We start from the raw sequence: 56,851 nt of genomic DNA on the forward strand, positions 1-56,851 counted from the left end.
GGAAGCTAAGCCTGCCCGCGCTGATGGTACTGCACCCGGGAGGGTGTGGGAGAGTAAGTTACCGCCGACATAAAACAAAACACAACCGAATACGATAAGGACCCGTGAAGAGACAACCTCTCTTCACGGGTCTTTTCTCCGTTTTACAACCTATTTGTCGTTTTTAGGTGCAATTCCTACGGCCTTTCTGTAAATGCCAACATCGCTGCAGAAATAGGGGTACTCCCTGATATCGCCACCAGGTGCCGTCCGGTAGATTTACAAGGGTAAATGTCGAAAGACGCTCGGCACTGGCCCTAGACGTGGGCCCTTAGAAGTTAAAAAGAAAGCAATTTATATATGAGTAACCAGCCCACTGATTACCCTGAAGCAGAGACTGGGAAGTCCACCGACACGGTGGTGGCTGCTGCCCGCGCTGTTGAGCTTCACAAGCAATACGGTGAAGGGGAAACCGCAGTAGTTGCACTAGACCACATCAATATTGAATTCGCACGCAACCAGTTCACAGCGATTATGGGGCCATCAGGCTCTGGTAAATCCACGTTGATGCACACGATGGCAGGCCTGGACCGGGCATCTTCAGGTGGGGCTTTCATTGGTGATACGGATTTATCGCGTCTCAATGACAAAGAAACCACTGCTATCCGTCGTGATCGCCTGGGCTTCATCTTCCAATCTTTTAACTTGGTGCCAACGCTGACGGCAGAAGAAAATATCACCTTGCCAACTGATATCGCCGGCAAGAAAGTAGACCGTGAGTGGTTTGATGAAGTCACCACTCGACTAGGCATCAAGAATCGACTCAAGCACCGCCCAGCCGAGCTGTCCGGTGGTCAGCAGCAGCGCGTTGCCTGTGCTCGCGCGCTCGTGTCACGTCCAGAAATCATCTTTGGTGATGAACCGACCGGTAACTTGGATTCGAACTCATCGCGCGAGGTCCTAGACATTCTGCGCACCGCGGTCGATAAAGATAATCAGACCGTGGTCATTGTTACTCACGACGCCAAGGCAGCTGCCTATGCGGACCGCGTGGTCTTTCTATCGGATGGCAAGTTCGTCAACGAATTGCAGGATCCCACGATGGAAGAAATCCACAAGGTAATGGCGGAGATTGAGAGCTAATGTCTAGCGGTAAAACCATGCGCAAGGTATCGTTGCGCAATATTTTGGCACATAAACTCAGACTCGCCCTGACTGTCTTGGCCGTCGTCTTAGGAACCTCGTTTATCGCCGGTTCCTTCATGTTCACTAAGACATTGTCGGATACTTTCGACTCTGCCATCTCATCATCTTTCGACGGCGTGGATGCAGCCGTTAGTCCTGTCAATGAAGGCCAGGGCATTTCTGCTGAAACCCGTGAAGCTATTGCCGCGGACCCAGAGGTTGGCTCGGTCAACGTCGGCGGCAGCCAAACAGTGGTTGTTGCTGATGCAGATTCCGAAGCTTTTCAAACCGGGGGCGGCGCCTCCTCCTTGGGCCCGTTTTATCCTGAAGATGAACACGTCGGTGAGCCCTACACAATGACAGAGGGCAATGCGCCTGAAGGTCCTGATGAAGTAGTTATCAACCAAGATGCGGTTGATGAATATGGCATCGCTATTGGCGATAAACTTATCGCAGTCACCCCGAGCGAGCACGTCAATGTAGAAGTCTCCGGTATCTATGAACCACCGGTGAGCATGGGGTCATCGATTAGCCTGCTCATGGCTGAAGACGGCTACCTGGAACGTTTCACATCTACTGGATCCGTAAGTTCGCTGACGGTCTCTGCAGCTGAGAATGTGACCCCAGACGCGCTGGTTGAACACCTCAACAACGAATACGAGGTCTCTGCTGAATCCGGTGAGAAGCTTGCCGAAGAAATCACCAAGGCGATTTCGGAAGGCATGCAGTTTATTAACTACTTCCTCATCGCCTTCGGTCTGATTGCACTGTTGGTAGGCACTTTCATCATTGCTAATACCTTCTCAATGATCGTTGCCCAGCGCACCAAAGAATTCGCTTTGTTGCGTGCATTGGGCGCCTCCCGCGGGCAAATTACACGTTCGGTGGTTACCGAATCAGTCATCGTCGGCATTATTGGCTCAGCAGTCGGCGTCGTCGCCGGCATGGGCCTAGTCGCCATTATTAAACTGGCACTTAGTTCCCAAGACTTACCAATGGGCAGTGGGCTGGGGCTCACGGTCAACGCCGTGGTGGTGCCAATCATCCTCGGCACCATCGTGACGGTTATTTCGGCATGGGCACCAGCTCGGCGTGCAGGCGCAGTAGAGCCAGTCGAAGCCATGCGCACCACAGAATCCGCCGCAGGTAGTTCGTTGAAGGTCCGCACCATCATTGGCCTTATCATCCTGGGCGCAGGCATTGCCTTCGCAATCTGGGGAGCCTTGTGGACAGATGGCACCACGGGCAACCGTGCATCGTTGGTTGGTGTGGGAGCATTAGGCGTTATCGTGGGCTTTTTCATGGCTGGCCCAGCGTTGAGCCTTCCAATTGTTCCACTTTTTGGCAAGCTCATCGGTGCACCTTTTGGTGCAGTTGGAGCATTGGCCGCCACGAACTCGCAGCGTAACCCACGCCGTACATCGGCCACGGCTTTTGCCCTCACCCTGGGCCTTGCCCTGGTGACCGCGATTGGCATGCTTGGCGCGACTATGAATTCTTCCATTGCAGATCTCATGGAAGATAATGTGTCAGCGGATTACATCTTGAGTGGACCAACGGATGGTTCTTTCCCGGCCCCGGGGAACACGCCTGAATTGGCGCGCGAGACAGAGGGCGTGGAAAGTACCGTTGCGGTCGGCATGACGCCAGTGCTTATCGATGCCAAAGCCGCGCTCGACTACGGCCCGCAATTTCAGATGACAAACTTCATTGAAGGTAACCCCGAATCAATGGTGACCTTTGATGTAGTGGAAGGCTCCATGGATTTGGAAGCCAATCCGGGATTCATTGCCAATCGCACCGTGGCTGAAGCCAATGGCTGGGAAGTCGGCGAATCCTATGAGCTGTCGTCGCCAATGAATCCGGTGGAAACTGGTGAAGTCGAACTCATCGGTATCTACGAGCCGAACCCCCTTGTTGAAGGATTTGCCGTCTCGAAGTCGGCTTTTGAGGACCTTATTCCTTCTGGTGCTGCGCAACTGCTTTTCGTTGGCGTCAACGCTGAGGAAAGCTATGACCTGACTCAGCTGCGCACCAACTTAGAAGAATCTATGAAGGAACTCATCATCATCCAGGTGATGACTGGTGAGGAATACGCGGGCCAGGCTGCTGACTTGGTCAACCAGATGCTCTCGATTCTCTACGCCTTGCTGGCACTGGCCGTTATTATCGCCATCCTGGGAATTGTTAACACTTTGACCTTGGGGGTAATTGAACGCCGCCAGGAAATCGGTATGCTGCGCGCGGTGGGTACCCAACGTCGCCAGGTCCGCACCATGATTACATTAGAAGCCGTACAAATTGCGGTCTTCGGCGCGGTCATGGGCATGCTGATTGGTCTTGGCCTGGGCTGGGCATTTATCGAAGTGCTTGCCGATACCGGCCTAGAAAACGCCGTTGTTCCATGGGCACAGCTGGCCATCATGTTGGTTGCATCCGCCGTGGTTGGCGTGGTGGCCGCTATTTGGCCATCAGTACGCGCGGCGAATACACCGCCGCTCGAAGCCATCGCGGATTAAGCATTATAGATTCGCAGCGCCCACACGATGCCGCGGTGGGCAAAGATGAGCCCGAGTGCGAGGGTTAGCCCCAGATACATAGCGAGCTTGCGCCACTTCTTGGTTTTGATCAGGGAGGCAAGCTCGGAGGCAAGCGTTGACCACGTCGATAAAGCTCCAGCGAAACCCATGGCGATAACCGGCTGTAAGAAATTGGCTGCGCCGGTATCGTCGAGAGCCATCGAAAAGCCGATGGCCATGCCGGCAGCGAAAGCAGCCAAAATATTGGCCACGAAGGTACCAACATAAATCGGAAACCACTGGGCCAAAAGACCACGCAGTGTTCCGCCGATGAAAGCTGCTGCGCCAAACGCTACGAGGAGCACAACGGTATCAAGCATTGTGCTCTCCCTCGAGGCCGTCCGCGGTGCGGCGCATGCGGTGGGTGCGGATGGCGTCGCCAAGCACATAGCTTGCGATGCACCCTGCAACCGTAAGCGTGACGTGGCCGAGCGCACCCCAGGCGGTCATCGCAACCGTAGCAGTGGCGAAAGTAGAAAAGCTGGTGAATCCACCCAGCACCCCTTTGCCCCAGAAAAGCCCCGGCTGGAAATACCCCAACAGGGCAGAGCCCACGAAGTTAATCAACAGCAAGGGCCAAATCTCGGCATGCGGCCACGCTGCTGCTGCCGTGAGAGAACCAAGCCCCACGCTAAGACCCCAGCGCGCAAAGGCGCCGAAGACAGCCCCAGCGCCGACGATGAGTGCTTCTTTCATGCTCGCAATTCTAAACCCGGTTGATGCCGATGCACTGCAAAGACGGACCGAACAGGGAATACTAGTAGGAGACGAACTTCTACTAAGGAGCAACCATGGCGCATGAGCGTGCAGGGCAATTAGCAAAACCAAGTGATCTCATTGATATCGCAAGTCTGGTGAGCGCGTATTACACGCGCAAACCGCAGGTCGATGACCCTGATCAGGCGGTAGCTTTTGGAACTTCGGGCCACCGTGGTAGTTCCTTGGACTGCGCGTTTAATGAAGACCATATCTTGGCGATTACCCAAGCTATCGTGGATTACCGCGCTGCGCAGGGTACCAAGGGCGCTATTTTTATTGGTCGGGATACGCACGCGCTCTCAGAACCAGCGATGGTCTCCGCCCTTGAAGTGCTGTTGGCCAATGACTTGGAAGTACGCGTGGATAATAATGGCCGTTATACGCCAACTCCAGCTGTCTCCCATGCGATTTTGACCAATCCGGGAACCGACGGCATTGTCATTACCCCGTCGCACAACCCACCGCGTGATGGCGGATTCAAATACAACCCGCCTTCAGGCGGACCAGCAGATGCGGATGCTACCGACTGGATTGCTGCGCGCGCGAATGACTATTTGCGCCAAGACCTGGCAGGGGTCAAGCGCATCTCAGTAGACGGTGTGCTCGATAGCCGCTGCGTCGCGTGGGATTATCTGAATAACTACGTGGCAGACCTTGGCTCGGTGATTGACATGGAGGCAATTGCTAAGTCCGAGATTTCCATTGGCGCGGATCCGATGGGTGGGGCGAGCGTGGACTACTGGGGTGCCATCGCAAAGCACTATGGCCTCAACCTGACTGTGGTGAACCCGGAAGTTGATGCGACTTTTCGTTTCATGACCCTAGATACCGACGGCAAGATTCGCATGGATTGTTCATCCCCGCACGCGATGGCCTCGTTGATTGATAACCGGACGAGCTTTGATTTGGCGACCGGCAATGATGCTGATGCTGACCGGCACGGCATTGTTACCCCTGATGTCGGCTTGATGAACCCTAATCACTATTTGGCGGTTGCGATTGACTACCTCTTTAGCCACCGTGACAAGTGGGGCAATGCTGGTGTCGGTAAGACCTTGGTGTCCTCCTCGATGATTGACCGCGTGGTTGAAGCTTTGGGCAAGGACCTGGTGGAAGTTCCCGTTGGATTCAAATGGTTTGTGGATGGTCTGAGTGATGGCAGCATTGGCTTCGGCGGTGAGGAATCTGCCGGGGCGTCTTTCTTGCGTTTCGATGGCTCCGTGTGGACCACCGATAAAGACGGCATCATCTTGAACCTTTTGGCGGCAGAAATCATCGCGGTGACGGGAAAGAGCCCATCGCAACGATACGCAGAGCTTGCCGATGAATTCGGCGCGCCCGTTTATGCACGCACGGATGCACCAGCTAACCGTCAGCAAAAGGCCATCTTGAAAGCACTGTCGCCGGAACAGATTTCGGCCACGGAACTTGCCGGTGAGCCCATTACCGCGAAGCTGACTCAAGCAGAAGGCAACAGCGCGGCCATTGGCGGATTAAAGGTCACCACCGACAATGCGTGGTTTGCGGCGCGGCCATCGGGCACTGAGGATAAGTACAAGATTTACGCAGAATCCTTTGTTGATGAAAATCACCTGATAAAAGTGCAGGAAGAAGCTCAAAGTCTCGTGGCGCGGGTTTTAGCGGACGCGTCAACCGACTAAGGTGTCAGGGGTGAAATATCTTAACAAGGCGTTCCTGCTGGACTGCGTGAGTGCTTTCGCGCGCTTTTATATGGCTTATATCTGGATTACAGCTGGTTTATCCAAGCTGAACCAACACGCCACGGTTGCGATGTCCATCCGCAATTATGATATTTTCACCGGCGAATGGTCCAATTTTTTAGCGCTGCTCATCGGTCCTTTAGAGATCATGGGTGGCGTCTTGCTGTTGCTCGGGCTGTTTTTGAAACCAGCAAACAAGATCGCAATCATTGTTCTTTCGCTGTTTGTCATCGGCATTGCACAAGCCTGGTTGCGCGGTCTCAATATTGATTGCGGTTGCTTTGAAGCAGACCCTTCGGCTGCCGATGGCCCAATGAATTACGCAATGACGATCCTGCGTGACTTCTTCTATATCTTCCTATCCGGCTGGACTATCTTCCGTCCGTTTAAGAAGCTCGCAATTTACCCTTAAACCGTGAGTTGCATCATTTAATAAGGCTCATCAAGGGGCTTTAAAGTAGCATTTAGGTGCGAAAATAATTTCCAAAATTAGTTCCAGAAAGTTGGAGAAGACTTATGGCAAAACCTGTCAAGGTAACAGATCCGAATAAGAAGAGCGGCGCCGGTTTCCTGTGGGGCATTGTAGCTCTGCTTGTTATTGTCGCAGTAGTTATCATCTACATCGTGGTCAACGGGCAGCGTAGCCGCGGCGCCGAGATTGAAGACGTAGCCTTTAACGTTTCCTTTGAAGATAATGCCGTAGTTCTGGCTTCTGATAACGCAACCGCAGATACCCCGGAAGTAGATCTCTACGAAGACTTCTCCTGCCCTCACTGCTCCGACCTGTCGGTAGCTACCGGGGAAGACATGAAAAATGCGGTTGAGGCGGGCGATTTGATCGTCAACATCCGCCAACTCAACTTCCTGGATGGCCAGGACCCAACCACCAATGAAGGCCACTCCACCATGACGGTTGCAGCTGTGACCCCATTGGCTGAAGCAGGCGAGGCTAAGGCTTGGTGGAACGTACACAAGACCTTGATGGCTGACCAGCAGAAGGTTTACAACAACTGGTCCGCTGAAGACGTAGCAAATGCTGCAGCCGATGCAGGCGCTTCTTCCGAGGTAGTAGATGAGATTAAGAACTCTGAGATTTCTACCGGCCAGGAAATCGCTACCGCGAACTACAACCTGCTGGAAGAGCAGACCGGTTCGGTTTCTTCGCCACGCGTAATCATCGACGGTGAAGATATCCCTGAGGGCGAGCTCAACAACTGGGTTGCCTACGCAGTAGACAACGCCTAAGCATGTGAACACCGCTGAACGCCGCCAGCGATTTGGATAACTCTTCGCTGGCGGTGTATCTTATAACAAGTGCCTAATCAGGTACGTAGTGCTTAAATTTAAGCGCTCGGGGCTATGGCGCAGCTGGTAGCGCACCACACTGGCAGTGTGGGGGTCACGGGTTCGAATCCCGTTAGCTCCACCAAATAAACCCGTTGACACAGGTCAACGGGTTTTCTCGTGCCGGGGGCGAAAACGCGTTTCCCCTCTCTGACAACGGAACGTGCTCATCGTCAGCAAAGAGGGGTTAGCGTGAAAGTGAGATGAATTCACTTTCGGGGTTATCTGAGGCAAAAGGGCTTAGCTTTTTAAGGTGCGGGGTTAATTACTCGTCCCCAGGTGCTCTTATTGCCCCAGATGTTTTGGCGCAGCCCTTCGAGCTGCAAGATTTGGCTGTGGTCAACGAATAGGTTGCACTCGTTGCCGTAGTTTTTGACGTACCACTCAAAGACCGGGCCATCGGCGGCTTCGAACATGACGTTTTCCAGGCCGAGTCCGTTGATGATGGAAGCGGCAGCGCCGGTATCCCACTCGGTGACATTTTCGGTAATACCTTCGGATTCAATCATGATGATGGAAGCGCCGGCATCGAGGGCCTTCTTGCCGCGGTCAACTAAGTCGCCGATGTCCTTTTTACCTTCGGCGGCGAGCTCGGCTTCGCCGGAGTCACCACCAGAACCAATCTGTAGGCCCAGCTCAGGTTTTGCCTTGAGACCTGCCTTGACCACCTTTTCAACGAGGCGCTGCAGGCCGGAGGTGTTGAGCATGATGAAGCCGGTAGAAATCTCAATAACATCGAAGCCGACTTCCTTGGCTTCTTTGAGGTAGTGGTCCACCGCATCATCGCCGTAGCGCAGCACGGTTTCAATCCAGCCGCCGGAGGAAACATAAGCGTTGTTCTCGTGTGCGATATCGCTAAAGGCGCGGACTTGTTCAGTGGGCACAAGCGCGAAAGAACCGCCGGCCCATTTGATGCCATCGACCCACTGGCCAGCGACGTCAAAGACATCCTGGAGGTGACGCGTGCCGAAGGTGGAGTAGTACGGTGCACGAATTTCAGTCATGCCGAAGGTGCGTGGCTTTTCTGGACGGTAGGCGCGGGGAACGAAGTTAAAAGATACGTTGTGGGGTACTGCATTGCCCATGATGGGATCCTTTCAAAAAAAGGGGGTTGGACGGCGAGGCAGGTTATGCTGCCGAGCCGCGGGTGGGGGATACTTTGGCCAGGGCTTCGGTCAGTTCGGAAACTTGGCGGGTATCGAGTTCGTGGATGATAGTGGCGATTTCTTCGCGCAGCTCCTCGCCTGTAAACGGAGTAACGAGGGCGTCGAATTTCTTGCGTGCGTTCTCCCAATCCAGGGGATTGTCGTGGAAACCGAGGTAGCTGTCTTGGGATGCGGTGAACACGGAGCCATCGTTTAGCGTGACCTCAAGCTCAGCGGGCATATGATCCGGGAAGCGGTCGGAGAATTCATCCGAGGGAGTAATCTCAACCTTCTTCATCAGGCTTTGTACGTCATCGGCAACTATGCGCGAGGGCTCGTACTGCTCAGGATTGAGCTGGCCATCGAGAAGCACGACCGCAAGCATCCACGGCAGGGAGTGGTCGGCTTCTTCCTTGGTGCGAATCAGCTGCTTATCGCCTTCTTCACCACCGCCGATAATGGAGTAGGCGACATCAAAAGTAGTCAGGCGAATCTTGTCGATATCTTCTGACTTGAAGCCTTCCTGCGCGCGGATGTCTAAGGCTGCATCGAGAGCTGACTGCGAGTGAATTTCCGCGTTGTGCTTTTTAATGATGGTGCGCTTAACGCTTTCGAGGTCTTCTTTCGACCAGTCGATTTCGAAAGGCCCGGACACAGAGTCCTTGAAACCCTTGTTGCCCTCGAAGACTTCCTCGGGGCCTGTAATGCCACGGCTGGCGAGTAGCGCTGCCCACGTTCCTTCCTTGGAAACATGCGGGTAGGCAAGGCCTTTCCAGTGGCTGAGGTTGCCCGTGCGGGTTACGCGTAGTGCGACATTCGCGGTACCGGCGATGGCTAGGGCGTTGGCAATCTGCTCGGCTGGCAAACCCAGCGCCTTGGCTGCCGATGCACCCGCGGCGAACGCACCCTGGGTGGTGTGGTCGAGGCCTTTGGCGCGAACGGGTGCGACATCGGAAAGCCGAGTGTGCACTTGGTAGGCCACGGCAAACGCAGTGAGAAGCTGCTTGCCGGAAGCACCAACGCTTTCGGCCGCCGCGAGTACCGCGCCGAAGTTATCGGAAGGGTGGTTGGTTTCGCCCTTTGCCAAGTAGGCGTCCATGAAATCGAGGTAGCGGCTTAGTGCGCTGTTGAAGAATGCGGCACGCTCTGGGGTGGTCTTGCCGCCGCCGATAAGCGTTGCCTGTTGCGTTCCGCCGAGATCCTCCAGAAGTTCTCGGATGGCGACTATTGGTTCGGCATCGAGTGCGCCGATAGCAACTCCCACGGTGTCTAGCACCCTGATTTTCAATTGCTCAACGGCTTCGGGACTTGCTCCGTCTAGTGTGGCAGCTTCCACGAAGGCGGCGAGTTGTTGTGATTCGGTCATTGCAATCCTATCTGCTAGTTAAGTTAGGCTTACCTTAATTAGGCTCCTTTATTGAAAGACTGTCAATGGTTCGCGTCACAATGTGGATTAAGTCATTAGGCTCTTCTATATACAACTAAAGTTTGTTAGCCTCTGGTTATCAGTGTGTTGCTAGCCGGAAAGGCTCTCATTGTCCGGCGTTAGTGGCCTTTTATTGTCGCGGAGGACATCATGAGTGAACAGCTACCGGGTACATCTCGAGCAGATGAGGACATGCAGGGGCATTGGCTATTGGCCAAATTGGGGAAACGAGTGCTGCGCCCAGGCGGGCGCGAGCTTACCGAAAGGTTGCTTGGTCTAGCTGGAGTTCCCAACGTTGATGTGGTCGAACTCGCGCCGGGCCTGGGGCGCACGGCGGCGTCAATTCTGGAACTTGGCCCCGCGAGCTATACCGGCGTGGACAGTGATCCGGATGCGGTTGCTGCCGTGCGCCGGGTTGTGGGCTCCGCTGCGCAGCTGGTGGAAGCCGATGCTGCCGAGACGGGTCTGGGTGAGGAGTCCGCGGACCTCGTCATCGGCGAGGCCATGCTGACGATGCAAGGGGAGAAGACCAAGAACGCCATCGTCGCTGAGGCTGCCCGAATTCTGCGCCCTGGCGGTAGATACGCCATTCATGAACTGGGGCTTGTTCCGGGAGATTTATCCTTAGATGTCAAAACTGAGATCCGCAAAGGACTAGCTCGCGCGATTAAGGTAAATGCGCGCCCGCTGACGCTGACTGAGTGGACTGCAGTGCTAGAGGCAAATGGTTTCCAGGTCATCAAAGTTGAGACCGCGCCGATGGCACTTTTGCAGCCACGTCGCATCATCGCCGACGAGGGGCTTGTAGGAGCGCTGCGCTTTGTAAAGAACCTGCTGCTTAACCCAGACGCACGTAAACGCGTTTTGCAGATGCGCCGGACGTTCAACACCTACCGTGACCACCTGAATGCGGTAGCTATCGTCGCGACCAAAAATAGCCCCAGGTAAATGTGCTCGGCTTTTTGAAAAAGGATCGACGAATTGGCTAACCAGCCTGTTTGACTAGTTAGCTCTGATTAGCGCCTGTTAGCTCCCTTCAGCTGTGGGCTTAAATCAGATCCATCGCCCCCATGCTGCTCAAGTCATGCGTGTTGCCCACAAGCTTCCCGCCTGGGGTGTGCAGGCGGACCTTGCCGCGGTGGCGTCGCATTCTCCCGCGACTCGGTTTGCCTCGTTTCTTCCGGCTCGGCGAAGCTGGACCGTCATCATAATTCACACCGTTGTGGTACTTGCATAACATGGTCAGGTTGGAGGGTTTGGTATGCCCGCCGTGTTTGTGAGCGTCGATATGGTGAACCTGGCACCTATCAGCCGGGACATTACAGTCCGGCCAGGGGCAGACGAGATTCTCCGCCATGGCTAAAGTTCGTAGCTTCTCGGATGCGAAGCGGGCTTCGTAGAGATTCACAGGCCCGGCGGTGGGGTGGAAAAGACCGACATAGAGCTTATCGCCGAGCGCACCTTCCATCGCGGCGTTGATGAACTCGGCGCCGGTCATGGTGGTGCCATCGGAAAGGCCGATGATGACCTCGTCGCCGGCACCACAAGAGACTTTGGCAAAGTCCTCCAGTCCAATAGCAATGACCGTGCGGTACTCCGGCTTGATAAGCCCGGTGCCATCACCTTCCACTAAATCCCAGAAAGGCTCGAGCAATGCTTCGGAGCGCGGCTGGTTGTGGTTGGTAATAGTGGCGTCGAGAGTTTTCTCGAGGTCGGTAATTTTTCGTTGGGTATCGGTGATGCTGATAGTTCGTAGGCCCTCTACAACGCGACCTAGGCGTACACCGCGCTGTTTGGGTGTGTCGCCGCCTTCTTCCATAACGCGCTTTTTGGCGTAGACTTCGACTTCTTCGAAGGTGCCCTCAAACGCGATAAGTTCAGCACGCAAGCGCCAGGCGGCACCGCGCTTTTTCAACTTCTTGGCGTGCTTTTCCACCATCTCTAAGTACTCAAGGTTTAACCCCCGCTCTTCGGCAAGAGCTACCGATTCGCGTTGCAGCCGCGGTGAATCGGTGGGGCCGAAAAGAACATCGGCCAGCGAGGTGAAACTTTTTGCAGTCTTGCGAGCCATGCCATCGCTTACCATGTCGTATGGCGAGCGTTTAGACATGTCTCTTAAGATGCCTATTGCTTGGCTGGTGAGAGCCATAAATTCTTCGTATTTATCCATGCCTTCGACACTAAAACGCAAACGCAGGCCCGCGCTAGGGCAAGGCCAAAAACCTGTGGATAACTACGTTGACACATCACGCAACGGGCAAAGTTATCCACAGGCACCGGTTTCTAGGGCCGGATAAGCGGGTCAGAGGTCGGAATAAGCCACGTTCGGATCGACGAGCTTGTCCGGATCGATCTTCTTGCCTTCGGCAATGAGTGGCTTGACCTCATCGGGGACATCCCACACATTGACGTTCATCGCGGCGAGGATTTGGTTGTCATCATTGACCCAAAACGCAACGAACTCGCGCTTTTCAAGGTCGCCACGGATATAGACCTGCTCTTCTGAACCGGTAGCGTGACCAACGTATTCGCAGCCCAAGTCGAATTGGTCGGTAAAGAAATAAGGCAAGTTGGTGTACTGCACATCTTCGCCCAATGCGGCCGCCGCCGCGGTTGCCGGCTGGTTAAGAGCTGTCGCCCAGTGTTCCACGCGGATGCGGTGTCCTAAGACTGGGTGGTCGTGGTTAGCGATATCGCCGACCGCAAAGATGTCTGGATCGCTGGTGCGTAGGGAGGCATCGACAAGCACGCCGTTGTCGACCTCTAAACCTGCTGCCTCGGCGAGGTCGACTGCCGGGGCAACACCGACGCCGATGACAACATTGTCTGCCTCAATAATCGTGCCGTCTTCAAGGCGAACTCCCACAGCGCGGCCACCTTCGGTCACGATGTCTTGGACTTTTACTTCCGTGCGCAGATCGACGTCATTGGAGGTGTGCAAGTCGGCGAAGACCTGCGCGACCTTGTCGCCGAGGATCCGTAGCAGCGGAAGCTTTGCGCCTTCCAGAACCGTAACCGCGGTACCTGCCCCGCGCGCCGCCGATGCGACCTCTAAGCCAATCCAGCCGCCGCCGATAATTGCCAGCTTTTTATTGTCGCCGAAGGTAGCGCGAATGGCATCTGAATCCTCGACAGTGCGCAGGTAATAGACGTTGTCGGCATCTGCGCCCGGGATAGGGAGCTTGCGCACCGTTGAACCCGTTGCCAATACCAACTTGTCGTAGTCAAGTACCGAATCATCATCTAAGGTGACCTGATGGTTTGCGGCATCAACCTTGGTTGCGCGAACGCCCTGCTTCAGCGTGACATTATTTTCCTCATACCAATCGGCTGGTTTTACGATTGCGTCATCAAAAGAGCCCTTGCCGGCGAGGTATTCCTTGGACAGTGGTGGGCGCTCATAGGGCAGATGATCCTCCGCCCCGATGAGCGTAATCGAGCCCGCGAATTCTTTCTCACGTAGCGCTTCGGCGGTCTTGGCTCCTGCCAGGCCACCACCAATAATGACAATATTTTCTGGGGTACTCATGCCATCCTCCTCATTACTTACAATGGGCGGTCGGCTCCGAAGTCGACCGCGTGGGTCATATTCGCCATGCTACGTGCGTAAGCAGGGCTTAGTTGGAATTTAAGTCAGGAGAGATCACGCACGACAGTCAGCAAGACCGCGGAGTCTTCCACGGCCACTAGCCCGTGGCGTTGTTGAGGAACCACGGCGTGCTCATCCTCTTTCACCTCAATCGCGTCTTCGCCAACCGTGACCTGGACTGTGCCTTGCAGGACATGCAGCAGCGCTTCACCGGGATTTTCGTGGTCGGACAGGCTCTTGCCGGCCTTGAGCGCCAGGAGTACCTGCGTGAGATGACCGCCTGGTACCGCCCGGAAAGAATGCGTTGCGCGACCATGTTTGACCGTTGCTGCTTTTTCCAGCAACTCGGCACTTAAATCGCGAAGGTTGACAATGTTATTGCTGGAATCAGCCATGGGAGCTCCTTGCCTCGAGGTATTTACACGGTTTATTTCGAGTTTATACGCAATTGCTTAATTGTGTTCACTGTTCGCACTGGTAACGGTGTGGGCAGCTTGCTATACGTCTTTTGGTTGGCAAGTCATACCTAATTAAGGTTAGGCAATCCTCGTGCCACCGTGTATATTTTGCCGTGGTAATAGATACCTGTTCTCTAGCAAAAGGAAATCTCTCGTGAAAAAGACGGCACTAGTGGCTCTTGGTGCAGCTGCAGCCATGGTCCTTGCGGCGTGCTCGACATCTGATTCTGATAACGCGCAGGAAGATTCAACTGCTGCCAACGGTGAGCAGCTCACTCTCTCGCACCCCAGCATCGAGGGGTTGAATATCGATTTTGAAAATCCCCCAGAGACCCTAGTCATGGACTGCTATGCATATAGCTCCTTGCATGAGTATGGGCTGGAGCCAGACGCGCTGTTTGGTTTTGAGTGCGATAACGAAGCATTGATGGGCGATGCCGATATCGAAGGTATCGAGACTGTTGGACAAGATGCAGAAATCGACCTGGAAAAGCTTGCAGAGCTACGCCCGGATGCCATTATCGGCAACGGCAATGCTGATGGCTGGTCGTGGTTCGATGATGATGTTAATGCGCAGCTGACCCGCGTGGCACCATTTGTGCCGTTGCCTTCTGAAGGCTCGATTGATGAAAAGATCGCTGATACCCGCGAGATCGCAGATTTCTTTGGCGCAGATGTAGAAGCAGAGAACATTGTTGCCGCTGATGAAGACTATGAAGCAGCGAAGGAAGCGTTTAGCCAGGCGGTGGAAGGCAAGGATTACAATTTCTTGCTGGCCAGCCCAACCAAGGAAATGCTGTACACGGGCGTAGGCTTCGCGCAGGCAGACTTGCTAGAAGAGCTCGGCGCGAACATCGTCGGCCCAGATGCACCAGCTGAAGGCAACCCATGGGGACAGGTGGCATGGGAAGATGCTTCGACCTATCCAGCAGATGTCATCTTGGTTGAGAACTTCGATCCTGAGGCTCCATTTACTGCGGAGCTGTGGGATGACCTGCCAGCAGTAAAGGCAGATCAGCTCAGTACTTGGTCTTCAAAGGGTGCTTTGACCAGCCGTACTTATGCGGACTGGTTGCAGGATTTGGCAGACAAGGTAGAAACCTACGACAAGGTGGCTTAGGCCTTAATGTCTTCACCAGCAGCGCCGACAGAGCCGACACCGGCAATAATTAAAGGACAAGATACAGCACGACCAATCGCGCAGACACGGCTTTTAGGACTGGTAGTCCTTGTCGTGATTTGTTTAGGTGCATTGATGCTCAGCATGATGGTGGGCTCGCGCAGTATTGCCCCGGCAGAAATCATGCATTTCTTGTTGCATCCGGACCCGGCTGATCCGCTCTCGCAGGTGGTGTGGCAATCACGGGTTCCGCGCACTTTCTTGGTGCTAGTAGCAGGAAGTGCACTGGGCGTTGCTGGTGGGTTGATGCAAGCTGTCACCCGCAACCCGATGACAGACCCCGGAATCTTAGGTGTCAACGCTGGCGCGTCTTTGCTGGTGGTTATCGGCTTGGCCTTTTTCGGAGTCACCGATATCTCGCACTACATGTGGTGGTCTTTTGCAGGCGCCATTATTACTTCGGTGGCGGTCTTTGCCATTGGCAATACCGGCCCCATGCGCGGAAGTCCTGTTCGCATGACGCTGTCAGGAGTCGCGCTTGGCGCAGTTCTTGGTGGGTTTACCTCCGCAGTGCTGCTGACTAACTCAGAAGTTCTAGAGCGCATGCGCGGCTGGTCTGCTGGAACAACGGCATCGCAACCACTCGATGCCACATTATCTATCACGCCGTTTATCGTGGTGGGCCTACTCATTGCCGTGGCCAGTACGCGTGCTTTAGATGTGTTATCTCTTGGGGAGGCCGCAGCCGTTGCCATGGGCGCGCATCCGCAAAGAACACGCCTAGTGGTCTTGATCGCTATCGCATTGCTTGCCGGCGGTGCGACCGCGGCAGCAGGTCCTATTGGGTTTATCGGTTTGTTGGCGCCGCACTTATCGCGCATGATTGTCGGTCCGCATCAGGGTTGGATTATGGCTTATTCCATAGTCTTGGCCCCGGCCGTGCTTGGTGTCAGTGATGTTATCGGCCGCGTTATTACGTCCGGGGAAGTACCCGTTGGTGTGGTCACAGCGTTTGTCGGTGCCCCGCTGCTTATTTATATGGTGCGCAAATACCGCATCCCGGAGGTGTAACTGGTGGTTAATACAGCAACCTCAACGGCAGATTCGGAACTGGAATTCGGGCGCAAAATCTTCCGCATTGGTCCTAAGGACCGTCCGTTTATGCTCATCGGCGCGCGCACCGCAGTCATCACGGTCGGCTTATGGCTGGCCACTGCGGTGATCGCCGTATTTTCGCTTGTCGATGGCTCCGCGTCCATCACCGTCGCCGAAGCCTTCGCGGCGCTGACCGGAAACGGTGATTCCTACACCAACATGATCGTGGTGGAATGGCGCGCCCCGCGCACACTGCTGGCAATCTTGCTGGGTGCGACGCTGGCGATGAGTGGCGCCATCTTTCAAAACCTCACAGCCAACCCACTGGGCTCGCCTGATGTGATTGGTTTTCAGACAGGTTCTTATACCGGTGCTTTAATCGTCATGTTGATTATCGGCGGCGGTTCCACCCAGACCCTGATCGGCGCGCTCATCGGCGGAATCACCACCGCGTTGGTGGTGTTCTTCCTCGCCTCGAAGCGCGGCTTTGCTGGCGGCGTGCGCCTGATCATCGTCGGCATTGCGGTCAGCGCTATGCTGGCATCGCTCAACGTGTGGATTTTGCTGACTGCCTCGGTAGAAGATGCCATCATGGCCAGCCTGTGGGGTGCAGGAAACTTGGCCGGTACCTCCTGGAATTCGCTCCTGCTTGCGGTGGTCGGCTCAGCGGTATTCATCGTGATGGCAGCATTTTTGGCACGCCCTATGCGCCTGATGCAGATTGGCATTCCCTTCGCCGTGGCCTTGGGGCAAAATGTGCGCCTCGTGCAGATTCTCGCCGTGGTTGCTGGTATTGGCCTCACTGCTCTAGCTACCGCCACCGCGGGCCCGATTTCCTTTATTGCACTAGCCGCGCCACAGATTGCCCGGCGCTTAGTCCACGTGGATGGCCTGGCTCTGGCTCCCACCGCAGCCGTGGGCTCATTCTTGTTGATCCTCGCGGACACGATAGCGCAAAGAATTGATCCTGAATCCCCACTTCCAGTTGGAATTGTCACCGTATCCATCGGCGGCGTGTATTTCCTGTGGTTGTTAATGAGAGAAGGTCGACGTAAATGACACGTCTTTTAGTAGATAACGCACGGCTCGGATACGCGGACAAAGTCATTTGTCCCGGGGTCGATTTAGAAATCCCCGATGGTCGTTTCACCGTTATCGTCGGCCCCAATGCCTGCGGTAAGTCCACGTTGCTCAAGAGCTTGACGCGGTTGATTGCGCCGCAAGATGGTCAGATTCGCCTGGATGGGCAGTCGCTGCATTCGCGCCCGACGAAAGACGTCGCGCGCGAGGTTGGTTTGCTGCCGCAAGGTCCGGTTGCGCCAGACGGAATTCGGGTCATTGACTTGGTATCTCGTGGGCGTTACCCGCATCAGAGTTTGTTTAAGCCGTGGTCGCCGGAAGATGAACAAGCAGTCAAAGAGGCCATGGATGCCACAGGTATCAGGGAGCTCTCAGGTCGGCTTGTCGATGAACTCTCCGGCGGCCAACGTCAACGCGTCTGGATGGCGGTGGCGTTAGCGCAGCAAACCCCGATTTTGCTGCTCGATGAACCGACCACCTTCTTGGATGTCAGCTATCAGATTGAGCTGCTGGAATTGTGCCGCAAGCTCAACCGTGAGCGCGAATATACCTTGGTAGCGGTCTTGCACGACCTAAACCAGGCTGCCCGCTATGCCGATCACATCATCGCCATGAAAGACGGGGAAGTCGTAGCCGCCGGTAATCCTTCCGACGTGATCACTGAAGAACTAGTGCGCACGGTCTTTGGCGTGGATTCTAAAATCATCGCCGACCCTGAGTCCGGCGCACCCCTGATGATTCCGACTTGGGCCCACGCTAACGCGTGACCGCGTTAGCGCTTAGATTGGGAGTTCTGAGGTCAGTTTGGCTTGCTCCATGGGGATCTCAGTTTTGACGCTGCGCACGCAGTCGATGCGGGAGAGGTGATCCACCTGGAATTTCCGGTACGCCGCGAGGTCAGCTGCGACAATCCGCAGCATGACATCGCACTCACCAGCCATGAGATGGCACTCTACGACCTCAGGAAGCGGCTGGATTTCATCGACGAAGTGCTGCACAGTGTCTAAATCTTGGCCTGTTAACCACACCCGGGTATAAGCGGTAAACCCTTTGCCAATCTTCGCAGGATCCAATAAAGCAACATAGCCCTTGATGATTCCGGCGTCCTCCAGCGCGCGCACGCGGCGCAAGCACGAAGAGGGGGACAGGTGCACCGCATCCGCTAACTCGTTATTGGGGATTCTTCCGTTTCGTTGAAGGATCTGAAGAATCCGGCGGTCGGTTTTCTTTTGCTGAATAATTGCACAAGAGCCCTCAGATCTTCGAAGTACGCAATCGGATTTCTGGACCTTCCTGCAAAAATATTCCGTATGGATAGAGAAGTTCTCACAAAAACCGAAAATCACCCACAGGCCCCGCCTAATAGCAGGCGTCACGAGGTTACCCAGGGCGTGAAAGCATCCCTAGCTGCCGGGCTAGGCATGATTCCCCTAGGCGTGGCATTTGGCGTTTTAGTGGTGCAGTCCGGTCTGCCCTGGTGGGTAGCGCCTGCGTTATCGATCTTTGGTTTCGCAGGTTCTTTGGAGCTGCTGCTCGTGGGGATGATGGTCGCGGCAACCCCACTGGCTGCCATCGCGTTGACCACCTTGCTGGTGAACTTCCGGCACGTCTTTTACGCCTTTACTTTTCCCCTACACGTGGTGCGAAATCCCATCGCGAAGTTCTACTCGGTCTATGCGCTTACCGATGAAGCCTATGCCGTCACCGCAGCGGAACGAAAGGGCTGGACCTCCTGGCGCCTGTTGGCGCTGCAGATTTCTTTCCAGACCTACTGGGTCGGCGGCGGAATTCTCGGAGTACTCCTAGCGGGAGTTATTCCCGGCAATATCGAGGGGCTGGAATTCGCGCTGTGTGCCTTGTTCGTAACCCTAGCGCTAGATGCGTGCCGGACTAAAGAACAAGTTCCTTCGGTATTACTTGCCAGTGCCAGCTTTGCTGTTGCTTTTGTTGTGGTTCCTGAACAAGCACTATTTTTCGGGATGATCGGATTTATCGTGCTGCTCGCGGTTCGTTATGGGTTCGTGGCAAGGAAAGGAAAATAATGCCGGAGACAAGCTATATCTTGGCGGTGCTCGCCATCGTATTCTGTATTACCTTCGCCCTGCGCGCGGTGTCTTTTGCGATGCTCAAGCCACTGCGCAATGCGAAGGCGATCAACCTCATGTCGGTGTGGATGCCCGCTGGAATCTTGTTGGCTCTGGCGCTTTCAACATTTCGCAGCAGTATCGGCGGCGATCTGGGCAATGTCTGGAAAGCACTCGTGGCAGTAGCCGTGACAATTTTCGCCCACCTCGCTTTCGGCCGCCGCAATTTGCTCAGTATTGGACTGGGCACAGCTATGTACATTTTATTGCTCAACCTCGTCTAGAAAATTACGAGCTGTTCGAGATTCCTTTCGCAGGTACCCTGGGGTGGCATGCGGGAGATAATAGTGACCGAGATGCTCAGCCTCGATGGCGTCATCGAAGCGCCAGGCGGCGAAACCGGATACCGCAATGCCGGATGGACATTTAACGATGTGGAATTTGACCCGGCTGCCTATGAGTTAAAAGGCACGGAGCAAGAGGAAGCGGGAGCTTTGCTCTTGGGGCGTAAAAGCTATGAAGCCTTCGCGCCGATTTGGCCCAGCCGAGATGAATTCGCTGGTTACAACACCATGCCGCGGTTTGTGGTCTCCACGACTCTAGAAGGCGATGATGTGCGTTGGCCAGCAACAATCCTGCGCTCACTCGATGATGTGAAAGCCCTTAAGAAGGGCCAAAGTCGCACAGACTTTGATCGTGACTTTGATGGCCCATTGCTGGTCCACGGAAGTTCCACGTTGGTGAGGGCTTTGCAGGAAGCAGGGCTCATTGATAAGTACTACCTGCTGGTATTTCCGCTGCTGCTGGGTGCGGGAAAGCGGATGTTTAGTGGTGCTAGCTTGCCCACCCAGCACCTGGAGTTGGAAGAGCACGCACGCTATTCCAACGGAATCCAGAAAATGATCTATCGCGTAAAGAAGTAAAAGGCACAGGAGGGGCGAAATCTCATGGCAACTTTTACCAAAACCACGAATACTCCTGACCAAGCCCACGCGGAAGCAGCGGGGTTGAAGTGGTTGGCAGCCGCGACGCCGGAAGCAGAAAAGTCTGTGGTCAAGGTCGTGGAGGTCAGCGGCACAACGCTTGTGGAACAGCGCGTGGAAACGGTACGCCCGGATCCAGAATCAGCATTTGAGTTCGGCAGAATTTTGCGCGGCATCCATGAAGCCGGGGCAGAGGCCTTTGGCGCGCCGCCTGAAGGCTGGACGGGGAAGAACTACATCGGTCGCGTTGAGCAATCATGCACCCCGAGGGATAACTGGGCGGAGTTTTACACCGAGCAACGTGTGCTGCCGTTCGCGCGCCGGGCACATCTTCAGCCGGAAATTGAACAGTTGGTGGAAAAGGCGTGTGGGGGCATCGTTAAGCATGCGGATGCGCCTGAATTCGATGTGCCACCTGCACGTATCCATGGCGACCTGTGGGCAGGCAATGTGCTTTTTAGCACTGATGGCGTGGTGATGATTGACCCGGCGGCGCACGGCGGGCACCCACACACCGACCTTGCAATGTTGGAGCTTTTTGGCACCCCGCACCTGGTTGATATTCTTGCCGGCTACGGTAACCCGGATGTGGATTTTGCCCTGCACCAGCTGCATCCCTTGGCTGTGCATGCGATGACTCACGGCACGGCTTATCACCGCCCGCTAGCCGATGCCGCCGCGGAAGTCGTGCAACGTTACGGGGATTAGAGGGTGCCGAAGCTGACCGGGCCTTCCGGCATATGGCGCTTGTGCCCGCCACGACGCCAGTGCTTTTCGATGACCTCTGCGGCCTCACGAGGTACCTGCTTGCCCTCTAAATAATCATCAATGTGGGCGTAAGTTACGCCAAGTGCCTGCTCATCTGGCAAACCTGGCTTGTTGTCTTCCAAATCCGCGGTAGGAACCTTGCGCCAGGTGTCCTCTGGGGCCTGAAGCTGCTGCAACATTTGTGCGCCCTGGCGTTTATTGAGTCCCTCCAATGGGAGAAGGTCTGCTGCGCCATCGCCCCATTTGGTGAAAAAGCCGGTGACATTCTCGGCAGCATGATCGGTGCCGATGACCAGCAGATTCTTTTCGCCAGCTACGGCATACTGTGCAATCATGCGTAAGCGTGCCTTGATATTGCCGCGGTTGAAATCGCCTAAATCTTGCCCACCTACACTGTGCGCGACCTGGTCATTGAGTGAGGCAGTAGCGCCTTCGATGTTGATGGTGAGGCTGTGGTCCGGCTGGATGAACTCGAGGGCCATCTGCGCATCTTCTTCATCAATCTGCACGCCATGCGGCAGGCGCAAGGCGTAGAACTCAGCGCCTTCAACTTGATCGACGGCCATTTGCGCAAGCTTGCCGGCCAAAGTGGAATCCTGGCCCCCAGAAATGCCTAAGACGTAGCCTGCGGCGCCGGTGGTTCGAAGATAGTCGACCAAAAACTCCACGCGTCGGGCAACCTCTTCGGCCGCATCGATGCTGGGCTGTGTTCCTAAAGTATTAATTATGGTGCGCTGCAGATTATCCATGTGGTCATTCTAACCCGAGCAGCAATTATTGTTAGTGGTCATCTTGATGGATTCAGTACGGATTGCTCTCTAAGTTTTAGCCACACGCGGTGCTTTAATGGACTGTTGTGAATACCGACAAATACGTAAAGCTAGTTGCCCTAATCGCGGCATTGGGAGGCCTGCTCTTTGGCTATGACACCGGAGTGATGTCCGGTGCTTTGTTATTTATTAGCCCAGATTTCTCCATGACGGCCCACCAAGAAGGTTGGGTTACCTCCATGTTATTGGTCGGTGCTGCGGTTGGCGCACTGGTTGCCGGTCGGGCGGCCGATGCCTGGGGCAGGCGCACAACCTTGCTTATCGGTGGAGCGATTTTCATCATCGGCTCGTTGTGGTGCGCGCTAGCAGGTTCCATCTTTGCGCTGGGGGCCGCGCGAACATTTCTAGGTGTAGCCGTAGGCGGTGTTTCTATTGTTTCGCCGATGTACATTGCCGAGGTAGTGCCTCCGGCGATGCGCGGACGCCTGGTCTCGCTTAATACTTTGATGATTGTGGTCGGCCAGCTTGCCGCTTATTTGGTTAACTCTGCACTTGCGACAACGGGCAGCTGGGAGTGGATGCTTGGGCTGGCTGCGATACCTGGCGCAATGCTGTTTATCGGCATGCTCTTTGTCCCCGATTCACCCGTCTGGTTGGTCTCGCGTGGGCGAGTTGACGAGGCCGAGAATATTGCCGCACGGTTAGGCATGCGGTTAGAAGAGCTCACGCCTGCGCAAAGCAGCCGTGGCGCTTCAACAGAATGGTCGGTGCTGAAAGCAACCCGGTGGATCCGCGTCACGGTGCTTTTAGCGATGCTCATGGGCTTAACCCAGCAAATCACCGGCGTTAATGCCGTGGTCTACTTCGCGCCCATCATGATGAACCAAGTGGGTATTTCTGCGACGAACTCGGTCTATACCTCCATTGTGATTGGCGTGGTCTCCGTTATCGCCTGCATGGTCGGCATCAAGGTAGTAGACCGCATCGGCCGCAAGCGACTATTGCTCATTGGTCTTGCCGGCAATACCATCTCGCTATTTATCCTGGCGGGCGCCTACTCCTTTGCTAATGGCTCGGTCTTTTTCGCCATGGTCTCGCTCTTTTTCATGGCAACTTTTATCGCCTCACAACAAGCGGCTGTATCGCCTGCGACCTGGTTGCTCATTTCTGAGCTTGTTCCCGCCCAAGTCCGCGGCTTAGGCATGGGCATTGCGGGCTTAAGCCTGTGGGTGACCAACTGGGCTGTGGCGCAGTACTTCCTACCGCTGGTTGAGTGGCTTACGGGACCTGTTGCTTTTGCGATTTTCGGCGTACTGGGCATCATCGCGATGGGTTATACCCGCGCATTGGTGCCAGAGACGATGGGTAAGTCTTTAGACGAGGTTGGGGCTGAGATGCACAACCGCTATGCTCATAAGTGACATTGAATTTATAGGTTCGACCCCGGGTTTGCGGGCAGTGGGATCTGCAGGTTCGAGCATCGTGTTGATTGTCTTATTTTGTCTTCACGGTGCTATAGGGTAGTATTTTCCCTCGTGTCATGACCGGAGTTTTCTTTAAACTTCGGCGCGTGCTTGAACAGTATTAACCGCAGTAAATCTGATGATTTGCCACTCCCGGCGAATCAGGATGCGCATAACGAAAGGAGCGCCCGATGAAGGTTCGCAAGTCGCTTCGGTCGCTGAAGAAGAAGCCGGGCGCCCAGGTTATTCGCCGCCACGGTAAGGTCTTCGTGATCAACAAGAAGGATCCACGTTTCAAGGCTCGTCAGGGCTAAGATACGCGATTTCGGCAAAGGCCACCCAAGTTATCCTCGTGATGACTCGGGTGGCCTTCGCTTTGCCTTCACAAGCTTTGCGATGCCATTGTTCCGATGCTCCGATCTGCAGCAGTCGGAAGGGTCACCTGCACCTGATGGCAGCTGCGGGAAGTCGGGCAGCTAAGATTAATTCGCCGCAAAACTAAATAGTTGTTACCCCTGAGGCCTCTGTTGAAAATGGGGCAGAAGTTGCTTGATACACGAGGGCACTGTGAGGTTTGTCTCATTTAGATTGGCGAAATCGACAAAGCTGCAGGTGGTTTCGCGAATGTAGTTTTTAATGACTCGCATCGATGTAATTACCTGTTGGCCCGGCGGCCTACATGTGGGGCGTGATGTGGGGCCATCCTGGTAATTCCATGCGTGTAACTACTACATGTTGTGATGGTTGCAGGTCAGCGACACAAAGTATAGTGTTGTGGGTATCGCTCAACGGGGCAGGAAACACCGCTTGAGAATTGTTCTTTATCCCTCCGCTAGGGCCACTTAGCGGCTCGCACGAATATCAAAGGTTAGGTCAGCACAATGTCTATCACTCTTTACACCAAGCCAGCTTGCGTCCAGTGCACCGCTACTAAAAAAGCCCTTGACCGTGCTGGTCTGGCTTACAACACTGTTGATATCTCCCTCGATGATGAAGCACGTGATTACGTTATGGCGCTGGGCTACGTTCAGGCTCCAGTTGTAGAGGTAGACGGCGAGCACTGGTCCGGCTTCCGCCCAGAGCGCATCAAGCAGCTACAGGCCGCTTAAATAGCCCCAACTTAAGGGCGCAGCCAGGGGTGAGCGCCCGCTAAAATAGACCCCGGCACCGCTTCCACAGAGGCTAAGTAATTCTTGGAAGTATCTAGAAAGTTTTAAAGGAGGGAGTCGGCCGTGCTGGTCGTCTACTTTTCCTCCGTCACCGACAACACCCATCGCTTTGTGCAAAAGCTCGACCTACCGAATGAGCGGATCCCGCTGCGGTTAAAGGACGAGCCTTTAATAGTTAATGAGCCTTATGTTTTGGTGTGTCCAACTTATGGTGGCGGAGTTTCACTTACTGGTGAAAATAGCCGGCCTGTTCCGCGACAGGTCATTCGATTTCTGAATAATGAGCACAATCGTAGCTTTATCCGCGCAGTAGTGGCAGGAGGAAACAGCAACTTCGGCGCTGATTTCGGAAAAGCTGGTGAGGTTATTTCCGCCAAGTGCAAAGTGCCTTATGTTTACCGCTTTGAGATGATGGGCAACGAAGATGATGTCCGTATTTGCCGCGGGGGACTAGTACAAAACGCAGCCAAGCTGGGGCTTGAAAAACAAGCCAGCTAAAACTTAATGCCGTGATTACCATGAGGTATTACGACCGCAACACCTTAGACAAAACCTAATGAAAGGCCGAGTGCTTCAAGTGACTCAACAATTGGGCAAAACCGTTGCCGAGCCGGTAAAGAATTCCGAGAAGCTAGACTTCCATGCTCTCAACGCACTGTTGAACCTGTATGACGAAGACGGCAAAATTCAGTTCGATAAAGACCGCGAAGCTGCCAACCAGTACTTCTTGCAGCACGTAAACCAAAACACGGTCTACTTCCACGACCTGGAAGAAAAGATTGAATACTTAGTTGAAAACAAGTACTACGAGCCAGAAGTTATCGAAGCTTATGACTGGGAATTCATTAAGTCCCTGTTTAAGCGCGCTTACAGCTTCAAGTTCCGCTTTAAGTCATTCTTGGGTGCCTACAAGTACTACACTTCCTACACCCTAAAGACCTTCGACGGTCGTCGTTACTTGGAGCGCTTTGAAGATCGCGTGTCGATGACTGCGCTTTTCCTCGCAGACGGTGACACCGCAGTTGCCGAAAGCATGGTTGATGAAATCATGTCGGGTCGCTTCCAGCCCGCAACCCCAACCTTCCTCAACGCTGGTAAGGCACAGCGTGGCGAGCTTGTTTCCTGCTTCCTGTTGCGTATCGAAGACAACATGGAGTCCATCGGACGCGCCATTAACTCCTCCCTGCAGCTTTCCAAGCGCGGCGGTGGCGTTGCCCTGTTGCTGAGCAACATCCGCGAATCCGGTGCGCCAATTAAGCACATTGAAAACCAGTCTTCGGGCATTATCCCGATCATGAAGATGCTGGAAGACGCATTTTCTTACGCTAACCAGCTGGGTGCGCGTCAGGGTGCCGGTGCAGTGTACTTGAACGCTCACCACCCAGATATCTTGAACTTCCTCGACACCAAGCGCGAAAACGCTGACGAGAAGATCCGCATCAAGACCTTGTCTTTGGGCATTGTCATTCCAGACATCACCTTCGACCTGGCTAAGCGCAATGAAGATATGTACCTGTTTAGCCCTTATGACGTTGAGCGCGTCTACGGCAAGCCATTTGGTGATATTTCCGTTTCTGAGCACTACGCAGAAATGGTCGAAGACCCACGCATTACCAAGAAGAAGATTAACGCACGTCACTTCTTCCAGACCGTTGCTGAGCTGCAGTTTGAATCCGGTTACCCATACATCATGTTTGAGGACACCGTAAACAATGCGAACCCAGTAAAGACTGGTCGCATCAACATGTCGAACCTGTGCTCCGAGATTCTGCAGGTCAACTCCCCATCCTCTTTCAACGATGACTTGAGCTACGAGGAAATGGGCAGTGACATCTCCTGCAACCTCGGCTCCATGAACATTGCTTTGGCGATGGATTCTCCAGACTTCGGTGGCACGGTCGAAGCAGCTATTCGCGGCCTGACCGCAGTAGCGGACAAGACCTCTATCGATTCCGTCCCATCGATCCGCCACGGCAATGACCAGTCTCATGCCATCGGCCTGGGCCAGATGAACCTCCACGGCTACTTGGGCCGTGAGCACATCTACTACGGCTCTGAAGAAGGCTTGGACTTTACCAATGCTTACTTCGCGGCAGTTTTGTACGCAGCACTGTGTGCTTCCAACAAGATTGCCAAGGAGCGCGGCGAGACCTTTAGCGAGTTCAAGGACTCCGACTACGCTTCCGGCGTATTCTTCGACCGTTACGATCCAGCAGAGTTTGCACCACAGACCGATAAGGTCAAGGAGCTTTTTGCGAACTCCACCATCCACACCCCAAGTGCGGAAGACTGGGCAGATCTCAAGGCTGAGGTTATGGAGCACGGTCTCTACAACCGCAACCTACAGGCAGTTCCACCAACTGGTTCGATCTCCTACATCAACAACTCCACTTCCTCGATTCACCCAATCGCTTCCAAGATTGAGATTCGCAAGGAAGGCAAGATTGGTCGTGTCTACTACCCAGCTCCACACATGGACAACGACAATCTTGATTATTTCCAGGATGCATACGAGGTCGGTCACGAAAAGATCATCGACACCTATGCGGTTGCTACGAAGTATGTGGACCAGGGCTTGTCTTTGACCTTGTTCTTCAAGGACACCGCGACCACCCGCGATATCAACCGCGCGCAGATCTACGCATGGCGCAAGGGCATTAAGACCTTGTACTACATCCGCTTGCGTCAGATGGCGCTGGCTGGAACCGAGATTGAAGGTTGCGTCTCCTGCATGCTCTAAAGCTAACTTTCATCGCTGCCAATAAGTAGCGAGGGAAGATAGCCGAAAGCCTGAGATAGCTTCACACAATGTGTTGCTACCTCAGGCTTTTAGCGTTTTCACTGCTGGGCTAGCGGTAGAGTTGCTCCGCTTCATCGCGGCTGTCTAAAAGAACGCGGCGCGAAATATTTTGCGCATCCACGTGATTGCCAGCTTTAATGGCTTCTGCCAATTCCACGTGTAGGGCTGCGGTTTTGCCAATGGGGTTGCGCTTTTGGGAACCGAACACTGAGCGACCTTTCAAAATCGCGAGTAGCGACGGCGCCAAGGAAACAAACATCTCATTATGAGATGCCGTAAAAATCAGAGTGTGGAATTTGAGATCCACCTCGAGTGCTTCTCCCACCCTCGATGATGGGCGCTCCTCTAATTCCACCAAGCGGTGAGCGAGCGCCAGAATCTCCGCTCGCTCATCATCGGTTGCCGCACCCGCGGCGACTGATGCCGCGATGGGCTCAACGGCAAAGCGCAGTTGATTGAGCGATCTTTGCTGTGCCGGTCGAGCCTTATCGTTGGTTAAGCGCCACCGAATCACCGTTGGATCGAAGCTGACCCAACTTGATTGGGGAAGAACCGTGAGGCCTACTCGCGGCGAAGTTTTTACCAGCCCCATGTGCTCGAGTGTGCGCATGGTTTCACGGGCGACCGTGCGCGAGACATCGAATTTTCTTTCAATATCTGTCAACGTGAATGTCTGCCCAACTTTCATCACGCCGGCCACAATATCTGTACCAATAGAATCTAAAACTGGGTTCACCAAAGGCACACGCTGTGAATCAGTCATAAACGTTTAACCTCCCAGTAATTCGGCGTTTGTACAAACCTAGTATGGCTCATTTTGCTCCATGAGTGGTTACTGGGTTCAGTAGCTATCGAGCAAACTTCATCGATAAGCGAAAGCGTAGCGAATGTATACCGAATGTGGCTTGCTCACGAAGGATCCAAAGCGCAAGCAGAATCACATTATCTGCAGGTAAACACGGGTTAATTCGCCATGGTCTTCATGAAATGAGCCGGGAAAAGCTGCCTCATTGAGATGCGGCACCCGAGGCGGCTGAAGGGTTAGTTATTGGGTATGCTGGGAGGCTGAAATAATAAAACTTTCGAGGTAGAACAGGGTAGGTTGATTTCGTGTCGAATGAATATGACGAGTACATCGCTAACCACACAGATCCGGTAAAAGCGATTAACTGGAACGTCATTCCCGACGAGAAAGACTTGGAAGTTTGGGACCGTCTGACTGGTAACTTCTGGTTGCCAGAAAAGATTCCAGTATCCAATGACATTCAGAGCTGGAACAAGATGACTCCGCAAGAACAGCTAGCCACCATGCGTGTGTTTACTGGCTTGACTCTCTTGGACACCATCCAGGGCACGGTGGGCGCAATTTCTTTGCTGCCCGATGCTGAAACGATGCATGAGGAAGCGGTGTACACCAACATCGCTTTCATGGAATCCGTGCACGCGAAGTCTTATTCCAATATCTTTATGACCTTGGCATCGACTCCGCAGATTAATGAAGCATTCCGCTGGTCTGAGGAAAATGAAAACCTTCAGCGTAAGGCAAAGATCATCATGTCTTACTACAACGGTGATGACCCACTGAAGAAGAAGGTAGCTTCCACGCTTTTGGAATCCTTCTTGTTCTACTCCGGTTTCTACCTGCCGATGTACCTGTCCTCGCGCGCGAAGCTGACTAATACCGCTGATATTATTCGCCTCATTATTCGTGATGAGTCCGTGCACGGCTACTACATCGGCTACAAATACCAGCAGGGTGTCAAGAAGCTTTCTGAGGCTGAGCAGGAAGAATACAAGGCGTACACCTTTGACCTTATGTACGATCTCTATGAAAACGAGATTGAGTACACCGAGGATATCTACGATGACTTGGGCTGGACCGAAGACGTTAAGCGTTTCTTGCGCTACAACGCCAATAAGGCACTAAACAACCTGGGCTACGAAGGTCTCTTCCCAACTGATGAGACCAAGGTATCGCCAGCAATCTTGTCTTCGCTGAGCCCGAACGCTGATGAAAACCACGACTTCTTCTCTGGTTCTGGTTCGTCTTACGTTATTGGTAAGGCAGAAGACACCACCGATGATGACTGGGACTTCTAAAATAGCCTGCCAGGCATAGATAGCTATTGCCTGATAAGCGGCGGATGATTCACGTAGTGAGCCTCCGCCGCTTTTGTGATCGTGGGGGTTACCCAAAGTGTCGGAAATGCTCGTGATCGGCGAAAATGCCCATGAATTCATATTTGGCAAGCTTTGCTAATGACCGCGCATCATTCTATTGGATGACAACAACTGGGGGGTTGAAGCGGGGAGTTGGGGGAGGTTTTGCCAGGGAATTCAACGGAAAACTGTGGCGTATCCCACCTAAATTTATGGAACCGTTCTGAAGGCTCATTCGTGCGCCCCGTTCGTACTGGGACAACAGCGTCACTTTAGTAACAAAGCCCTAATCAGACGGGGGAGGGAAGATTATGATGAGCTGGCAATAAGGGAAAATAGTGCCTAATATAAGGCAGGTAAACCTTTAAGCACTTCAGGTTTGGTTCTGTCGTGCTTTGTATTCAGGAGGAAAACAATGACCGCTGTGGCGCCACGGCTAGACGATTATGTCCAGCCAACTCGTCCAGAGCCTTCCGGAAATGGAAAACCCGGTTCAAAGGCCTGGATGATGCTGACCACCACCGACCACAAGCAGCTAGGCATCATGTACATCATCATGTCCCTCGGCTTCTTCTTCCTCGGTGGCTTGATGGCACTGCTGATCCGCGCTGAGCTTTTCACCCCGGGTCTCCAGTTCCTTTCTAACGAACAGTACAACCAGCTGTTCACCATGCACGGCACCGTAATGCTGCTGCTGTTCTCAACCCCAGTCGTGTGGGGCTTCGCGAACTTCGTGCTTCCACTGCAAATCGGTGCTCCTGACGTGGCTTTCCCACGTTTGAACTCATTCGGTTTCTGGATCACCTCCGTTGGCGGACTTGTCATGCTGTCTGGTTTCTTGACCCCAGGTGGCGCAGCTGACTTCGGTTGGACCATGTACATGCCTTTGGCTGACGGTGTTCACACCCCAGGCGTTGGCGCAGACATGTGGATCATTGGTGTTGGCGCAACCGGTATTGGTACCGTGCTTTCCGCTGTCAACATGATCACCACCATTTTGACGATGCGTGCACCGGGCATGACCATGTTCCGTCTGCCAATCTTCGTGTGGGGTATTTTCATCACCGCTGTTCTGTCGCTGCTGATCTTCCCACTGCTGCTTGCTGCAGCACTTGGCGTTCTCTACGACCGCAAGCTTGGCGGCCACATCTACGACTCCGGCAACGGTGGCGCAATTCTGTGGCAGCACCTGTTCTGGTTCTTCGGACACCCTGAGGTCTACGTTATTGCGTTGCCATTCTTCGGTATCGTTTCTGAAGTTGTCCCAGTGTTCTCCCGTAAGCCACTGTTTGGCTACACCGGCATGGTCTTCGCAATGCTCGCAATTGGTGCACTGTCGATGGCTGTTTGGGCACACCACATGTTCGTAACCGGTGCGGTTCTGCTTCCGTTCTTCTCGTTCATGACATTCCTTATTGCGGTACCGACCGGTATGAAGTTCTTCAACTGGGTCGGCACCATGTGGAAGGGTCACATCACCTGGGACACCCCAATGATTTGGGCCATGGGCTTCATGGGCACCTTCCTCTTCGGTGGTATGACCGGCGTTATGTTGGCAGCTCCAGCATTGGACTTCCACTTGGCTGAGTCTTACTTCCTGATTGCGCACTTCCACTACACCGTCTTCGGTACCGTTGTATTCTCTGCATTTGCTGGCTTGTACTTCTGGTTCCCTAAGATGACCGGTCGTATGCTGGATGAGCGTCTGGGCAAGATCCACTTCTGGTTGACCTTCATTGGTTTCCACGGCACCTTCTTGATTCAGCACTGGGTCGGCAACATGGGTATGCCACGTCGTTACGCGGACTACCTGGAGTCTGATGGATTCACCATCTTCAACCAGATCTCCACGGTATTCTCCTTCATCTTGGGTGCATCCGTCATCCCACTGGTATGGAACATCTTCAAGTCCTACCGTTACGGCGAAATCGTTACCGTTGATGACCCATGGGGCTACGGTAACTCCCTGGAGTGGGCAACCTCTTGCCCTCCTCCACGCCACAACTTCGAGTCCTTGCCACGCATCCGTTCTGAGCGTCCAGCCTTCGAGCTGCACTACCCTCACATGGTTAAGCGTCTGCGCAGCGAAGCGCACTTTGGTCCAGGACACTAGATTGGATAGAATTAGTGCCTAAGCACTATTCATCCTCCTGACACTTCGCCACCTCCCGGTTCCTCGGGAGGTGGCTTTGTCGTATCATGGCTACGTGATATCTACTCATCTATTGATAATTGTTGGCCCTTCCATCCCAGACAATCTCCTTAATGATTTCGAGAAATTAGGAGTAGTCATCCTCGAGCAGCGCCCGGTACCGACCGATGCGCTCGACGGTGTTGAACTGGTGGTTAAATTTGAGGGCTCGGCGGCAGACCTTTCTGCAGTAGCCTCCGAGCATGGGGTCGATGTTGCCCTGTTACCCGTGGGAAGTTCTGTTTCCCGCGGTCTTATCTGCCTCGACTGTGACTCCACTTTGATTACGGGTGAGGTCATTGAAATGCTGGCGGCACACGCCGGCAAAGAAGCAGAAGTCGCAGAGGTGACCGATCGTGCGATGCGCGGCGAACTCGACTTCGAGGAGTCTTTGCGTGAACGTGTGGCAGTGCTGGAGGGGCTGGATGAATCAGTGATTGCTTCAGTCTCCCAGGCGATCGAATTAACCCCTGGGGTAAAAGATGCCTTGGCAACCTTGAAGGCCGAGGGTTACCGCGTAGCTGTGGTTTCCGGCGGCTTTATCCAGGTACTAGAACCACTAGCGCGTGAGCTGGGCTTGGATTATGTCCGGGCAAATACTTTAGAAATTGAAGACGGCCGCCTAACTGGTCGCGTCACAGGCAAAGTCGTAGACCGCAAGGCAAAAGAAGAATTCCTGCGGGAGTTCGCAGCGGACTTGGGCCTGGAAATGGAACAGACAGTCGCTGTTGGCGATGGCGCGAATGACATTGACATGATCAATGCTTCTGGCTTGGGTATTGCTTTCAACGCCAAACCAGCGTTGCGCGAGCACGCCGATGTGTCTATCCACCTTCCGACCTTGGCGGGGTTGGTGCAGATTCTCGGGGCGCAGGCCTTGGGAGATGACAAGTAGTGCCACCAGAGTTCCTCACAGCGCACAAGCTGCTTGTCGATGCCTGCACGGGCCGTTCCTGGCGCGACATCGACGAAGATCCGCAGCATCCAGAAACCGTTCAAGCGATGCAAATAGCGCTGAATTTACCTAAGGCCACTCCGCCATCACGCATTGAGGTCCTAGAATCTGCAGCGCGTGCTGTCGTTGCTGTGTGCCTGGATGAGCGGGCAGGCCAAGATGGATTCTTCGCGGAAGCATTAGGGCAGTGGTACGGCCACCGTATCCGCAAGGTCGCCCGACGTGCGCGCAATAAGGCGTGGGAAGACGTGCAAGGCCTGACCGGAGTAACGGTCAGTAATCAAGCCCGGGCTTTTATTCCTTCAGCAGTGAAGGATGTCCCCGCACCGATTGCGAAACTACAAATCGGACACACTGATCTCCCGCACGAAGAGGTTGGTGCGCCTTTAGCTAATGCGCCGGTAATTTACGTGGATAACACCTTGGAGATGACCGCGGGTAAGGCTGCAGCCCAAGTCGGACACGGGTCGATGCTCTACGCTGCGTCCTTGAGTGCGCAAGAGGTTTGGAAGTGGAAGCAACAGGACTTTCTACTCAGTGTGCGCGAAGTACCCCGTGAAGTCTTTAACAAAGCCCTCGAGGTACCTGATGCCGTGGTTATCCGCGATGCCGGTTATACCGAGGTGGCACCTGACTCCGCGACGGTAGTCGCCTTGCCTTCGCCGTTAGGAAGCTAGGATGCCACGAGGCGCTTGAGCGCGCCACGCACGGTGTCAGGGTTGGTGGTGGGCCAAAATTGCGGCATGGAATTTTTCAGGAATCCGCCGTAGCGTTTGGTCTCCAAGCGGTTGTCTAACACCGCAACTACGCCGCGGTCGCTGGTGGAGCGCAGCAAACGGCCAGCACCTTGGGCCATGAGCAGCGCAGCGTGGGTGGCAGAGACTTCCATAAACCCCTTGCGGCCGGCGGCGTTAGCTGCCTCCGTGCGTGCCTGCAGCAGCGGCTGGTCGGGGCGGGGAAAAGGAATGCGGTCAATTAGCACTAAAGAACACGCAGGCCCTGGCACGTCCACACCCTGCCATAGGGTTAGGGTGCCAAAGAGGCAGGAATTTTCATGCTTGGAAAATTTCTCCACCAACGCACCCGTGGTGTCTTGGCCTTGGACGTAGATATCAAAAGGTATCTGCATCCGCAGTTTCTCTGCGGCCTCTTCTGCTGCCCGACGCGACGAGAATAGCCCTAAGGTGCGGCCGCCGGCGGCCATGATGAGCTCTTTCATCTCTTTCAACGTCTCTTCGGCAATGCCATCGCGCCCCGGGGCAGGCAGATGAGACGCCACGTATAAAATGCCCGATTTGGCGGGATTAAATGGCGTGCCGGCATCCATGGAGTCCCACGTGCCCTTCGGCATCCCCCACTGCGCAGCCATCGCATCAAAGCGGCCGCCGAGCGCCAGCGTTGCTGAAGTCAGCACGACGGTATTTTGCCCAAAGAGGTTCTCGCGCAGCATATCTGCCACCGATAACGGGGCAACCGCCAAAGAAGAATCGTCCACCCAGACCACGTCATCTTGGTCAGCGGCATCATCGGTGTCAAAGACTTCCAAGATACGGTGAATGGTCTCGGCCATCTCTGATAGGTGGTTAGTCAGGTTCTGGCGTTCAGCGAATTTCTCCGGGTCATTGGTGGACTCACCTTCGCTAGGGCGGGAAACAGCAGTCTTGCACTCAATGATTGCAGTGGCCAAGCCGTCGAGCTGATTCTTGGACGGCTCATCCATATCCACCCACCGGCCGGAGTCATAGGAATCGATGAAGATCGCAAAATCATCGGCAAGCTCTGCTAGGCGGATATCTTTGCCTTCAGCACCTAAAGACTTAGCGCGGTTTGCGGCCATCTTGATGGCACGCGCATTAATCTCTGCAGTGGCCACGGAAGTAATACGAGCATCCAGCTCGTGTGCCTCATCCACAATCACCACGTCATGTTCGGGCAAGATATTGGTTTCCGCGGCGGCATCGATAGCCAAAAGTGCGTGGTTGGTCACCACGATATCGACCTGAGATGCCTTCTGTTTGGCCAATTCGGCGAAACAATCCTCGCTTTGGGGACAGCGGGATGCCCCCAAGCATTCGCGTGAGGTGACAGATACCTGCCGCCATGCGAGATCGGGAACGCCGGGGACTAAATCATCCCGGTCACCAGTTTCGGTTTCATCAACCCACTCAAAAACCCGCTTAACGTGCTTGCCGGTCCAGGAAATATCCTCATCTTCGAGCAGCGTTTCATCGGGCTCAAATCCTGCCTGCGCAACCTTGTTAAGACAAGCGTAGTTGTTGCGGCCCTTCATAATCGCAAACGTAGGTTTGCGTTGCATATGTGGCTCCAGTGCCTCCACCAACCGGGGAAGGTCGCGCTCTACCAGCTGGCGCTGCAACGCAATGGTTGCGGTAGAGACAATGATGCTGGAGCCCGTATTATGCGCATGACGAATCGCCGGCACCAGATAGGCTAAAGACTTGCCTGTACCGGTGCCAGCTTGCACAGCCAAGTGGCGTTCGGACTCTAAAGCTTTAGTGACAGCTTGAGCCATAGCGTGCTGGCCATCGCGGCGGGCACCACCCAAGGCAGCTACGGCTTGGTCTAGCAATTCTTCCGTTGTCTGATTGAGGGGTTCGTCATTCACCTCACCGAGTCTAAGCTATCTGCGCAAATCCCCGAAACGGCTTTACCCGCTGTAAAACGTTTTAAGTTATTCGAAGCCCACGTAGCGGGTGTGCACGGCAGGTTCATCGCGCGTCAGCGCCAGGCCTTCCCATGGCAAGGTCTTGATGCTGTGCGCCAGGTACTCGCGGGATTCATCAAGGCTTGGTTGCTTGTCGACGATTTCCCCGTCCCGAATCAAAGGCACCGTCAGCATCTTGGAGCTTAAGTGACCGGTATCAGGCTCCTCGCTATCAAATGGGAAGATAATCTCTTCGATAGCAACGCCAGAGGAACGGTAGGAGCGCAGGGCGCGCTTGGCCCCGCCGACGGACTTTTTCGCTTCAGAGCGCTTGGCGACGGGATGTCCATCGACTTCCACGATTTTGTACACCATGCTCGCGGTTGGCGCACCAGAACCAGTGACTACGGAAGTACCCACACCGTAGACATCCACTGGGTCACCGCGCAGGCCAGCTATTGCAAACTCATCGAGGTCAGAGGAAACCACGATCTTGGTGTTGTGCGCACCTAAATCATCGAGCTGCTTGCGCACGCGGCGGGTGATGGCGCCTAAGTTTCCAGAGTCAATACGCACTCCGCCTAGTTCTACGCCAGCGACCTCGATGGCGTTATTGACGCCCTGGGTGATATCGAAAGTATCTACCAAGAGCGTGGTTTTGACGCCGTGGGCTTCAATTTGGGATTTAAAAGCGGCCTTTTCATTCGCACTGCCGTCGTCATTGACGTGAGCCAAAGTCCAGGAGTGCGCCGCGGTACCCGATGCCGGAATGCCGTAGCGGGCTGCAGCTTCGAGGTTCGACGTAGATTCAAAGCCCGCGAGGTAAGCCGCGCGTGCAGCAGTAACTGCCGCCTGCTCATGCGTACGGCGCGAACCCATTTCAATGATTGGGCGGCCATCGGCTGCCACCACCATGCGGGAGGCCGCAGAAGCTACCGCGGAATCGGAGTTCATAATCGACAAGATGACGGTTTCTAATAAAACGCACTCGCCGAAGCTGCCGCGAACCGTCAGCAGCGGGGAGTTAGGGAAAAATAACTCGCCCTCGCGGTAGCCGTCAATCTGCCCTGAAAAGCGGTAATTGCGCAGGTAATCTAATGTCGTTGGATCTAAAAAGGTCAGGGTTTCTAATTGTTCTTCCGTAAAGCGGAAGTTCTTCACTGCCTCCAGCACGCGCGGAATGCCAGCGACAACACCGTAACGACGTTCATTAGACAGCCGGCGGGCGAAGACTTCGCAGACAACTGGGCGGTCAGCGGTGCCATCGACAAGCGCTGCTTGCAGCATTGTCAGCTCATACATGTCGGTGAGCAGTGCCGTGGATGGAGCCGTGGATTGGGAATTATTTAACTGAGGGTTCACAGCGAACAATTCTAGCGCGCGAGATCGATGATCGGCGGCATCTTGGGTCAAACCCGCGCATTAATCGAACTGCAGCACCAGCCACACCATGTCATCGCCGGCAGAATATGCTGCTGAGACCGCCATGTGCAAATTGGACGGCTGCATCAATACTGCTGCGTGTGGTTCGGAGGTACGCAGCATTTCGATAAATTCATATCCGGAGGCATCGGCAAGCGGCAAATGAGCCTGCAACATGCTGATATTTTCTTCAACTGGGTCTTCTTGCCCGGTTAAAGCATTTGTTTGTGCCTTATACTGCGTCGCGGCCTGGCGCTCTGGATATTTAATAGCCATGCCTAAGTGCTGCTCTTGACGCATCTGGTTCACTGCATCGTAGACCTCGGTTTCAATGGTCGCGAGTTTCGTCTGTACCTCGAGCGGGGGAGGCACATAATCAGGATGCCCGGTTACTGGAATTTCCTCGGAAGTATCCTCGCCGTCACCATCACCATCGGGCGACGAGGTGCCACCGGAAGCGATCGCGGCAATGAGAGTAAGCGTCAGCGTAATCGCCGTAATTCCGATTTTAAGAAGGTTCGCGGGATTAGTACCAGAGAAAAGTTCCTGGAATTTTTTGGCGATAGACGGTGGCAATTGCATGTTCTTGGGCCTTTGCAAGCAGCTAAGCGGAAGGTGCAGTGCCTAACTCTAGCGAAAATCTCCTATGAAAGTAAGAAAGTTCGTTAAGCTAGGAGCCATGTACGTGCAACTAAGTTCCCCCATGGCTTCTCCGGAGCTCGATGAGGCAATAGAAGTCTCGGTGCAGTCGGAAGAAAATCTCCCGTGGATGTGCATCGTTTGGGATGACCCTGTCAACCTCATGAGCTATGTGGCTTATGTTTTTCAAACCGTGTTGGGCTATGACAAAAAGCGCGCCAATGAATTAATGATGCAAGTGCATACTGAAGGCAAAGCCGCAGTAAGCTCAGGTGAACGTGACAAAGTCGAAGCCGACGTGAAAAAGCTGCAAGTAGCAGGGCTTTGGGCAACGATGCAGCAGGCAGGTTAAAAGATAGATGCAACCATGGAGAAAGAAAAAGGCTCTATTACGCGGCGCGAAGTTTCAAACCGTCTTGGAGCCTATGGAACGAGAGGTCTTAGGAAACCTCACGTCCACCGTCAGTGAAGCCATTATTCAACGAGCGCAATCTGCTCCCAAAGATGAGCTGGCTGAAATGATGGATATGCCCAGTGGGCACAAAGAAGCCCCAGCAGATCCTTCCTTAGCGCGACTTTTTCCAGACTTTTTCGCAGAAGGCGAAGAAGAATATGACGGGGATGCAGGCTTGATGCGCAGTCTGCATGAAAATGACATCGCCAAAGAAAAACTGCGCAACCTGCAAGTCATCAACCACGCGCTCGGGCCAGTCGGTGGGGTAGAAGTCTCCATCGAAGAAGCTGATGCGCACGCATTTCTTGCTGGTCTCAATGACCTGCGCCTGTACTTGGCCAGCGGGCCTATTTTTAGCGAAGAAGATGAACAAAACCGCGACACTTTGGTGGAGTGGCTTGGATATTGCCAAGATTCCTTATTAGAAGCCTTAGTTGGCTAGCTAAGAAAGAAGACGGCGACGTCAGCTGGAGTGGGTTAAACTAAAAGCCATTATGACTTACCCAGCACCGATTCCGCAGCCCGCCGGCAAAAGAACCTCCAACAACGGTATTTCGGCGAATTACACCAAGCGTGGCCGCATTGCCACCGGGTTAACCTTTGCGCTCGGCTATGTTGCAGTGCTGTGGCTAGTGCATCTAGTCAACACCTTCATCTTCGGCGGCGCGCTGACGAATTTCGGTATTCACCCGCTGGATTTCAATGGTCTGTTGGGCATTATTACCTCGCCCTTTTTACACGCTAACTTTGAGCACCTGATTTCTAACTCCATTTCAGGCGCCATCTTCTGCTTTTTAGTTGGTCTTTCTGGCCGCCGCGCCTGGTGGGAAGTCACCCTACTAGTTGTATTAATCGGCGGGATCGGCACGTGGCTGCTTGGCGGGCCCGGTACCAATCACATCGGCGCTTCCGGCGTGGTCTATGGCTGGTGGGCCTACTTGCTGCTTCGCGGTATCTTTAACCGCTCCCTGGGCCAGATTGCTTTGGGCATCCTCTTAGGCATTTTCTACTCCGGCATGATTTTCGGGGTATTGCCAATCTATGAAGGGGTTTCCTGGCAAGCGCACCTCTTCGGTGCGGCCGGCGGTGTTCTAGCGGGTAGTGTTATCACTTCAGATGACACCAAGGCGCAGATTGCTCGTCGTAAAGCGAAGGCGGTTAGATAAGTGGACCAGTTAGCTTCCATCGGCATTTTTGATTCAGGTGTCGGTGGTTTAACTGTTGCGCGCACAATCATGGAGCAATTGCCGCAGGAATCCATAATCTATGTTGGTGACACAGCGCATGCCCCATACGGTCCGCGGGAATTAGAAGATGTGCAAAACCTCTCGCGCGAAATCGCTGATGATCTAGTAGCGCGCGGCTGCAAGATGCTAGTGATTGCGTGCAATACCGCTACCGCAGCATTTTTAGATGAAGCCCGTGACCGCTATGACATCCCCGTGGTGGAAGTCATCCGGCCGGCAGTGCGCCGTGCGCTGGCGACAACACGCAACCACAAGGTCGGCGTTATCGGTACAGAGGGCACCATTAATTCCCAGGCCTACCAACGTCTTTTTGCCCGAGATGAGCAGGTAGAAGCACTTGCGGTAGCGTGCCCAGACTTCGTACCTTTTGTGGAACGCGGCATTACCTCCGGTCGGCAGATTCTGGGAGTGACAGAAGCGTATCTTGCTCCGCTGCAGGCAGCCGGGGTTGATACTTTGGTGCTTGGGTGCACGCACTACCCCTTGTTAACTGGCATTATCCAGCTGGCCATGGGGGATAATGTGACCTTGGTGTCTTCTGCCGAAGAAACCGCCAAAGATGTTTTGCGTATCTTGACCGAGCGGGATGAGCTCGCGCCGGTGGATAATAAGCCCACCCGCAAATTTGAGTCCACGGGCGATCCAGAAACTTTTTCGCGTCTTGCACAACGATTTTTGGGCCCTCAGCTGTAGCTTTGCCGCGCGGTGAGGATCCCCACATGGGGCTATAGTTAGTGTCTTTGGCCGTTAGAAGGTATGTATTTCAAGCTTTTTGGCTTAATTCATGACAACATAGCCTCATGAAGTTGACCATTCTAGGATGCTCGGGCAGTGTGCCCAGTCCTAATAACCCTGCGTCAGGTTACTTGGTTTCTTTCCCAGACGCACCATCTATCGTGATGGACTTAGGTCCTGGAACCTTTGCGGCGTTGCAGGAAATCCAGGACCCGTGCGATGCACACATGACCTTTAGCCATCTGCATGCGGATCACTGCACTGACTTTCCATCGTTGATGGTCTGGCGCCGTTTCCACCCGGATGCCCCAGCTGCCTCGCGCAATTTCATGTTTGGCCCCCACGATGCCCCAACGCACCTAGGGCGAATGAGCGCGGATCATATTGATGAAGTGGATGATTTCTCGGATTCTTTCGCGTTCTCTGCCTGGGAGCACGGTAAGCGCGAGCTTATCGATGATGTCTATATGACACCTTTTCATGCCATCCACCCGATTGAGGCGTTTAGCCTGCGCATGGAGCACTCGAAGACTGGCAAGGTAATCTGCTACACCGGTGATACCGCCTACACCGAAGATTTGGTGCCAGCAGCGCAGAATGCGGATATCTTCCTCGCGGAGGCAGCCTGGGGTTGTGAGACCGAAGGCCGCCCACAGGGCATGCACATGTCGGGCAATCAGGCCGGGCGTTTAGCAACGCTTGCCGATGTCAAAAAGCTCGTCCTGGTTCATCTGCAGCCATGGAGCGATCCGCAATCTACCCTCGATGCAGCACGTTCAGAATTTGATGGGGAAATTGTGCTGGGCGCGCCGGGCATGGAGTTTGAACTTTAACCACGCGCGGTACCCTTGAGGACATGACTGATTTTCAACGTGCTGATGGTCGTGACTTAGACCAGCTGCGAAGTGTCCGTATTACCCGCAATTTCACCACTAATCCTGCCGGCTCTGTGCTGGTTGAGTTCGGCAACACCCGCGTGATGTGTACTGCTTCTGTGCAGCAGGGCGTTCCGCGTTTTAAGAAGGATTCCGGTGAAGGCTGGTTGACTGCGGAATACGCTATGCTGCCCTCTGCAACCCATGACCGTATGCCACGTGAGTCCATGAAGGGCAAGGTCAAGGGCCGCACTCATGAGATTTCTCGTCTGGTCGGCCGTTCCCTGCGCGCGGCGATTGATTTGAGCCAGCTCGGCGAGAACACCATCCAGATCGACTGTGATGTGCTTCAGGCCGATGGCGGCACCCGCACCGCATCGATTACGGGTGCATATGTCGCGCTTGCCGATGCCATCGCTGTCCTCAAAGACCAAGGCGTCGTTCCCGGCGAGCCACTTCTAGACCCCATCGCTGCGGTCTCTGTCGGCATCGTCGAGGGCAATGTCTGCTTAGATTTGCCCTATGAGGAAGACTCCCGCGCAGAAGTTGACCTGAATGTTGTCATGCAGGAATCCGGCAACTTCGTGGAAGTTCAAGGCACCGGTGAAAACGGTCTCTTCGGACGCGATGAGCTCAACGCCATGCTCGATGTTGCACAGAAGGGCTGCTTTGAACTCATCGCGGCTCAGCGCGCAGCACTTGGAATCTAGGTCGCATGAAACTTCTTGTTGCATCGAATAACGCGAAGAAACTCGGCGAGCTGGAAAAGATTCTGGCTGATGCCGGCATCGATTCCGTTGAGCTAGTTCCACTGCGTGACGTCGAACCTTATGCCGAGCCCGTCGAAGACGGACGCACCTTTGCCGATAATGCTTTGATTAAAGCGCACGCCGGCGCGAAGGCAACGGGTCTTGCCTGCATTGCTGACGATTCCGGCATTGCCGTGGAAGAACTCAACGGCATGCCAGGTGTGCTTTCTGCACGCTGGTCTGGTCAGCACGGCAATGATGCGGCGAATAATGAATTATTGCTGGCGCAGATGGAACATGTTCCGTCCGAACGCCGCCAGGCGGCTTTTGTTTCGGTGTGCGCCTTGGTCACTCCGGCGGGCCAAGAGCACGTTGCCGAAGGACGCTGGCCGGGCACACTGCTGACAGCCCCGCGTGGTGAGGCTGGCTTTGGCTATGACCCGCTCTTCCAACCCGAAGGTGACACTCGTTCCTCCGCGGAGCTGACTGCTGAGGAAAAGAATGCCGCCTCGCACCGCGGGCGTGCATTGGCACAGTTGGTGCCGGTCATCGAAAAGCTCGCTGCCTCACGCTAGCTCACAAGCTTGAGAGGCAAGAAAACCTAGCTTGGGAATAGTGAAAGGACCGTACATTACAAAAGTACGGTCCTTTGCTTTGGGATATCCTCAGCTCATTCAGCTAAAACTTCAGGATTGAGCTCTTAAAGCTGGAACATTGCCTTGACCTGGTCGCGACGCTTGATCTCCATCCAGAAGGAGAAGAAGGGGATCACACCGGCAAGAGCGGTGGTAAACCATTGGCCCACAGACCAACGTGCTTTAGGCGCCAGGTTCAAAATGGAAAGCAAGTACACCATGTAAGCAAGACCGTGAGCCTGTGCAATCAGGGTGGCCCAGTCCGGCATTTCCATGCCTATGATGTATTCCAAAATCATGCGGATAACCAGGATTACCAGGAATATACCGGTAATCGTCGCGGCAATGGTGAAGAATTTCAATGCGGTATCAACGCGCTTCTGACGTTCTGGGTGTACCTGCTGCGGGCTAGCCATTTTAAAGAAAAGTCCTTTTCGGTTGTGAAGGGGTGGTGGAAACTATTGATTTCCAAGCTCTAGCTTTAATAGATTCTAGAAATCCACTTGATGGTCATCTCGGCGCTGCTCGGATGTTGATTGCCTCCGCCGCGGCTGGTTCAGGGCGTTGAACTCTTCAACACTTAGCTGCCTGCGTTGGGGAAGGAAGTTTTCGTCAATCTTGGTGACTTGGTCATCAGTATCTTGTGGTGCCTGGTAGACAAAGTCTTCAGTGCCGGATTGGGCAGCTTCATTTTCTGCATCAATTCGTTGATTCTCGTAATGCAGTGCCGTGCGATATGCGTAAATCACAAAGGCTGCAAAGAGCGGCCATTGAAAGGCGTATCCCAGATTTTGGAAGGTGCCCGAGCCGGATTGAAAGCGCGTCCACTGCCACCATGCAAGGCCAAGAAAGGCAACTACGAAAAACCCGATGAGCACAAAATGCCACCATCGTGGTTTGATTTTATTTCGCTGCTGACTCACATCTTCCACCCTACCCATGATTTTCCAAAAGCCCTATTTGCTCGATTATTAGTTTGGCCACGATTTGTTGTACTATCAATTCCGCAGGCGCCCGTGGCGGAATTGGCAGACGCGCTAGATTTAGGTTCTAGTGTCCTCAGGGCGTGTGAGTTCAAGTCTCACCGGGCGCACCATGAAAGACCACCTAATTAACTTAGGTGGTCTTTTCTATGCCTGAAGCAATGTTGCGCTGGAAAATAGGTAGTGCGCATAAACTAATTTTGTGCGACCATGGATTAGGTAACCCTTTTCAATCAGTTCAATACATAGTGTGAGGCTTCGAGTTCATCGGGGTGTCCACGCCCTATCCAGTCGGTGATAATTTTGACTACTTTAATTGTGCTTGCAGTCCTCTTACTCCTCGTTGTGGTGACCATTTTTGATGGCTACTTCATTGTTCGCACTCGAGAGGCCGCCATCGTTGAGCGCCTCGGTAAGTTCAACAAGGTCGCGCACGCGGGTTTCCACTTCAAGCTGCCTTATATTGACCGCGTTCGTGACAAGATTTCTTTGCAGATTCACCAGCTGGACGTCATGGTTGAAACCAAAACCAAAGACAACGTCTTCGTGCAGATTCCAGTAGCCGTGCAGTATGAAACAGTCGAAGGTCGGGAGCGCGAAGCGTTCTACCGCCTATCCGACCATGAACAGCAGATTATTGCCTACGTACAGGACAACGTTCGCTCTTCGGTCGCGAACATGAATCTGGATGATTCCTTCTCTTCCAAGGACACGATTGCTCAAAACGTTGGTTTGTCCCTGCGTGACAACATGGCGGAGTACGGCTGGAACTTCGTGAACACCCTGGTGACCGATATTCGCCCTGATGCCCGTGTACGTGAATCCATGAACTCGATTAACGCGGCACAGCGTGAGCGTGAAGCAGCCGTTGCTCAAGCTGAGGCTGAGAAGATTCGCGTCATTAAAGAAGCAGAAGGTTCCGCTGAAGCCCGCAAGCTACAAGGTCGCGGTGTTGCTGAGCAGCGTAAGGAAATTGTTGAAGGTATCGCAGCGCAGTATGAGATGTTGCGTGCCGCAGGTATTGATGAATCTCCAGAAGCTTTGATGCTGGTATCGCAGTACCTAGATGCAATGGTGGATGTCTCCAGCAACTCCCAGTCCAACGTTTTGTTCATGCCTTCGAACCCAGGCGGGATGGGCGACATTTTCAACGGTATGCGTGATGTTCTCATGTCTTCGCACGCCCTCGATAAAAACGATGGCTCCGCAAAGGTTGCTGATAACAAGCCCCGCCAGATTTCCCAGCCGCAGCCCCAGTCCAATCCGGCACAATCCCAGCCGAGCCAGCAGCGCCAGCAGCAGCCGCAGCAGGTTCAGTCCGCGCGTGAGTACTTCAATGAAATGCGCGACCAGCTCCGTGGTGGCGGCCAGTAATTTTTAGCCCAGCGTTGAACGCTACGCATTGAAAAGACCCTGCTTCGGCAGGGTCTTTTGCGATCCTCAGGGTGTGCGGTGGTTAAGCCCACGGGTTGCGCAGGCTGCGGCGGATAGCCCACCACGCAGCTATCGCCGGGGCTGCACCCACAGCTAGAACCAAAAGGAAGCGTTGCCAGGATTCGAGCATAATTGGGAAGACTACGTCTGGATTTTCTGCACGTTGATAAGCAGTCCAGCTCAAGTAGATCGTGACAGCAATGAGAAGGGCAAGCGCAACCACGCCTGATATTCCCATCGTCAGCAGCTGCGGCCAGCGGCGAAGCGAGATTCCCACCGCAAGGCCTGTGATGGTGAAGGTTAAGAAAGCCGACACCAAAATCAAGTAGGTCCAGGCCACAGAAGCTGCCGTAATTCCCATATCTGGGAGCACGTATTCCGCGCCGTTGGTATCAAGATGCGTAACTGGGCCGTCAGTATTAACAAACCAGTCATACCAGGTGTAATAGGGCGAATTTCTTTGCATGATCAGCGCTGATGCAGCCGCAATCGCCGCCATCACAGCCGACCACAGAGCTGCGGTCGTAAGTGCGCCGCCGACCCAGCGTCGAGCAGGAACGTCGAGTGCGTGGAGTTTTGGCCAGTTGTGGCCGGCAATAGTGAAGAGTAAACCGCTCAAAAATAGTCCGCCCCATGTCCATAGCCCTCCATCGAAGGCCCACCAGCGACCGAAAGCAAGTGCGAGGGATACGACTATGAACGCGAAGAGGAATTCGCGCCGGACGGGTTTTAAGAAAGCAGCGAACATTTCAGTTCCTTTCGGTAGAAGCCAGCAAGTTGATAAGCGTGGGGTCATCGGCAGTCGAAATATCGATACCCTCAGCGTGTGCGCGAACAGTCTCCGAAGAAGACAAGGCTTCGGCTAGGGTGACTGCGGAAATACCGCCTAAAGCCCGCGTGTCGACGACCTTCTTCCGCGTGACAATCTCTTCAACAACAGCTGTAGAACCAGTAAGCGTTGGGAAATTCTCGCGGACGATGTCTAGTTCCACGGGGGCGGACACACTGTTGTCATAAACGGTAATGACGTGTTCAACAAGGCCGACTAAGTCCTCAGCGCGGTGCGATGCAATGACGACAATGCGGTCGGACTCGGCGAGCAATTCGATGAAGACCTCGCGCAGCATCGTTCGGGAATCGATGTCTAATCCATCGAGTGGTTCATCAAGCAGCAGCATTGGTCTATCGGATGCCAGGGTGCTTGCCAAAGTAAGCAAGCGACGCTGCCCAGCGCTTAACGATGCAAACCGTGCCTTAAGCGAGATGTCACCGAGGATGCGCGATGCGAGCGCATCATCAAAGTTAGGACGAGCAAGGCGAGCACACGCTAAGTGGTCGGCAACCGTGTAACCCGCAAACGTCGCATCGGCAGCCGATGGCGCAATGGATGCATTGCCTTGGGCATGAAGCTTTCGCAGCAACGTGGTTTTACCCGCCGCATTAGGGCCAATGAGGCCATATGCGCCAGGGGAGAGGTCGAGGGTCATAGTCGGTTCCTTTCCTCATCGAGGAGACGGTTAAGTTCCGCGTCGCTTAAACCAAGTGCGCGTGCTTCATCAAGAAGCGGACGAATAAAGCTGGCGGCAAGATTTTCGCGCCGGGTGGCACGAACTTTCTCACGAGCACCATGGACTACGAACATGCCCAGGCCGCGACGCTTTTCGAGCAAGCCTTCATCGACAAGCAGCGTGAGCGCTTTGGCACTTGTGGTGGGGTTGACTGAATGAAAAGCAGAGAGTTCATTCGTGGACGGCGCGCGTTCGCCTTCCGGCAAAAGACCAGAAGAAATCTGGTCGCGAATACCCGCGGCGAGGCGCTGATAGATGGGTCGAGTTTCAGGCATTGGCGGCTCCTTAGGTTTATGGGTTAACCACCTGTGTGGGTAACCATATAGCCATTTGCGGACAAATGGCAATAGCAAAGGTCAAAATGCTTAGTTTGTGCAGGTAGCGAGCTGGGTGTGCAGCGCGTCTTTTTCTGCGGGGGTTACCCACAGTCCGTATTCGGACTTCACGTCAATGATGTCGCGGGCGTATTCGCAACGGTGCCGGCGCTGCGGTGGGAGCCAGGTTGCGGCATCGCCAGCGCCCTTTTGTGAATTCAGGCGACCTTTTACCGCGCGCAGATTGCGCGGGTCGTTGGCAAAGTTGCGACGCGTTTCCTCGTCCCATTGTTGCGCGCCTTTTTGCCAGGCATCGGCAAGTGCCACGATGTGGTCAATTTGAACTTCGGAAGATGTCGAACGCCCGCGGGTGAAATCGATGGTCTCACCACTGTAAGCGTCGTGCAGCGTGCCCGATAAAACCACGCAGCCGTAGGTGCCTTCTTTAATTTCTGTGTTGACCAGGTCGCGGCGCAAAATATCGTTGCGGGTATCGCAGCCGTTGTGGCCAAATTCCACCGTGACATCATCACTCCATGCCTGGCCGAAAAGTTCACGTTCATAACCGGTCTTTGGCGCACGTCCTGCAACGCGCAGGCTGTCTAGAATTTGGACGTAGTGATGGGAAACATCCGGTTGGGCAGCGGTAGCTTCCTGCGTGGCTGGTGCTGTTTCCGCGAAAGTTTCAACCGACCCAGGCTGGGCATTCCGGGAATCGGCGTCATTGTAAAAAGCAACGCCAATGATGATTGCTAAGAGAATGAGAATTTGAACAGCAATCGTTGCCACACGCTTTAAACCTTTAGTCATGATGGATGATGATTCTAGACTGCCAGTGGGACACACTCGAAGTTGGTGACGAAAACATGTTTGATAAAAGCGTGCTTGATAACTGTTCAGATTCGGTGTTGCGAAGGGCTATGCGCGGCGCATCCGTGCTCGCATAAGAAGAATTGCGCCCAGCGCGACGGGCGCAATACCAACCACGGCGAGATAGAAAGTTTCGCCAGCTGGGGAATTTGGATCGTAGAACGTCGAAAGAGCACCGGCGAGCGATGAGCCAATGGCCATTGTGAGAAAGTAGAGCGCTGAGAACCGAGTGTTAAAAGCGCGGGGAGCGTGAGTGCCGGCGGCAGCCATCGCGACGGGTCCGACGAAAAGCTCGCCCAGTGTCATGAGCAAAATAGTCCCGCCAAGAATTAGGAATGGAGTCGAGCCGGGGCCTGTGCCAGTAAAGGGGAGCAAGAGAAACATTCCGGCGCCAGCAATGATGACGCCAATGCTTGTCAGTGTGCGGTTGTGTGGGGAGAACTTTGAATAGCGCAGGAAAAGTGCTGCAAGCATTGGGCTAAATAACAAGATGAATAGCGGGTTTAGGGACTGAGTCCACGCTGCCGGAATGAGGAATCCGAAGACCTCACGGTTTAAGCGTTGCTCTGAATAGACAGCGAGGACGCCATAAATCTGCGATTGCAGGCACCAATAGACCACAGAGCATACGAAAATAGGAAGAAATTCGCGCACCTTGACGCGTTCTGTAGGGGTAACCAGCGGTGAGCGGAACATGGTCCACATAAGGAAACCGGCGACGCCTACTGTCAGCGCTAGGAGAACGTATGAAATCGTAGTGGGATCTAGCCATAGAACTGCGCATATTCCGGCAATGCAACACGCGAGAGTAGCGGCTGCAGTCCGATAGTAGTCCTGTTTACCTAATGAGTGTGCAGGCTTTGCGATGACATCTTTGAGCCGGTCATCTGCATTTTTGAGAATAAAGCGACGCTCAACGGCATAGCTTAAAAGCCCGATGATCATGAGCGTGCCAGCTGCCATAAAGCCCACGTGGTAGTTATAGCGCTGGGCCAGCCAACCGGTCAGAAGCGGGCCGAAAAGACCTCCGATGTTAATCCCGCAATAAAAGACCTGGAAACTGGCATCGCGCGCGCCAGGGTTGGCCTCAAATACCGCACCCAAGATGGTGATAGCTGCTGTCTTAAGCAGGCCAGAACCGGCCGCGATGGGAAGAAGCCCAGCGATGAGCCCTAGGTAGCCGGGGACAAGTGACAGGCACAGGTGTCCGATCACCAGCATTAATGCGCCGGTCAGAAGTGTTCGTTCCGCCCCTAAGAGATGGTCCGCAATCCATCCACCGACAAATGTGAACAGGTAAAGCAAGCTGCCGTAGGCACCAAGTAGTGCGGTGGCATGGGTTTGTTCCATGCCAAGTCCGCCGTCGGTGACTGTTGAATACAGATAGTAGGCCAAAATCGCCTGCATTCCGTAGAAGCTGAAGCGTTCCCACATCTCTACCCCGGCGATGGTGGGGACGGTGGAGCGGGCAACCGGAGATTTTATTGAATGGTGTTCAATTATGGTCATGGGAGACAATGTATCGCATGGTTTGATGTGATAAACAAGTGGGTATGGAATTATTGAACAGTGTTCATGGGAGCGTGCTGGAACTGGACGGCAACGCCGTTCGCGATGTTGATTCCGCGCACATTTGGCACCCCTACGCCGCGCCAGGCCAAGACGTCTTTGTGGTCGCAAGTGCAAATGGCGTGTATCTCACCATGGCGGATGGAGCCGAGCTGATTGATGGAATGTCATCGTGGTGGTCCGCCGCCCACGGGCACAAGCATCCGCGGCTTGTGGCCGCGGCAAAGAAGCAGATAGACACAATGAGCCACGTCATGTTCGGCGGGCTTACTCACGCACCGGCCGCGCAGCTGACGAAGAACCTGATGCATCTCACCGATGGCGCGTATTCCCAGGTCTTTTACTCGGATTCGGGCTCAGTCGCCGTAGAAGTTGCCATGAAAATGGCGCTGCAGTGGGCACGCGGGCGCGGCAAGAAAGCGGACCGGTTCTTGACGTGGAGGTCTGGGTACCACGGGGATACTTTCGCGACGATGAGCGTGTGCGATCCAGTCGGTGGAATGCACGCCATGTGGGGACCTAATGTCCTGACCGAACAAGTTTTTGCGGATGCGCCACCGGTTCGTGGGGCTTCGGCCACCCAGCGAGCGAAGTACTTGGAGCACCTAGAGCAGCTTATCGATGAGCCAATAGTCGCCCTGTTAATTGAACCCGTGGTTCAAGGTGCTGGCGGGATGCGGTTTCATGACCATGAACTGCTCGTTGGGGTGCGTGAAATATGCGACCGCAACGACGTATTGCTCATTGCTGATGAGATCGCTACCGGGTTTGGCCGTACCGGTGATCTTTTCGCAACGCATGCCGCTGGGATTACTCCTGACATTATCTGCGTGGGAAAGGCCCTGACTGGTGGTTTCATGTCGCTGGCGGCAACGCTGGCAACATCGAAGGTCGTTGAAGGGATGGAGCCCAAAGCGCTGATGCATGGCCCAACTTTCATGGCGAATCCATTGGCCTGCGCAGTTGCGGCAGAAGCAACAACGCTGATTGCTGAAGGCGCGTGGAAAGAAGACGTTCCGCGAATTGAAAAGGGGCTGCGCGCCGGGTTGGCTCCGGCAGTGGAAATTTCCGGAGTTGTGGATGTCCGCGTCCTCGGCGCCATCGGCGTGATTGAAATGGCGCATGACGTAGACATGTCAGCTACTGCCGCAGCAGCCATGCGCAATGGGGTGTGGCTGCGGCCCTTCGGCCGGCTTATCTATGCCATGCCGCCGTTTATCTCAACGGATGATGAAGTTGCACAAATTGCACGTGCAATGGTCGCAGCAGCGGAAAGCGCATAAGCCATGATCATTTTTGTAACTGGTACAGGAACAGATATTGGGAAGACCGTTGTTACTGCGGCTCTTGCGAGCCATTATCGGAGTCATGGATATGACGTGGTGGTGGCAAAGCCGGTGCAAACTGGTGAGCCGATAGTCCAAGGCGATATCTTCACGGTCAAAACGCTAACTGATGTGGACATTGCAGAATATGTGCGTTATCCAGAACCTTTGGCGCCAAACCTCGCAGCTAGGCGCGCCGGTGTGGTCCAAGTAGACCGGGGTGAACTGGCGGACTGGATTAGACACTTGGATGATCCGGAGCGCGTCGTTCTTGTAGAAGGAGCCGGTGGACTCCTAGTGCGGCTTGCCGATGATTTCACGCTTGCGGATATCGCAGCCGACCTCGAGGCACCCCTGTTCGTGGTCACCTCCCTCGGTTTGGGCAGCCTGAATTGGGCGGAGCTAACCGTGCGCGAGGCGCAGCGCCGCGGTCTGCAGGTAGCGGGATTAATCGGTGGAAGCATGCCGGCAAACCCCGATCTTGCAACGCAGCTGAATATCGAGGAGCTAGAGAAAGTTACTGGCGTTCGCTTGTGGGGATGCATTCCGCAGGGGGCAGGCGCACTGGACGTAAAAGCTTTCGCCGAAAGTTCTCGCAACTGGTTGCGCGATTTGCCGTCAGACCCGTCTAGCTTAGTTAGCTGATGTGGGCTGGGAAGCCGGTAGGCTCTGTTGAAGAATCTGCTGAGCAGAGAAGAGTGGAACCGGGAAGAACGGAGACTTTGAGCGTGAGCATTGATTACATCTTTGATGACTATCTGGATGATGCCGGGATTGCTCGAAGTGCTGAAGTTGTCCCAGACCATGCCTGCCAGGTCTTCGATGGGGAAGTCCTGGAAAGTGATGATTCAGTCAAAGAATCTCCTATTCCTGCGCCCTCGCTTGAACAAGCGCGCGATGCAGTGGAACGAATGCTTAGCAGCGATATATAGTTCAGGTCACAAAAGCAGTGGTGAGTGAATTTATCGGTTGATTTGCCCTAAAGTTGCACGTCATTGGCGGCGCGGGGCAAAAGATGATGGTTCCCTCATGATTTTGTGGCATGCTAGTAAACCAGCTGAATTTTTGGCCTGCCATTTTCGTTTTGTTCTTCGCGAATCTAATCCGAATCTTTCAATGCGAAACCCTGCCATTGGTCATAACCGATATCACTAGGAGTTAAACGAATCGTGACTATTGACATCTCTAACCACCGCCTGGTGAACCGCCTGGAGACTGAAAAATTTGCTCTCAGCTTTTCAGGGCAGGGTTTTCCTTGGTTGCCAACTTTGCGCACCGTTATTGCCGGTGGCGTGGGGTCGCAGGTGGCTGGTGCGGTAGACGGTGCCAAGAAGCTGCTTGAGCCGCTTGCCGATGAGCTAGTCGCAGCGATGCCACACGGTTTCAACCCCGTGCAGTGGGCAGCAAAGGACGAGGATCCAGCATGGGATCTGTCTGATTCTGCTATCTCTACTCCGGGTATCGTGCTCGCGCAGTATGGTCTTTTGCAGTCTTTGAAGCAGCAGGGTTTAAATTACGAAGACGCAGCCGCACACATCGGCCATTCTCAGGGCGTGCTGGCGACTTATATTTCTTCAGGCCGTGCCCAGGCGGCAGAGGTTATTGCTTTGGCGCAGCTTATTGGCGTCGCTATTTCTAAGACTGCCCGCGCCACCGGGCTTATTCGCACCGCAGCTGGTTCCCCGATGGTGTCGATTGCAGGTATTACCCGTGAGCAGTTAGAAAAGGTGCTGGCTAAGACCGGTGTCGGCAGCATTATTGGTCTGCAGAATAACCGCAATACCTTCGTTATCGTGGGCACGCCGGAAGATAACAACAAGGTTATCGAGGTCATCGACAAGCTCGCGGAAAAAGACGCGAAGGCGATTGAGAATAAAGAACGCGGCGGCAATCCTTTTGCCCCGCGGATTAATGCTTTGCCGGTACAAGCGGCTTATCACCACCCGAAGATGCAGGCAGCCGTTGAGCTCGTTATTAACTGGGCTGCGCAGATTGGCCTGGATGCAGAGCTTGCGCGCGATGGTGCACAGGCCGTCTTAACTGATGTCGTCGACTGGCCAGCAACTGTGCAGTCAGCTATCGATGCTGGCGCGCAGTGGATTTTGGAATGCGGTCCTGAAAAGGGCATGTCTTCAGTAACTAAGACGGTTGTGGCAGGCCAGGGCATTGGCGTGCAGGTTGTCTCCACCGACGATGGCCAAGCAGCACTTTTCGATGTCGGCCAGGCCCCTGAACTTCCTCTCAACTTCGAGAAGTTTGCGCCGAAGGTCTTCGATGAGGCCGGCAAGACCCGTTTGTCCACGCGCTTTACTGAATTAACTGGTTATTCCCCAGTCGTGTTGGCGGGTATGACGCCATCGACAGTAGACCCAGCAATTGTTGCCGCTGCTGCGAATGCTGGTTTCTGGGCAGAGCTGGCCGGCGGTGGCCAGGTTACCGAAGCGATTTTGAATGACTCATTGGAGCGTTTGGAAGAGCTGCTGAACCCGGGCATCAACGCTCAGTTCAACGCGATGTATTTGTCGCCCAAGCAGTGGCGTACCCAGATTGAAGGACGTCGTCTGATCCCACGTGCCCGTGCGAACGGCGCTTCCATCAATGGCGTGGTCTGCTCCGCTGGTATCCCACCACATGAGGAAGCTTTGGCGCTGGTGCGTCAGCTCCAGGATGACAATATTCCATGGGTAGCGTTCAAGCCAGGTGCTGTGCGCCAGGTCAAGAAGATCCTCGATATCGCCGATGATCTGCCAGATACCACCATCATCATGCAGGTTGAAGGCGGCAAGGCCGGCGGTCACCACTCGTGGGAAGACCTCGATGACCTGCTGATTGAAACCTACGCCGATATCCGCGAGCGCGACAATGTAGTGCTTATGGCTGCCGGCGGCATTGGCGCTCCTGAGCGTGGTGCGCAGTACCTGACTGGTGAGTGGGCCAAGGTTTATGGCCTGCCAGCAATGCCTGTCGATGCCATCATGATCGGCACCGCTGCGATGGCCACCCTGGAATCCACTGCGTCAGAATCCGTCAAGCAGGCGCTGGTTGATACCCAGGGGCTTGAAGATATCCCTGGTGGCGGCTGGGTTCCAGCCGGCGGCGCACGCGACGGTATCGCATCGGGTCGCTCCCAGCTGGGCGCGGATATCCACGAGATTGATAACACCTTTGCCAAGGCTGGTCGCCTTCTGGACGAGGTCGCTGGTGACGCCGACGCTGTTGCCGCCCGTCGCGATGAGATCATCGCAGCCATCGCCGGTACCGCCAAGCCTTACTTCGGCGATATTAGCGAGATGACCTATGCCGAGTGGCTGGCACGCTACCTCGAAGTCTCCTACATGGGCTCCTGGGTAGATACCTCCTGGGCACGTCGTTTTGAGCAGATGGTCGCACGCGTTGAACAGCGCCTGACTATTGCTGACCACGGTGAGTTCGAAGCACAGGTTGTCGTTGATATCGACAATCCGCAGCGCGCTATCGCCGATGTCGTTGCGGCATACCCAGCAGCTGACAAGCACACAGTTACCGCTTCCGATGTCGCCTGGTTCATCGACCTTTTGCGCGGCAAGGGCAAGCCACCAGCATTCGTTCCAGTTATTGATTCAGACGTGCGGCGTTGGTGGCGCCAGGATTCCCTGTGGCAGGCACACGATGAGCGTTACACCGCAGAACAAGTAGGCATCATCCCCGGCACTACCGCTGTTGCTGGAATTACCAAGGCCAATGAGCCTGTCGCTGAGCTGCTCGCACGTTTTGAAGCAGCCGCAGTCCACGATGTTGTTGCAGCCAATGCTGAAGCTGCCGATGTCACAAGCTCCGCCCTGCAGCGCGTTCTCGCCGCGAAGTCCGTGGAGTGGGCAGGACGCCAGCGTCCAAACCCAGTCGCGCAGATTTCTGAAGACTGGACCTTGGATGCAGAGGGGACATCGGCACGCGCGGAAGGCGCAGAGCTTTCTACCATCGATGCCGAAACCGTCGAGCTCACCGTCGCTTTGACTGGTTCCGTTGCTGGTGCACAGTTGACCCTTCGCATCACCGTTCCTGCCGATGCACCGTTGTCGTCCACCCCAATCATCACCGCTGAAGCTGCCGAAGAATCCATGGCAGCATTGGCAGAAGTTGCTGCCGGCGGCACTTTGCCAGAGGTTATCGACGGCAAAGCAACTTGGCAGACCACGCTTGATCCTGCTGCATTGGCAGATTATGCAGGTGTTACTACCGGCTATATCCCAAGTGCAGAAACCAACTCCGCTATTGCCCCAGACGTGATCGTTGGCCGCGCATGGCCAGCAGTATTCGCCGTTATCGCGAACGCGATTGTCCCAGGCACTGACTCTGCACGCGTGGTCGAAGGCCTGCTGAATCTGGTTCACCTCGAGCACAACCTGCGCCTGCACCAAGCACTGCCAACCCAGCCAGTTGAACTGACCATTACCGCCACCGGCGGTGAAGTCCGCGATACCTTGGTGGGCCGCGTTGTTGAGGTTTCAGTTTCCATCGACATCGACGGCGCTGACCTCAAGGATGCTCAGCTAGCTAGCCTGGAAGAGCGTTTCGCCATCGTCGGCCGCACCGGCGAGCAGGACCTCGAGCCAGTCAACTCCACCGAGCACATCACCGATACCCCGGCTTCTTTCCGTCACCAGCTCACCGTGACCGCACCGGCATCCATGCACCCATTCGCTGTGGTCACCGGTGACCGCAACCCAATCCACGTCTCCGGCGCCGCCGCGCGTCTGGCTGGCTTGGACAATGGCGTCATCGTCCACGGCATGTGGACCTCTGCGATTGCGCAGCTTGCAGCAGGCTTCGATGGCGTTGCCGTTGCTGAATGGTCCGCGAATATGCTCAGCCCCGTGCTGCCCGGCGCGCAGGTGGAATTCATCGTCGAGCGCACCGGCATCGATTCCCGCCCAGGCGCCGGCGAAGTTCGCACTGTCACGGCAAGCGTGGATGGCGATGTTGTCTTGCAGGCAACCGCTACCATGGCAGCGCCACGTACCTTCTACGGTTTCCCAGGCCAGGGCATTCAGACCCCAGGCATGGGCATGGATTCTTATGCATCCTCGGCTGCCGCGCGTGACGTGTGGGAGCGTGCCGATGCCCACACCCGCTCCAAGCTCGGTTTCTCCATCCTGGAAATCGTGCGCAACAACCCTGACCGCGTCGTGGTTGACGGTGAGGAATTTACCCACCCTGATGGTGCATTGTTCCTGACCCAGTTCACCCAGGTCGCGATGGCTACTTTGGGCTGTGCGCAGATTGCTGAGCTGGCTGAGGCCGGCGTGAAGTCGCAGGATACTTTCTTCGCGGGCCACTCCGTGGGTGAGTACAACGCGCTGGCGGCATACGCGCAGGTGCTGTCGCTCGAAGCCGTAGTCGAGATCGTTTACGCCCGTGGTCTGACCATGCACCGCCTGGTAGACCGCGATGCCCAGGGCAACTCTAACTACGGTCTGGCAGCGCTGCGTCCGAACAAGATCGGCATCCGCGCCGATGATGTCTTCGGCTACGTTGCGCAGGTTTCTGAAGCCAGCGGCGAATTCCTTGAAATCGTGAACTACAACATCGCTGGTGTGCAGTACGCCGTCGCCGGTACCCGTGCAGGTCTGGCTGCCTTGGCTGCCGATGCAGAATCCCGCGCGCCGGGCCAACGTGCCTTCATCATGATTCCGGGCATCGACGTGCCGTTCCACTCCTCGCACCTGTTGGGCGGCGTTGATAACTTCCGCGCGCACCTGGATTCTTTGATTCCAGCAGAAGTAGACCTGGATATCTTGCGCGGCCGCTACATCCCGAACTTGGTCGCGCGTCCATTCGAGCTCACCCGCGAGTTCGTAGAGTCAATGGCAGCGGTGGTGGATTCCACCTATGTCGCGGATATTCTCGCGGACTTCGATTCTGCGTTGGAAAACCCAGTCAAGCTCGGCCGCACCCTGCTCATCGAGCTTTTGGCATGGCAATTCGCATCCCCAGTGCGCTGGATTGAGACCCAGGATCTGCTGCTCTCTGACACCAGCGTCACCGCTGGCGCCGGCACACCAGGTCTGGGCGTGGAGCGCTTCGTCGAAATCGGCGTCGGCTCATCGCCAACCTTGGCCAACATGCTCGGCCAGACTTTGCGTTTGCCGCAGTACGCCGGCAACCCAATCGAGGTCCTCAACGTCGAACGCGACCGCGCAACCGTCTTCGCCGAAGACGCCATCGAGCGCCCGGTAGAAGATACTGGAGCATCATCTACTGAATCAGCGGACACAGCATCTACCGCAACAGCAGCAGAAATTGCTGAAGCCAACGCAGCACCTGCCGCGGCGCCGGAACCGGTTATTTCGACACCGGCACCAGCACCAGCCGCTGGTGGAAGCACGCCAGACGACAAGGCATTTAGCGCCGCTGATGCCACCGAGATGCTCATTGCTATCTGGACCAAGGTGCGCCCTGACCAGATGGGTGCGGCAGATACCATCGAGCTGCTCGTCGAGGGTGTCTCGTCCCGTCGTAACCAGCTGCTGCTGGACCTCGGCGTGGAATTTGGCCTCGGCGCAAT

The 56,851-nt window shown here is 54.7% G+C and carries 54 protein-coding genes, 2 tRNA genes and 1 pseudogene (1 of these 57 cut by a window edge); 37 read left to right on the top strand and 20 right to left on the bottom strand.

Annotation, left to right across the window (positions count from 1 at the left end; translation table 11 throughout):
* Positions 1-339 precede the first annotated feature (339 nt).
* Both C5Y44_RS11440 and C5Y44_RS11445 read left to right on the top strand, forming a co-directional pair.
* Entirely contained in the window at positions 340-1,122 is a 783-nt protein-coding gene (locus C5Y44_RS11440; protein ID WP_105325057.1) for an ABC transporter ATP-binding protein, read from the top strand.
* On the top strand, positions 1,122-3,683 hold the full coding sequence (locus C5Y44_RS11445) for an ABC transporter permease (RefSeq protein WP_105325058.1): 2,562 nt from the start codon (positions 1,122-1,124) through the stop codon (positions 3,681-3,683). Before C5Y44_RS11440 ends, C5Y44_RS11445 begins: the two co-directional genes overlap by 1 nt.
* Here C5Y44_RS11445 and C5Y44_RS11450 read toward each other — a convergent pair.
* On the bottom strand, positions 3,680-4,063 hold the full coding sequence (locus C5Y44_RS11450) for a CrcB family protein (RefSeq protein WP_105325059.1): 384 nt from the start codon (positions 4,061-4,063) through the stop codon (positions 3,680-3,682). The genes C5Y44_RS11445 and C5Y44_RS11450 overlap by 4 nt on opposite strands.
* Positions 4,056-4,439: a CrcB family protein gene (locus C5Y44_RS11455; protein ID WP_105325060.1), complete on the bottom strand. Its 384-nt coding sequence runs from the start codon at positions 4,437-4,439 to the stop codon at positions 4,056-4,058. The genes C5Y44_RS11450 and C5Y44_RS11455 overlap by 8 nt, the downstream gene beginning before the upstream one ends.
* 95 nt (positions 4,440-4,534) lie before the next feature.
* Between C5Y44_RS11455 and pgm the strand changes: the two genes are divergently transcribed.
* The 4 genes from pgm (at position 4,535) to C5Y44_RS11475 (ending at position 7,652) form a co-directional block, all read left to right on the top strand.
* Positions 4,535-6,163 (top strand): phosphoglucomutase (alpha-D-glucose-1,6-bisphosphate-dependent), encoded by a 1,629-nt coding sequence (pgm, locus tag C5Y44_RS11460; RefSeq protein WP_105325061.1) that lies wholly within the window; start codon positions 4,535-4,537, stop codon positions 6,161-6,163.
* A gap of 10 nt (positions 6,164-6,173) precedes the next feature.
* Positions 6,174-6,635 carry a MauE/DoxX family redox-associated membrane protein gene (locus tag C5Y44_RS11465; protein ID WP_066796106.1) on the top strand — a complete coding sequence of 154 codons (462 nt, stop codon included), beginning with the start codon at positions 6,174-6,176 and terminating at the stop codon, positions 6,633-6,635.
* A gap of 104 nt (positions 6,636-6,739) precedes the next feature.
* The gene (locus tag C5Y44_RS11470; RefSeq protein ID WP_105325062.1) at positions 6,740-7,468 is read left to right on the top strand and encodes a thioredoxin domain-containing protein; all 729 of its coding nucleotides are present in this window, start codon (positions 6,740-6,742) and stop codon (positions 7,466-7,468) included.
* Between the two features lie 108 nt (positions 7,469-7,576).
* Positions 7,577-7,652, top strand: a tRNA-Ala gene (locus C5Y44_RS11475).
* A gap of 163 nt (positions 7,653-7,815) precedes the next feature.
* Here C5Y44_RS11475 and C5Y44_RS11480 read toward each other — a convergent pair.
* Complete coding sequence (locus C5Y44_RS11480) at positions 7,816-8,652, bottom strand: phosphosulfolactate synthase (RefSeq protein WP_105325063.1); 837 nt, start codon at positions 8,650-8,652, stop codon at positions 7,816-7,818.
* A 43-nt stretch (positions 8,653-8,695) separates the two neighbouring features.
* Positions 8,696-10,078 carry an MmgE/PrpD family protein gene (locus tag C5Y44_RS11485; RefSeq protein ID WP_105325064.1) on the bottom strand — a complete coding sequence of 461 codons (1,383 nt, stop codon included), beginning with the start codon at positions 10,076-10,078 and terminating at the stop codon, positions 8,696-8,698.
* Between the two features lie 210 nt (positions 10,079-10,288).
* Between C5Y44_RS11485 and C5Y44_RS11490 the strand changes: the two genes are divergently transcribed.
* The gene (locus C5Y44_RS11490; protein WP_105325065.1) at positions 10,289-11,086 is read left to right on the top strand and encodes a class I SAM-dependent methyltransferase; all 798 of its coding nucleotides are present in this window, start codon (positions 10,289-10,291) and stop codon (positions 11,084-11,086) included.
* Positions 11,087-11,186: 100 nt separating this feature from the next.
* On the opposite strand, the gene C5Y44_RS11495 is transcribed toward C5Y44_RS11490, so the two are convergent.
* The 3 genes from C5Y44_RS11495 to C5Y44_RS11505 all read right to left on the bottom strand — a co-directional run bounded on the left by C5Y44_RS11495 (position 11,187) and on the right by C5Y44_RS11505 (position 14,122).
* On the bottom strand, positions 11,187-12,308 hold the full coding sequence (locus tag C5Y44_RS11495; RefSeq protein ID WP_105325066.1) for an HNH endonuclease signature motif containing protein: 1,122 nt from the start codon (positions 12,306-12,308) through the stop codon (positions 11,187-11,189).
* 132 nt (positions 12,309-12,440) lie between these two features.
* Complete coding sequence (locus C5Y44_RS11500; RefSeq protein ID WP_105325067.1) at positions 12,441-13,667, bottom strand: NAD(P)/FAD-dependent oxidoreductase; 1,227 nt, start codon at positions 13,665-13,667, stop codon at positions 12,441-12,443.
* Positions 13,668-13,771: 104 nt separating this feature from the next.
* Complete coding sequence (locus C5Y44_RS11505) at positions 13,772-14,122, bottom strand: cupin domain-containing protein (protein WP_075723484.1); 351 nt, start codon at positions 14,120-14,122, stop codon at positions 13,772-13,774.
* A gap of 217 nt (positions 14,123-14,339) precedes the next feature.
* Between C5Y44_RS11505 and C5Y44_RS11510 the strand changes: the two genes are divergently transcribed.
* The 4 genes from C5Y44_RS11510 to C5Y44_RS11525 are packed head-to-tail and all read left to right on the top strand — an operon-like array spanning position 14,340 to position 18,247.
* On the top strand, positions 14,340-15,305 hold the full coding sequence (locus C5Y44_RS11510; protein ID WP_105325068.1) for an ABC transporter substrate-binding protein: 966 nt from the start codon (positions 14,340-14,342) through the stop codon (positions 15,303-15,305).
* A 6-nt stretch (positions 15,306-15,311) separates the two neighbouring features.
* Positions 15,312-16,376, top strand: coding sequence for an iron ABC transporter permease (locus tag C5Y44_RS11515; protein WP_105325069.1), 1,065 nt, complete (start codon positions 15,312-15,314; stop codon positions 16,374-16,376).
* A 3-nt stretch (positions 16,377-16,379) separates the two neighbouring features.
* Complete coding sequence (locus C5Y44_RS11520) at positions 16,380-17,459, top strand: iron chelate uptake ABC transporter family permease subunit (protein WP_105325070.1); 1,080 nt, start codon at positions 16,380-16,382, stop codon at positions 17,457-17,459.
* Entirely contained in the window at positions 17,456-18,247 is a 792-nt protein-coding gene (locus C5Y44_RS11525; RefSeq protein ID WP_105325071.1) for an ABC transporter ATP-binding protein, read from the top strand. Before C5Y44_RS11520 ends, C5Y44_RS11525 begins: the two co-directional genes overlap by 4 nt.
* Before the next feature lie 12 nt (positions 18,248-18,259).
* Here the strand turns inward: C5Y44_RS11525 and C5Y44_RS11530 are convergent, their stop codons facing one another.
* Positions 18,260-18,721 (bottom strand): Lrp/AsnC family transcriptional regulator, encoded by a 462-nt coding sequence (locus C5Y44_RS11530; RefSeq protein ID WP_369831093.1) that lies wholly within the window; start codon positions 18,719-18,721, stop codon positions 18,260-18,262.
* A gap of 150 nt (positions 18,722-18,871) precedes the next feature.
* On the opposite strand from C5Y44_RS11530, the gene C5Y44_RS11535 reads away from it, so the two are divergent.
* The 4 genes from C5Y44_RS11535 to C5Y44_RS11550 are packed head-to-tail and all read left to right on the top strand — an operon-like array spanning position 18,872 to position 21,255.
* Positions 18,872-19,522: an AzlC family ABC transporter permease gene (locus C5Y44_RS11535; RefSeq protein ID WP_304481687.1), complete on the top strand. Its 651-nt coding sequence runs from the start codon at positions 18,872-18,874 to the stop codon at positions 19,520-19,522.
* Entirely contained in the window at positions 19,522-19,848 is a 327-nt protein-coding gene (locus C5Y44_RS11540) for a branched-chain amino acid transporter permease (protein ID WP_105325073.1), read from the top strand. Before C5Y44_RS11535 ends, C5Y44_RS11540 begins: the two co-directional genes overlap by 1 nt.
* Before the next feature lie 48 nt (positions 19,849-19,896).
* A complete protein-coding gene (locus C5Y44_RS11545; RefSeq protein WP_105325074.1) occupies positions 19,897-20,487 on the top strand; it encodes a dihydrofolate reductase family protein in 591 nt (196 codons plus the stop codon).
* A 24-nt stretch (positions 20,488-20,511) separates the two neighbouring features.
* Positions 20,512-21,255 (top strand): fructosamine kinase family protein, encoded by a 744-nt coding sequence (locus C5Y44_RS11550; protein ID WP_105325075.1) that lies wholly within the window; start codon positions 20,512-20,514, stop codon positions 21,253-21,255.
* On the opposite strand, the gene nadE is transcribed toward C5Y44_RS11550, so the two are convergent.
* Positions 21,252-22,064 (bottom strand): ammonia-dependent NAD(+) synthetase, encoded by an 813-nt coding sequence (nadE, locus tag C5Y44_RS11555; RefSeq protein ID WP_105325076.1) that lies wholly within the window; start codon positions 22,062-22,064, stop codon positions 21,252-21,254. The two genes, C5Y44_RS11550 and nadE, sit on opposite strands and share 4 nt — an antisense overlap.
* 107 nt (positions 22,065-22,171) lie before the next feature.
* Between nadE and C5Y44_RS11560 the strand changes: the two genes are divergently transcribed.
* From C5Y44_RS11560 to nrdE, 5 genes are all read left to right on the top strand, one after another.
* A complete protein-coding gene (locus tag C5Y44_RS11560; RefSeq protein WP_105325077.1) occupies positions 22,172-23,506 on the top strand; it encodes a sugar porter family MFS transporter in 1,335 nt (444 codons plus the stop codon).
* A 233-nt stretch (positions 23,507-23,739) separates the two neighbouring features.
* Entirely contained in the window at positions 23,740-23,862 is a 123-nt protein-coding gene (gene ykgO, locus C5Y44_RS11565; RefSeq protein WP_003847162.1) for a type B 50S ribosomal protein L36, read from the top strand.
* Positions 23,863-24,429: 567 nt separating this feature from the next.
* A complete protein-coding gene (nrdH, locus tag C5Y44_RS11570; protein ID WP_066796072.1) occupies positions 24,430-24,657 on the top strand; it encodes a glutaredoxin-like protein NrdH in 228 nt (75 codons plus the stop codon).
* Positions 24,658-24,780: 123 nt separating this feature from the next.
* A complete protein-coding gene (gene nrdI, locus C5Y44_RS11575) occupies positions 24,781-25,215 on the top strand; it encodes a class Ib ribonucleoside-diphosphate reductase assembly flavoprotein NrdI (RefSeq protein WP_105325078.1) in 435 nt (144 codons plus the stop codon).
* 79 nt (positions 25,216-25,294) lie between these two features.
* The gene (gene nrdE / locus C5Y44_RS11580; RefSeq protein WP_105325130.1) at positions 25,295-27,457 is read left to right on the top strand and encodes a class 1b ribonucleoside-diphosphate reductase subunit alpha; all 2,163 of its coding nucleotides are present in this window, start codon (positions 25,295-25,297) and stop codon (positions 27,455-27,457) included.
* Positions 27,458-27,566: 109 nt separating this feature from the next.
* Here the strand turns inward: nrdE and C5Y44_RS11585 are convergent, their stop codons facing one another.
* Positions 27,567-28,280, bottom strand: coding sequence for a FadR/GntR family transcriptional regulator (locus tag C5Y44_RS11585; protein ID WP_105325079.1), 714 nt, complete (start codon positions 28,278-28,280; stop codon positions 27,567-27,569).
* Between the two features lie 347 nt (positions 28,281-28,627).
* On the opposite strand from C5Y44_RS11585, the gene nrdF reads away from it, so the two are divergent.
* The 4 genes and pseudogenes from nrdF to C5Y44_RS11605 all read left to right on the top strand — a co-directional run bounded on the left by nrdF (position 28,628) and on the right by C5Y44_RS11605 (position 33,500).
* Positions 28,628-29,617 (top strand): class 1b ribonucleoside-diphosphate reductase subunit beta, encoded by a 990-nt coding sequence (nrdF, locus tag C5Y44_RS11590; RefSeq protein WP_066796064.1) that lies wholly within the window; start codon positions 28,628-28,630, stop codon positions 29,615-29,617.
* Positions 29,618-30,092: 475 nt separating this feature from the next.
* Positions 30,093-31,790 carry a cytochrome c oxidase subunit I gene (ctaD, locus tag C5Y44_RS11595; protein WP_105325080.1) on the top strand — a complete coding sequence of 566 codons (1,698 nt, stop codon included), beginning with the start codon at positions 30,093-30,095 and terminating at the stop codon, positions 31,788-31,790.
* Positions 31,791-31,890: 100 nt separating this feature from the next.
* A pseudogene (gene serB, locus C5Y44_RS11600) lies at positions 31,891-32,763 on the top strand (phosphoserine phosphatase SerB); the annotation flags it as partial.
* Positions 32,763-33,500: a peptidyl-tRNA hydrolase gene (locus tag C5Y44_RS11605; protein WP_199186047.1), complete on the top strand. Its 738-nt coding sequence runs from the start codon at positions 32,763-32,765 to the stop codon at positions 33,498-33,500. The pseudogene serB and the gene C5Y44_RS11605, both read left to right, overlap by 1 nt.
* On the opposite strand, the gene C5Y44_RS11610 is transcribed toward C5Y44_RS11605, so the two are convergent.
* From C5Y44_RS11610 to C5Y44_RS11620, 3 genes are all read right to left on the bottom strand, one after another.
* Entirely contained in the window at positions 33,497-35,449 is a 1,953-nt protein-coding gene (locus tag C5Y44_RS11610; protein WP_105325082.1) for an ATP-dependent DNA helicase, read from the bottom strand. The genes C5Y44_RS11605 and C5Y44_RS11610 overlap by 4 nt on opposite strands.
* Positions 35,450-35,515: 66 nt before the next feature.
* Complete coding sequence (locus tag C5Y44_RS11615; protein ID WP_255411992.1) at positions 35,516-36,850, bottom strand: nicotinate phosphoribosyltransferase; 1,335 nt, start codon at positions 36,848-36,850, stop codon at positions 35,516-35,518.
* 60 nt (positions 36,851-36,910) lie between these two features.
* The gene (locus C5Y44_RS11620) at positions 36,911-37,492 is read right to left on the bottom strand and encodes a hypothetical protein (protein WP_105325083.1); all 582 of its coding nucleotides are present in this window, start codon (positions 37,490-37,492) and stop codon (positions 36,911-36,913) included.
* Between the two features lie 97 nt (positions 37,493-37,589).
* Here C5Y44_RS11620 and clpS point away from each other — a divergent pair, with 97 nt between their 5' ends.
* The 7 genes from clpS (at position 37,590) to rdgB (ending at position 42,184) form a co-directional block, all read left to right on the top strand.
* The gene (gene clpS, locus C5Y44_RS11625) at positions 37,590-37,901 is read left to right on the top strand and encodes an ATP-dependent Clp protease adapter ClpS (RefSeq protein ID WP_105325084.1); all 312 of its coding nucleotides are present in this window, start codon (positions 37,590-37,592) and stop codon (positions 37,899-37,901) included.
* A 7-nt stretch (positions 37,902-37,908) separates the two neighbouring features.
* Entirely contained in the window at positions 37,909-38,445 is a 537-nt protein-coding gene (locus C5Y44_RS11630) for a DUF2017 domain-containing protein (RefSeq protein WP_105325085.1), read from the top strand.
* 52 nt (positions 38,446-38,497) lie between these two features.
* The gene (locus C5Y44_RS11635) at positions 38,498-39,169 is read left to right on the top strand and encodes a rhomboid family intramembrane serine protease (RefSeq protein WP_105325086.1); all 672 of its coding nucleotides are present in this window, start codon (positions 38,498-38,500) and stop codon (positions 39,167-39,169) included.
* Positions 39,170-39,943, top strand: coding sequence for a glutamate racemase (gene murI / locus C5Y44_RS11640; RefSeq protein WP_105325087.1), 774 nt, complete (start codon positions 39,170-39,172; stop codon positions 39,941-39,943).
* A gap of 107 nt (positions 39,944-40,050) precedes the next feature.
* Positions 40,051-40,818 carry an MBL fold metallo-hydrolase gene (locus C5Y44_RS11645; RefSeq protein ID WP_105325088.1) on the top strand — a complete coding sequence of 256 codons (768 nt, stop codon included), beginning with the start codon at positions 40,051-40,053 and terminating at the stop codon, positions 40,816-40,818.
* Positions 40,819-40,841: 23 nt separating this feature from the next.
* Positions 40,842-41,570, top strand: coding sequence for a ribonuclease PH (rph, locus tag C5Y44_RS11650; protein ID WP_066838922.1), 729 nt, complete (start codon positions 40,842-40,844; stop codon positions 41,568-41,570).
* A 5-nt stretch (positions 41,571-41,575) separates the two neighbouring features.
* Entirely contained in the window at positions 41,576-42,184 is a 609-nt protein-coding gene (gene rdgB, locus C5Y44_RS11655; protein WP_105325089.1) for an RdgB/HAM1 family non-canonical purine NTP pyrophosphatase, read from the top strand.
* Positions 42,185-42,309: 125 nt separating this feature from the next.
* Here rdgB and C5Y44_RS11660 read toward each other — a convergent pair whose 3' ends face one another.
* On the bottom strand, positions 42,310-42,660 hold the full coding sequence (locus C5Y44_RS11660; RefSeq protein WP_105325090.1) for a DUF3817 domain-containing protein: 351 nt from the start codon (positions 42,658-42,660) through the stop codon (positions 42,310-42,312).
* Between the two features lie 75 nt (positions 42,661-42,735).
* A complete protein-coding gene (locus C5Y44_RS11665; protein WP_105325091.1) occupies positions 42,736-43,185 on the bottom strand; it encodes a hypothetical protein in 450 nt (149 codons plus the stop codon).
* A gap of 69 nt (positions 43,186-43,254) precedes the next feature.
* On the opposite strand from C5Y44_RS11665, the gene C5Y44_RS11670 reads away from it, so the two are divergent.
* Positions 43,255-43,340: transfer RNA gene (locus tag C5Y44_RS11670), tRNA-Leu, on the top strand.
* A gap of 190 nt (positions 43,341-43,530) precedes the next feature.
* Positions 43,531-44,601, top strand: a complete 1,071-nt coding sequence (locus tag C5Y44_RS11675) for an SPFH domain-containing protein (protein ID WP_105325092.1) — start codon at positions 43,531-43,533, stop codon at positions 44,599-44,601.
* A gap of 82 nt (positions 44,602-44,683) precedes the next feature.
* Here C5Y44_RS11675 and C5Y44_RS11680 read toward each other — a convergent pair whose 3' ends face one another.
* The 5 genes from C5Y44_RS11680 to C5Y44_RS11700 form a co-directional block, all read right to left on the bottom strand.
* Positions 44,684-45,409 (bottom strand): archaellin/type IV pilin N-terminal domain-containing protein, encoded by a 726-nt coding sequence (locus C5Y44_RS11680; RefSeq protein ID WP_105325093.1) that lies wholly within the window; start codon positions 45,407-45,409, stop codon positions 44,684-44,686.
* A 1-nt stretch (position 45,410) separates the two neighbouring features.
* Entirely contained in the window at positions 45,411-46,148 is a 738-nt protein-coding gene (locus C5Y44_RS11685) for an ATP-binding cassette domain-containing protein (protein WP_105325094.1), read from the bottom strand.
* Positions 46,145-46,504, bottom strand: a complete 360-nt coding sequence (locus tag C5Y44_RS11690) for a GntR family transcriptional regulator (RefSeq protein WP_105325095.1) — start codon at positions 46,502-46,504, stop codon at positions 46,145-46,147. Before C5Y44_RS11690 ends, C5Y44_RS11685 begins: the two co-directional genes overlap by 4 nt.
* Before the next feature lie 90 nt (positions 46,505-46,594).
* Positions 46,595-47,353, bottom strand: a complete 759-nt coding sequence (locus C5Y44_RS11695) for an HNH endonuclease family protein (RefSeq protein WP_105325096.1) — start codon at positions 47,351-47,353, stop codon at positions 46,595-46,597.
* Between the two features lie 108 nt (positions 47,354-47,461).
* On the bottom strand, positions 47,462-48,922 hold the full coding sequence (locus C5Y44_RS11700) for a peptide MFS transporter (protein WP_105325097.1): 1,461 nt from the start codon (positions 48,920-48,922) through the stop codon (positions 47,462-47,464).
* 44 nt (positions 48,923-48,966) lie between these two features.
* Here C5Y44_RS11700 and C5Y44_RS11705 point away from each other — a divergent pair, with 44 nt between their 5' ends.
* From C5Y44_RS11705 to C5Y44_RS11720, 4 genes are all read left to right on the top strand, one after another.
* Positions 48,967-50,265 carry an adenosylmethionine--8-amino-7-oxononanoate transaminase gene (locus C5Y44_RS11705; RefSeq protein ID WP_105325098.1) on the top strand — a complete coding sequence of 433 codons (1,299 nt, stop codon included), beginning with the start codon at positions 48,967-48,969 and terminating at the stop codon, positions 50,263-50,265.
* A gap of 3 nt (positions 50,266-50,268) precedes the next feature.
* Positions 50,269-50,952: a dethiobiotin synthase gene (gene bioD, locus C5Y44_RS11710; protein ID WP_105325099.1), complete on the top strand. Its 684-nt coding sequence runs from the start codon at positions 50,269-50,271 to the stop codon at positions 50,950-50,952.
* Positions 50,953-51,035: 83 nt separating this feature from the next.
* Positions 51,036-51,239, top strand: a complete 204-nt coding sequence (locus C5Y44_RS11715; RefSeq protein WP_233189966.1) for a hypothetical protein — start codon at positions 51,036-51,038, stop codon at positions 51,237-51,239.
* A gap of 237 nt (positions 51,240-51,476) precedes the next feature.
* Positions 51,477-56,851, top strand: partial view of a type I polyketide synthase gene (locus C5Y44_RS11720; RefSeq protein ID WP_105325100.1) — the 5' portion only. Its footprint extends 3,679 nt past the window's final position; only the first 5,375 of its 9,054 coding nucleotides appear in the window; it begins with the start codon at positions 51,477-51,479; its stop codon lies beyond the right edge, outside the window.

The organism is Corynebacterium sp. J010B-136 (assembly GCF_002967075.1).
GTDB lineage: Bacteria > Actinomycetota > Actinomycetes > Mycobacteriales > Mycobacteriaceae > Corynebacterium.

Excerpts from the sequence above, each read along its gene's own strand:
- C5Y44_RS11690 (WP_105325095.1), bottom strand. The coding sequence starts at position 46,504 with ATGCCTGAAACTCGACCCATCTATCAGCGCCTCGCCGCGGGTATTCGC.
- C5Y44_RS11585 (WP_105325079.1), bottom strand. The coding sequence starts at position 28,280 with ATGACTGATTCACAGCGTGTGCCTTTGGTGAACCCAGTTTTAGATTCT.
- C5Y44_RS11705 (WP_105325098.1), top strand. The coding sequence starts at position 48,967 with ATGGAATTATTGAACAGTGTTCATGGGAGCGTGCTGGAACTGGACGGC.
- pgm (WP_105325061.1), top strand. The coding sequence starts at position 4,535 with ATGGCGCATGAGCGTGCAGGGCAATTAGCAAAACCAAGTGATCTCATT.
- rph (WP_066838922.1), top strand. The coding sequence starts at position 40,842 with ATGACTGATTTTCAACGTGCTGATGGTCGTGACTTAGACCAGCTGCGA.
- nadE (WP_105325076.1), bottom strand. The coding sequence starts at position 22,064 with ATGGATAATCTGCAGCGCACCATAATTAATACTTTAGGAACACAGCCC.
- C5Y44_RS11480 (WP_105325063.1), bottom strand. The coding sequence starts at position 8,652 with ATGGGCAATGCAGTACCCCACAACGTATCTTTTAACTTCGTTCCCCGC.
- C5Y44_RS11645 (WP_105325088.1), top strand. The coding sequence starts at position 40,051 with ATGAAGTTGACCATTCTAGGATGCTCGGGCAGTGTGCCCAGTCCTAAT.
- ctaD (WP_105325080.1), top strand. The coding sequence starts at position 30,093 with ATGACCGCTGTGGCGCCACGGCTAGACGATTATGTCCAGCCAACTCGT.
- C5Y44_RS11685 (WP_105325094.1), bottom strand. The coding sequence starts at position 46,148 with ATGACCCTCGACCTCTCCCCTGGCGCATATGGCCTCATTGGCCCTAAT.
- nrdH (WP_066796072.1), top strand. The coding sequence starts at position 24,430 with ATGTCTATCACTCTTTACACCAAGCCAGCTTGCGTCCAGTGCACCGCT.
- C5Y44_RS11620 (WP_105325083.1), bottom strand. The coding sequence starts at position 37,492 with ATGCAATTGCCACCGTCTATCGCCAAAAAATTCCAGGAACTTTTCTCT.
- C5Y44_RS11665 (WP_105325091.1), bottom strand. The coding sequence starts at position 43,185 with ATGGGTAGGGTGGAAGATGTGAGTCAGCAGCGAAATAAAATCAAACCA.
- C5Y44_RS11680 (WP_105325093.1), bottom strand. The coding sequence starts at position 45,409 with ATGTTCGCTGCTTTCTTAAAACCCGTCCGGCGCGAATTCCTCTTCGCG.
- C5Y44_RS11450 (WP_105325059.1), bottom strand. The coding sequence starts at position 4,063 with ATGCTTGATACCGTTGTGCTCCTCGTAGCGTTTGGCGCAGCAGCTTTC.
- C5Y44_RS11495 (WP_105325066.1), bottom strand. The coding sequence starts at position 12,308 with ATGGATAAATACGAAGAATTTATGGCTCTCACCAGCCAAGCAATAGGC.
- C5Y44_RS11630 (WP_105325085.1), top strand. The coding sequence starts at position 37,909 with ATGCAACCATGGAGAAAGAAAAAGGCTCTATTACGCGGCGCGAAGTTT.
- C5Y44_RS11485 (WP_105325064.1), bottom strand. The coding sequence starts at position 10,078 with ATGACCGAATCACAACAACTCGCCGCCTTCGTGGAAGCTGCCACACTA.
- C5Y44_RS11470 (WP_105325062.1), top strand. The coding sequence starts at position 6,740 with ATGGCAAAACCTGTCAAGGTAACAGATCCGAATAAGAAGAGCGGCGCC.
- C5Y44_RS11505 (WP_075723484.1), bottom strand. The coding sequence starts at position 14,122 with ATGGCTGATTCCAGCAATAACATTGTCAACCTTCGCGATTTAAGTGCC.
- C5Y44_RS11490 (WP_105325065.1), top strand. The coding sequence starts at position 10,289 with ATGAGTGAACAGCTACCGGGTACATCTCGAGCAGATGAGGACATGCAG.
- rdgB (WP_105325089.1), top strand. The coding sequence starts at position 41,576 with ATGAAACTTCTTGTTGCATCGAATAACGCGAAGAAACTCGGCGAGCTG.
- C5Y44_RS11525 (WP_105325071.1), top strand. The coding sequence starts at position 17,456 with ATGACACGTCTTTTAGTAGATAACGCACGGCTCGGATACGCGGACAAA.
- C5Y44_RS11660 (WP_105325090.1), bottom strand. The coding sequence starts at position 42,660 with ATGGCTAGCCCGCAGCAGGTACACCCAGAACGTCAGAAGCGCGTTGAT.
- C5Y44_RS11545 (WP_105325074.1), top strand. The coding sequence starts at position 19,897 with ATGCGGGAGATAATAGTGACCGAGATGCTCAGCCTCGATGGCGTCATC.
- bioD (WP_105325099.1), top strand. The coding sequence starts at position 50,269 with ATGATCATTTTTGTAACTGGTACAGGAACAGATATTGGGAAGACCGTT.
- C5Y44_RS11515 (WP_105325069.1), top strand. The coding sequence starts at position 15,312 with ATGTCTTCACCAGCAGCGCCGACAGAGCCGACACCGGCAATAATTAAA.
- clpS (WP_105325084.1), top strand. The coding sequence starts at position 37,590 with ATGTACGTGCAACTAAGTTCCCCCATGGCTTCTCCGGAGCTCGATGAG.
- C5Y44_RS11695 (WP_105325096.1), bottom strand. The coding sequence starts at position 47,353 with ATGACTAAAGGTTTAAAGCGTGTGGCAACGATTGCTGTTCAAATTCTC.
- C5Y44_RS11635 (WP_105325086.1), top strand. The coding sequence starts at position 38,498 with ATGACTTACCCAGCACCGATTCCGCAGCCCGCCGGCAAAAGAACCTCC.
- C5Y44_RS11540 (WP_105325073.1), top strand. The coding sequence starts at position 19,522 with ATGCCGGAGACAAGCTATATCTTGGCGGTGCTCGCCATCGTATTCTGT.
- C5Y44_RS11440 (WP_105325057.1), top strand. The coding sequence starts at position 340 with ATGAGTAACCAGCCCACTGATTACCCTGAAGCAGAGACTGGGAAGTCC.
- C5Y44_RS11500 (WP_105325067.1), bottom strand. The coding sequence starts at position 13,667 with ATGAGTACCCCAGAAAATATTGTCATTATTGGTGGTGGCCTGGCAGGA.
- C5Y44_RS11445 (WP_105325058.1), top strand. The coding sequence starts at position 1,122 with ATGTCTAGCGGTAAAACCATGCGCAAGGTATCGTTGCGCAATATTTTG.
- C5Y44_RS11455 (WP_105325060.1), bottom strand. The coding sequence starts at position 4,439 with ATGAAAGAAGCACTCATCGTCGGCGCTGGGGCTGTCTTCGGCGCCTTT.
- C5Y44_RS11550 (WP_105325075.1), top strand. The coding sequence starts at position 20,512 with ATGGCAACTTTTACCAAAACCACGAATACTCCTGACCAAGCCCACGCG.
- C5Y44_RS11700 (WP_105325097.1), bottom strand. The coding sequence starts at position 48,922 with ATGACCATAATTGAACACCATTCAATAAAATCTCCGGTTGCCCGCTCC.
- ykgO (WP_003847162.1), top strand. The coding sequence starts at position 23,740 with ATGAAGGTTCGCAAGTCGCTTCGGTCGCTGAAGAAGAAGCCGGGCGCC.